Origin of the sequence: Rhodohalobacter sp. (genome assembly GCF_041686455.1) — a bacterium.
Classification (GTDB): Bacteria; Bacteroidota; Rhodothermia; order Balneolales; family Balneolaceae; genus Rhodohalobacter.
Window position 1 is genome coordinate 1 of the sequence record NZ_JAWLDW010000009.1, and the last position, 46,828, is coordinate 46,828.

At 41.7% G+C, this 46,828-nt stretch carries 44 protein-coding genes and 2 tRNA genes; 24 read left to right on the top strand and 22 right to left on the bottom strand.

All coding sequences use genetic code 11. The features are described 5' to 3' along the window. On the top strand, window positions 1-1,531 hold a 1,531-nt coding region (locus ACESM0_RS02240), incomplete at its 5' end, for a PH domain-containing protein (RefSeq protein WP_372903217.1). On the opposite strand, the gene ACESM0_RS02245 is transcribed toward ACESM0_RS02240, so the two are convergent. Then, window positions 1,516-1,884 (bottom strand): response regulator, encoded by a 369-nt coding sequence (locus ACESM0_RS02245; protein WP_372903219.1) that lies wholly within the window; start codon window positions 1,882-1,884, stop codon window positions 1,516-1,518. The two genes, ACESM0_RS02240 and ACESM0_RS02245, sit on opposite strands and share 16 nt — an antisense overlap. Window positions 1,885-2,027: 143 nt before the next feature. Next, window positions 2,028-4,937 carry an aminomethyl-transferring glycine dehydrogenase gene (gene gcvP, locus ACESM0_RS02250; RefSeq protein WP_372903221.1) on the bottom strand — a complete coding sequence of 970 codons (2,910 nt, stop codon included), beginning with the start codon at window positions 4,935-4,937 and terminating at the stop codon, window positions 2,028-2,030. 296 nt (window positions 4,938-5,233) lie between these two features. Between gcvP and ACESM0_RS02255 the strand changes: the two genes are divergently transcribed. After that, window positions 5,234-6,064 (top strand): ZIP family metal transporter, encoded by an 831-nt coding sequence (locus ACESM0_RS02255; protein WP_372903223.1) that lies wholly within the window; start codon window positions 5,234-5,236, stop codon window positions 6,062-6,064. Between the two features lie 26 nt (window positions 6,065-6,090). Here ACESM0_RS02255 and ACESM0_RS02260 read toward each other — a convergent pair whose 3' ends face one another. The 6 genes from ACESM0_RS02260 to ACESM0_RS02285 all read right to left on the bottom strand — a co-directional run bounded on the left by ACESM0_RS02260 (window position 6,091) and on the right by ACESM0_RS02285 (window position 12,976). Next, entirely contained in the window at window positions 6,091-6,738 is a 648-nt protein-coding gene (locus tag ACESM0_RS02260) for a DUF2459 domain-containing protein (protein WP_372903224.1), read from the bottom strand. A gap of 61 nt (window positions 6,739-6,799) precedes the next feature. Continuing rightward, window positions 6,800-7,576, bottom strand: coding sequence for a gamma-glutamyl-gamma-aminobutyrate hydrolase family protein (locus ACESM0_RS02265; RefSeq protein WP_372903226.1), 777 nt, complete (start codon window positions 7,574-7,576; stop codon window positions 6,800-6,802). Continuing rightward, on the bottom strand, window positions 7,563-8,573 hold the full coding sequence (locus ACESM0_RS02270) for an amidoligase family protein (RefSeq protein ID WP_372903228.1): 1,011 nt from the start codon (window positions 8,571-8,573) through the stop codon (window positions 7,563-7,565). Before ACESM0_RS02270 ends, ACESM0_RS02265 begins: the two co-directional genes overlap by 14 nt. Window positions 8,574-8,649: 76 nt before the next feature. Then, complete coding sequence (locus tag ACESM0_RS02275) at window positions 8,650-11,085, bottom strand: penicillin acylase family protein (RefSeq protein ID WP_372903230.1); 2,436 nt, start codon at window positions 11,083-11,085, stop codon at window positions 8,650-8,652. A 93-nt stretch (window positions 11,086-11,178) separates the two neighbouring features. Further along, window positions 11,179-11,937, bottom strand: coding sequence for a DUF481 domain-containing protein (locus ACESM0_RS02280; protein WP_372903232.1), 759 nt, complete (start codon window positions 11,935-11,937; stop codon window positions 11,179-11,181). A gap of 142 nt (window positions 11,938-12,079) precedes the next feature. Then, window positions 12,080-12,976: a dimethylarginine dimethylaminohydrolase family protein gene (locus ACESM0_RS02285; RefSeq protein ID WP_372903234.1), complete on the bottom strand. Its 897-nt coding sequence runs from the start codon at window positions 12,974-12,976 to the stop codon at window positions 12,080-12,082. A 174-nt stretch (window positions 12,977-13,150) separates the two neighbouring features. On the opposite strand from ACESM0_RS02285, the gene ACESM0_RS02290 reads away from it, so the two are divergent. Next, the gene (locus ACESM0_RS02290; RefSeq protein ID WP_372903236.1) at window positions 13,151-14,071 is read left to right on the top strand and encodes a DUF58 domain-containing protein; all 921 of its coding nucleotides are present in this window, start codon (window positions 13,151-13,153) and stop codon (window positions 14,069-14,071) included. Between the two features lie 9 nt (window positions 14,072-14,080). On the opposite strand, the gene ACESM0_RS02295 is transcribed toward ACESM0_RS02290, so the two are convergent. Continuing rightward, entirely contained in the window at window positions 14,081-14,875 is a 795-nt protein-coding gene (locus ACESM0_RS02295) for an SDR family oxidoreductase (protein WP_372903238.1), read from the bottom strand. A gap of 139 nt (window positions 14,876-15,014) precedes the next feature. Between ACESM0_RS02295 and ACESM0_RS02300 the strand changes: the two genes are divergently transcribed. Together ACESM0_RS02300 and ACESM0_RS02305 are read left to right on the top strand one after the other, a co-directional pair. Further along, window positions 15,015-15,710, top strand: coding sequence for a response regulator transcription factor (locus tag ACESM0_RS02300; protein ID WP_372903240.1), 696 nt, complete (start codon window positions 15,015-15,017; stop codon window positions 15,708-15,710). A 7-nt stretch (window positions 15,711-15,717) separates the two neighbouring features. Beyond that, the gene (locus ACESM0_RS02305; RefSeq protein ID WP_372903242.1) at window positions 15,718-17,109 is read left to right on the top strand and encodes a sensor histidine kinase; all 1,392 of its coding nucleotides are present in this window, start codon (window positions 15,718-15,720) and stop codon (window positions 17,107-17,109) included. Here the strand turns inward: ACESM0_RS02305 and ACESM0_RS02310 are convergent. Then, the gene (locus tag ACESM0_RS02310) at window positions 17,101-17,712 is read right to left on the bottom strand and encodes an MIP/aquaporin family protein (protein WP_372903244.1); all 612 of its coding nucleotides are present in this window, start codon (window positions 17,710-17,712) and stop codon (window positions 17,101-17,103) included. The two genes, ACESM0_RS02305 and ACESM0_RS02310, sit on opposite strands and share 9 nt — an antisense overlap. A 281-nt stretch (window positions 17,713-17,993) precedes the next feature. On the opposite strand from ACESM0_RS02310, the gene hemH reads away from it, so the two are divergent. The 6 genes from hemH to hemF all read left to right on the top strand — a co-directional run bounded on the left by hemH (window position 17,994) and on the right by hemF (window position 24,246). Then, on the top strand, window positions 17,994-19,133 hold the full coding sequence (gene hemH, locus ACESM0_RS02315; RefSeq protein WP_372903246.1) for a ferrochelatase: 1,140 nt from the start codon (window positions 17,994-17,996) through the stop codon (window positions 19,131-19,133). A gap of 3 nt (window positions 19,134-19,136) precedes the next feature. After that, complete coding sequence (gene hemA, locus ACESM0_RS02320) at window positions 19,137-20,399, top strand: glutamyl-tRNA reductase (protein ID WP_372903248.1); 1,263 nt, start codon at window positions 19,137-19,139, stop codon at window positions 20,397-20,399. After that, on the top strand, window positions 20,392-21,306 hold the full coding sequence (gene hemC, locus ACESM0_RS02325) for a hydroxymethylbilane synthase (protein WP_372903250.1): 915 nt from the start codon (window positions 20,392-20,394) through the stop codon (window positions 21,304-21,306). The genes hemA and hemC overlap by 8 nt, the downstream gene beginning before the upstream one ends. 28 nt (window positions 21,307-21,334) lie before the next feature. Continuing rightward, complete coding sequence (locus ACESM0_RS02330; protein WP_372903252.1) at window positions 21,335-22,072, top strand: uroporphyrinogen-III synthase; 738 nt, start codon at window positions 21,335-21,337, stop codon at window positions 22,070-22,072. A 45-nt stretch (window positions 22,073-22,117) separates the two neighbouring features. Further along, window positions 22,118-23,158, top strand: coding sequence for a uroporphyrinogen decarboxylase (gene hemE / locus ACESM0_RS02335; RefSeq protein WP_372903254.1), 1,041 nt, complete (start codon window positions 22,118-22,120; stop codon window positions 23,156-23,158). A gap of 179 nt (window positions 23,159-23,337) precedes the next feature. Beyond that, window positions 23,338-24,246, top strand: coding sequence for an oxygen-dependent coproporphyrinogen oxidase (gene hemF, locus ACESM0_RS02340; RefSeq protein WP_372903296.1), 909 nt, complete (start codon window positions 23,338-23,340; stop codon window positions 24,244-24,246). A 283-nt stretch (window positions 24,247-24,529) separates the two neighbouring features. On the opposite strand, the gene ACESM0_RS02345 is transcribed toward hemF, so the two are convergent. The 3 genes from ACESM0_RS02345 to cutA form a co-directional block, all read right to left on the bottom strand. After that, complete coding sequence (locus ACESM0_RS02345; RefSeq protein WP_372903256.1) at window positions 24,530-24,892, bottom strand: SnoaL-like domain-containing protein; 363 nt, start codon at window positions 24,890-24,892, stop codon at window positions 24,530-24,532. Between the two features lie 94 nt (window positions 24,893-24,986). Further along, the gene (locus ACESM0_RS02350) at window positions 24,987-25,718 is read right to left on the bottom strand and encodes an enoyl-CoA hydratase/isomerase family protein (protein ID WP_372903258.1); all 732 of its coding nucleotides are present in this window, start codon (window positions 25,716-25,718) and stop codon (window positions 24,987-24,989) included. Between the two features lies 1 nt (window position 25,719). Beyond that, a complete protein-coding gene (gene cutA / locus ACESM0_RS02355) occupies window positions 25,720-26,082 on the bottom strand; it encodes a divalent-cation tolerance protein CutA (RefSeq protein ID WP_372903260.1) in 363 nt (120 codons plus the stop codon). 163 nt (window positions 26,083-26,245) lie between these two features. Here cutA and ACESM0_RS02360 point away from each other — a divergent pair. From ACESM0_RS02360 to ACESM0_RS02380, 5 genes are all read left to right on the top strand, one after another. After that, window positions 26,246-26,329, top strand: a tRNA-Leu gene (locus tag ACESM0_RS02360). A 43-nt stretch (window positions 26,330-26,372) separates the two neighbouring features. Beyond that, the gene (gene tig / locus ACESM0_RS02365) at window positions 26,373-27,671 is read left to right on the top strand and encodes a trigger factor (RefSeq protein ID WP_372903262.1); all 1,299 of its coding nucleotides are present in this window, start codon (window positions 26,373-26,375) and stop codon (window positions 27,669-27,671) included. 51 nt (window positions 27,672-27,722) lie between these two features. After that, window positions 27,723-28,337: an ATP-dependent Clp endopeptidase proteolytic subunit ClpP gene (gene clpP / locus ACESM0_RS02370; RefSeq protein ID WP_372903298.1), complete on the top strand. Its 615-nt coding sequence runs from the start codon at window positions 27,723-27,725 to the stop codon at window positions 28,335-28,337. 31 nt (window positions 28,338-28,368) lie between these two features. Beyond that, the gene (gene clpX, locus ACESM0_RS02375; RefSeq protein ID WP_372903264.1) at window positions 28,369-29,619 is read left to right on the top strand and encodes an ATP-dependent Clp protease ATP-binding subunit ClpX; all 1,251 of its coding nucleotides are present in this window, start codon (window positions 28,369-28,371) and stop codon (window positions 29,617-29,619) included. A 94-nt stretch (window positions 29,620-29,713) separates the two neighbouring features. Continuing rightward, complete coding sequence (locus ACESM0_RS02380) at window positions 29,714-31,006, top strand: sensor histidine kinase (RefSeq protein WP_372903266.1); 1,293 nt, start codon at window positions 29,714-29,716, stop codon at window positions 31,004-31,006. Here ACESM0_RS02380 and ACESM0_RS02385 read toward each other — a convergent pair. The 5 genes from ACESM0_RS02385 to aroC form a co-directional block, all read right to left on the bottom strand. After that, a complete protein-coding gene (locus ACESM0_RS02385; RefSeq protein ID WP_372903268.1) occupies window positions 30,997-31,572 on the bottom strand; it encodes a sigma-70 family RNA polymerase sigma factor in 576 nt (191 codons plus the stop codon). The two genes, ACESM0_RS02380 and ACESM0_RS02385, sit on opposite strands and share 10 nt — an antisense overlap. Before the next feature lie 169 nt (window positions 31,573-31,741). Continuing rightward, a complete protein-coding gene (locus ACESM0_RS02390) occupies window positions 31,742-32,458 on the bottom strand; it encodes a CPBP family intramembrane glutamic endopeptidase (RefSeq protein ID WP_372903270.1) in 717 nt (238 codons plus the stop codon). Between the two features lie 23 nt (window positions 32,459-32,481). After that, entirely contained in the window at window positions 32,482-33,654 is a 1,173-nt protein-coding gene (locus tag ACESM0_RS02395; RefSeq protein WP_372903272.1) for a LysM peptidoglycan-binding domain-containing protein, read from the bottom strand. Next, on the bottom strand, window positions 33,644-33,985 hold the full coding sequence (locus ACESM0_RS02400) for a tetratricopeptide repeat protein (protein WP_372903274.1): 342 nt from the start codon (window positions 33,983-33,985) through the stop codon (window positions 33,644-33,646). The genes ACESM0_RS02395 and ACESM0_RS02400 overlap by 11 nt, the downstream gene beginning before the upstream one ends. Beyond that, window positions 33,982-35,163: a chorismate synthase gene (gene aroC, locus ACESM0_RS02405; RefSeq protein WP_372903276.1), complete on the bottom strand. Its 1,182-nt coding sequence runs from the start codon at window positions 35,161-35,163 to the stop codon at window positions 33,982-33,984. The genes ACESM0_RS02400 and aroC overlap by 4 nt, the downstream gene beginning before the upstream one ends. A 241-nt stretch (window positions 35,164-35,404) precedes the next feature. Here aroC and ACESM0_RS02410 point away from each other — a divergent pair, with 241 nt between their 5' ends. The 6 genes from ACESM0_RS02410 (at window position 35,405) to ACESM0_RS02435 (ending at window position 41,537) form a co-directional block, all read left to right on the top strand. Continuing rightward, complete coding sequence (locus ACESM0_RS02410) at window positions 35,405-36,142, top strand: MlaE family ABC transporter permease (RefSeq protein ID WP_372903278.1); 738 nt, start codon at window positions 35,405-35,407, stop codon at window positions 36,140-36,142. Then, a complete protein-coding gene (locus ACESM0_RS02415) occupies window positions 36,139-36,873 on the top strand; it encodes an ABC transporter ATP-binding protein (RefSeq protein ID WP_372903280.1) in 735 nt (244 codons plus the stop codon). Before ACESM0_RS02410 ends, ACESM0_RS02415 begins: the two co-directional genes overlap by 4 nt. Window positions 36,874-36,896: 23 nt before the next feature. Then, on the top strand, window positions 36,897-37,820 hold the full coding sequence (locus tag ACESM0_RS02420; protein WP_372903282.1) for an MlaD family protein: 924 nt from the start codon (window positions 36,897-36,899) through the stop codon (window positions 37,818-37,820). A 144-nt stretch (window positions 37,821-37,964) separates the two neighbouring features. Continuing rightward, window positions 37,965-39,719, top strand: coding sequence for a SurA N-terminal domain-containing protein (locus ACESM0_RS02425; protein ID WP_372903300.1), 1,755 nt, complete (start codon window positions 37,965-37,967; stop codon window positions 39,717-39,719). Between the two features lie 95 nt (window positions 39,720-39,814). After that, window positions 39,815-40,936, top strand: coding sequence for a bifunctional diaminohydroxyphosphoribosylaminopyrimidine deaminase/5-amino-6-(5-phosphoribosylamino)uracil reductase RibD (ribD, locus tag ACESM0_RS02430; protein WP_372903284.1), 1,122 nt, complete (start codon window positions 39,815-39,817; stop codon window positions 40,934-40,936). Window positions 40,937-40,940: 4 nt separating this feature from the next. Next, window positions 40,941-41,537, top strand: coding sequence for a riboflavin synthase (locus ACESM0_RS02435; protein ID WP_372903286.1), 597 nt, complete (start codon window positions 40,941-40,943; stop codon window positions 41,535-41,537). A 24-nt stretch (window positions 41,538-41,561) separates the two neighbouring features. Here the strand turns inward: ACESM0_RS02435 and ACESM0_RS02440 are convergent, their stop codons facing one another. The 4 genes from ACESM0_RS02440 to ACESM0_RS02455 form a co-directional block, all read right to left on the bottom strand. After that, window positions 41,562-44,333 carry a putative LPS assembly protein LptD gene (locus ACESM0_RS02440; RefSeq protein WP_372903288.1) on the bottom strand — a complete coding sequence of 924 codons (2,772 nt, stop codon included), beginning with the start codon at window positions 44,331-44,333 and terminating at the stop codon, window positions 41,562-41,564. A 12-nt stretch (window positions 44,334-44,345) separates the two neighbouring features. Next, a complete protein-coding gene (locus ACESM0_RS02445; RefSeq protein ID WP_372903290.1) occupies window positions 44,346-45,296 on the bottom strand; it encodes an ROK family protein in 951 nt (316 codons plus the stop codon). A 65-nt stretch (window positions 45,297-45,361) separates the two neighbouring features. After that, entirely contained in the window at window positions 45,362-45,667 is a 306-nt protein-coding gene (locus ACESM0_RS02450) for an FtsB family cell division protein (RefSeq protein ID WP_372903292.1), read from the bottom strand. A 305-nt stretch (window positions 45,668-45,972) separates the two neighbouring features. After that, window positions 45,973-46,045 (bottom strand) — tRNA-Lys (locus tag ACESM0_RS02455). Window positions 46,046-46,256: 211 nt separating this feature from the next. Between ACESM0_RS02455 and ACESM0_RS02460 the strand changes: the two genes are divergently transcribed. Together ACESM0_RS02460 and ACESM0_RS02465 are read left to right on the top strand one after the other, a co-directional pair. Beyond that, window positions 46,257-46,655, top strand: a complete 399-nt coding sequence (locus tag ACESM0_RS02460; RefSeq protein ID WP_372903294.1) for an HIT family protein — start codon at window positions 46,257-46,259, stop codon at window positions 46,653-46,655. 3 nt (window positions 46,656-46,658) lie between these two features. Continuing rightward, a partial coding sequence (locus tag ACESM0_RS02465; RefSeq protein WP_372903302.1) for a type II 3-dehydroquinate dehydratase occupies window positions 46,659-46,828 on the top strand: 170 nt, incomplete at its 3' end.

Here is a 46,828-nt window from a genome sequence, read left to right on the forward strand (position 1 = left end):
ATTTCTAAATATGCACGTCTGGCTGAAGAAGATGTTTGAATTTCAGAGACAGCACCCGGTAGCAGCGGTTAGCAGGGCTCTCAGCTTAATTCGGGGAAACTTGATTACCATTATTGTCTTTCTGGTAGTGGGTGCCCGAAGTGAAAGTTTTCCATTTCTATGGTGGATAGGCGGAGGTTTTGCATTTCTGCTTATAGTGGGAGTGGCTAATTGGTGGAGATTTCTGTTTAAAGTTGAAAATGGTGAACTGCATATCAAGAGTGGGGTATTTGTAAGGAAAAACCTCTATCTGTCAAAAGACAGGGTGCAGGTTATTGATATTACATCCGGTGTACTGCAAAGAATGTTCGGTCTGGTAAGAGTCGATATCCAGACGGCCGGTTCAACATCCCGAGAAGCTGCAATTGACGCAATTACGATTCAAAAAGCGCAGGAAATTAACCGCTTGCTACGGGCCGACGAGTATGCTGATGAAGCAGAGGATCAACAATTCAAGTCGGAAGAGAAGCCCCATAAAGAGTTTAAATTACCCGCAAAGGAGTTGCTTATTGCTGCCTCCACCTCTGGAAGTTTTGGTATTGCTCTCTCAATTTTAGCCACAGTTTTTTCACAAATTGAACCTTTGATCAGTGAATCTGAACTTTTTGAGTATTTATTTGAAACCCTGCCTGCCCAAACTGATTTCATTTTTTTCCTGACCGTAATTATCATTTTTGTGGTATTTGCATGGCTGCTTTCATTCTTTAGCACACTGTTTAGTTATGGGAATTTCAACCTTACAGTTAAAGAGAATGAAATGGTTATAACACGGGGAATTTTTGAGAAGAAAAGAGTGACGGTGCCATATAATCGAATCCAGGCTATTCATGTTGCAGAAGGGATGATACGTCAACCCTTGGGCTATGCTTCGGTTCATTTGGAAAGTGCAGGGTACGGAGACGAGGCAGGTACCGGGTCAATTGTACTGTTTCCTCTGGTAAAAAAATCTGAGGTACTTTCTCTACTGGATGAGGTGGTTCCCTCTTATCAGAAAGAGATGTCCGGCCTTGCACTGCCTAAACGATCATTGAGACGTTATCTGTTTCGATCTACATTTCTCGTAACAGCAGCTACTGCGGTGTTATACTTCTGGCTTGAATTGAATAACTGGATATGGCTTATTCCTCTGCTGGCACTATTCTGGGGATGGTTAAAATACAGAGCTGCCGCTGTTGCGTGGGCAAACGGAGCGTTTATCTTCAGGAGCAGAACTCTATCCAAGTCTACAGCTTTTATTAATAGGAATAGAGTACAGAACCTTACTATCAGTCAGAGCCCATTTCAGCGTTGGCGTAAATTGTGTACGGCAGAGATCTATGTAGCATCCGGCGACCGGGGAAAGTCATTTTCAGTCCGGGATATAGAGGCAGAAACCGGTATTTGGCTGCTGAATGAGATGCAAAGAAGAAAAGGTTCAGAGACTAAATCTGAACCTTTGGAAAAAGATGATCGAATTATTGAGTTACCGGGTTGGAATCAGGCTGCAAACTGAACCGTTTGAATAGCTTCCTGCAGTTGATTCATCCTAATCGGTTTCAATAAATAAGCAGAATTTGCTACTGTAGTAGCTTCTTTTTTGATTCGTAAATCGTGTTGTGCAGTTATGTATACAACAGGAACGTCTGAATGATTTCGAATGGTTTTCATAGCTTCAATTCCTGAAATGTTGTCGGCCAGCATGATATCCATGATAACAAGATCGGGGTTCATTTCTTCTACCGTATCAACTGCGTTTCTCCCGCCGGGGCAAGTAGCAAGCACTTCATATCCCATAGATGTAGCCATTTTTTTCAGAACAATGGAGAGCAATCTATCGTCTTCTACGATAACAACTTTTCTTTTCATAAGTGAAAGACACCTTTTGTGATTTTATTTCTCTAAAAGTACACGTAACCAAAGATACATTCAGTTAGCAATAGTTAAGTATGGCCATCTTTCGTGAGAATTTATTAACAGAAGGCAATTGAATGCCTCTTATTAGTTAATAATCAGGCCGTTGCAGGTTCCTGACCTTCAGTATACTCTTCCAATGGCAGACAAGAGCATATGAGGTTTCGGTCTCCGTAAGCGTCATCAACTCTACCTACAGCCGGCCAGAACTTATTAAATCGAAGATGTGGCAGTGGAAAGACAGCATCTTCCCGGGTATAAGGGTGACTCCACTCGCCGGTCGCAATAACCCGCATCGTGTGAGGGGCATTTTTCAGTACATTGTTTTCCTTATCTGCTTTATCATTTTCAATGTCACGAATTTCATTTCGGATTCCGATCATTGCCTCGCAGAATCGATCTAACTCTTCTTTTGATTCACTTTCAGTCGGCTCAATCATTAAGGTTCCGGGTACGGGGAACGACATAGTGGGAGCATGGAATCCATAATCCATCAGACGTTTTGCAACATCGGGAGCGTCAATTCCGGCGCTCTGTTTAAATCCCCGAACGTCGATGATAAACTCGTGAGCAGATCTTCCGCTCTTACCGGTATATAAAACCGGATAGTGATCTTTCAGTCGATCCTTAAGATAATTTGCGTTTAAAATAGCTGCTTCCGTTGCCTTTGTAAGTCCTTCACCTCCCATCATGCGAATGTATGCGTGAGAGATTGTCAAAATACTGGCACTGCCCCAGGCTGCGGCTGCAACGGCCGGAATGGCCTTGTCCGACCCGGTCGATACTACATCATGACCTGGTAGAAATGGAGTCAGTTTTTCAACCACCCCAATAGGGCCCATACCGGGACCACCGCCGCCGTGTGGTATTGTAAATGTTTTATGCAAATTGAGATGGCATACATCGGCACCGATTGCTGCCGGAGAAGTATAACCAACCTGCGCGTTCATGTTGGCACCGTCCATATAAACCAGCCCCCCGTGTTCGTGTATCACTTCACAAATTTCCTTAATATCTTCCTCAAAAACACCGTGTGTAGATGGATATGTAACCATCAATGCAGAGAGACGATCGCTATATTTTTCTGCTTTTTCACGCAGGTCATCCAGATCGATGTTCCCATTCTCATCGCACTTTGTTACCACTACTTCCATACCGGCCATAACGGCACTTGCAGGGTTTGTACCGTGTGCAGAAGATGGCACAATTGTGACATTTCGTATATTATCACCGTTGGACTGATGGTAGCCCCTGATTGTCATGAGTCCTGTGTACTCACCCTGCGCACCCGAATTAGGCTGAAGTGAAATTGCGTCAAATCCTGTGATTTCAGCAAGCCACGCTTCTAATTCATCAAATAGCTGATGATATCCCTTTGCCTGGTCGAAAGGAGCAAAAGGATGAATTTTGCCAAACTCCGGCCATGTCAATGGAATCATCTCTGCAGTGGCATTCAGCTTCATGGTGCATGAGCCGAGTGAGATCATCGAATGTGTTAAATCCAGATCCCGGTTTTCAAGCTCTTTTAAATATCGAAGCATCTCATGCTCGGAGTGGTACTGGTTAAAAACCGGATGGTCTAAATATTCTGATGATCGTGTTAATTTTTCAGGAAATTCAACCGATAGACTTTCGGAAGCCTTTTCCACATCGAAGGACATCTCTTTATTCACTGCTTTAGCAAAAATCTTGAGGATCTCTTCGGCATCTTCAGGGTGCTTTGACTCATCAAATGATATCCCAATAAGACCATTTTCATATCGGAAGTTGATATTCTTGTGAACGGCCAGGTCCTTCACTTTTTCGGTAGTTGAGCTGTCAGCATCCGTTATAGTAATCGTATCAAAAAAATGTTCATTGGAGATGCTGAAACCTAACTCCTGTAGACCCTGTGCAGTCAGTTTTGTAAGACCGTGTATCTTGGAAGCAATTTTCTTAAGGCCTTTAGGTCCATGGTAAACGGCGTAGAATCCGGCTATTACAGCTAATAATACCTGGGCGGTACAAATATTTGAAGTTGCTTTTTCCCTGCGAATATGTTGTTCACGTGTCTGGAGAGCCATTCGATAGGCAACATTCCCTTCAGAATCTTGCGTAATTCCGATAATTCTACCCGGAATCTGGCGCTTGAATTTCTCGCGTGTAGCAAAGTAGGCCGCATGTGGCCCGCCATACCCCATTGGAATTCCAAACCGCTGAGTGGAGCCGACAACAACATCAGCGCCCATTTCTCCGGGAGGAGTAAGGAGTGTGAGGGCCATCAGGTCGGCAGCAACAGTTACATAAACATCGTTCTCATGCGCTGCATCAATCAGTGAGGTATAATCTTTCACCGATCCAAAAGTATCAGGGTACTGCAGAATCATTGCAAATAAATCAGGATCTGTAACATCAGCTTCCTCAGGTTTACCAACTCTTAGAGTAATATCGAGTGGCTCCATCCTGTTTTTCAGAACAGAGAGAGTTTGTGGATGGATAGAATCGGCTATAAATAGTGTGTTGGCTGATTTTCTCTTCTTTCCTTTTCGTCGACCATAAAGCATGGATGCTGCTTCAGCCGCAGCCGTTCCTTCATCCAACAGCGATGCATTTGCTAGCTCCATTCCGGTAAGGTCGGATACCATTGTCTGAAAATTGATAAGTGCTTCAAGACGGCCCTGTGCAATTTCTGCCTGGTAGGGCGTATAAGCTGTATACCATCCCGGATTCTCCATTACGTTCCGGAGAATTACATGCGGAAGAATGGTATCATAGTAACCCATTCCTATATAAGACTTAAATACCTTATTCTTCGATGCAGTTTCCTTTATATGACTAATATAGTCTACCTCACTCAATGGATTGGGTAAATCCAATGGCTTTTCTAAACGTATTCCCTCCGGAATAGTCTCCTCAATTAGCTGTGAAATAGATTCAGCACCGGAGACTTTAAGCATCTCTTTAATCTGCTCTTCGTCAGGTCCGATGTGACGCGTGGAAAATTGCTCTTTATCAAATGAAATTTTCATGAACGGAATAATATTTATTGCTTTATGGTAGTCTGTTGAGCAAACAATCTTTGTTTATAAACGGTTCAGCTAAATTCAAAAAAAAACTTAAAATCTACCGTCAATACTCCAATTAATTTTATCTGAAGAAGATAAGAGTTTTTAAGGGTCATTACATCCCGGATAGATTACTTTTTTGAGATCATATTTAAAGAATTGTAATCTCTGTATTCTGACTCCAGAATGAGTAAATTTATAATGAAATAATTACTTTTAGCCTGGGCTAAAGATTTGTACATTGAAAACAAAAACACGCTATGGAACTTATACCTGACTGGTTTTTTGAACTAAATCCTATGATTCAAGCCCTCACCGGTGGTCTTTTCACATGGGGAATGACCGCATTGGGCGCTGCCGTTGTTTTTATGACGAAAAATGTTGGTCAAAAAACTCTGGACAGTATGCTTGGGTTTGCGGCCGGAGTTATGATTGCTGCCAGTGTTTGGTCCCTCATTATTCCTGCTATTGAAATGACAGAAGCAATGGGCGGAATTGGATGGATACCTGCGGCAACCGGATTTTTAGTTGGTGGACTTTTCTTAAGACTTTGCGATGCTTATTTGCCTCATCTCCACATAGGTTTGCCAAGGTCTGATGCCGAGGGTGTTGGAACCAGCTGGAGAAGATCAACTCTTCTTGTTCTTGCAATCACACTCCACAATATTCCCGAGGGACTGGCAATCGGTGTACTGTTCGGGGCTGCGGCAACCGGAATTGACCCAACCGGAACGGCCACCATTGCTGGTGCAATTGTATTGGCTATGGGTATTGGTATTCAGAACCTGCCTGAAGGTACAGCAGTGTCTGTTCCACTTCGGCGAGAAGGGGTGGGCAGAGGTAAAAGCTTCTTTTATGGACAGCTTTCCGGTGCAGTAGAGCCGGTTTTTGCCGTAATTGGTGCACTTGCAGTAATTTTTGTTCAGCCCATTTTACCGTTCGCTCTGGCTTTTGCAGCCGGAGCTATGATCTACGTGGTTGTTGAGGAATTGGTTCCGGAATCTCAACATCATGGGAATACAGATTTGGCTACGTTGGCTACGATGGTGGGTTTTGTGCTGATGATGACGCTTGATGTCGCCTTTGGGTAAATACAAAATCGGGTACTTCTTGTCTGTTACTGAATGACAACCCCATCTTTGGTGGCTTGTTTAATCACATTTCCGGATGTGAAGGCATAAAAAGGGGAAATGGGATACCCTGTTTTCCGTAAAGCTTTTGCAGTCCACTTATTTGATGTTCTGGGTAAAATGTAGGTCCTTCCTGATTCCAGAAAAACGCTGTTTCGGTAGAGTCCCTCTGTGTAATAGACCGGATTTTCGTCTTTATCTTTTTTGATTGTTTGGTCAATAAATTCACCCAGTTCAGCAGCTCCCTCTTCTGTGATCTTGATCTCTACAACTTTACTACCCGAAAAGTACATTTCAACAGGAATATCAAAACCTACAATATGAATAGCACTCTTGCTTGGAAGCAGGGCGGCTCGCATCATGACCCAAAAACTTGCGTCAGGGTCGGAGTAATATCTGGCGTCTCCCCATCCGAATTTTAAGAATTTTGTATCCGGTAACTCAGAGTGTTCAGGAATCTGATCTAAAACGTATTCCGACTCAATTGCAATACCGGCATGCCAACCATGGCTTACTATATATACCGGAACACTACGCAATTCGGGATCTTCAGGGTAGAGATTTTGCACTGGGTTAAGGCAACCTGCGAAAATCACAACAGAAAATAAAAAAAGCAGTGGATTTTTCAGTTTCATCGATTTCTGATTTGTTATGCACAATCTAACGGATAGAAAACAATTCTCTGAATAATTCGATTTAACGGGCGTGGTTAACAAGCTCCTTGAAAATATTTCGTTGTCTTTTTATCTGTATTAAGTATTCAGGATGCCACTGAACACCTATTACAAAAGGAAACCCAGAGTGTTCTAAGCCTTGAGTTATTTCGGTATAGAGCTCTTTTGCCACAAGCTGAACACCCTTGCCGGGATCGTGAATTGCCTGGTTATGTAGTGCATTAACATTGCAAACATCAGTCCCCAATATTTTGTGCAATTTTGAACCCTTTCTCAGCCGAACTCTTTTTTTGGGAAAGATAGATGCAATTTGAGGCCTCTCTGTGTAAAAGCCACTTATATCCTGATGCAGAGTCCCGTGAAAGTGTACGTTCATTAACTGCATGCCCCTACAGATACCCAAAACCGGTTTATTTCCGTTCAGGGCATATTCAAGCAACTGTAGCTCAAGTTTATCCCTTTCGATATCAATCGGTGAGGTTTTGGTTGATCGGAAATATCGTCCAATCCAGTAAATAGGGAAAAAGATAATCGAAAGAATCCATTCAAATATGGTTCTCTTATCTTTCACTAAAACAGATCGTTCAATACGTTCCTGACCATACTTTTTCGGTTCTACATCAGCTCCGCCACCAAGAATTAACCCATTGACCTGTTTTACATCTGCAGGCCTGCCGGGGGTAATTCTGAGGGGTTTGCCACCAGCTAAACGAATAGAAAGTGCTGTAAAAAACCATGCGGCACCACCGCCTTTGTCAGGCCCGGTAACACCAATTGTCGGCCGTTTATTCCCAAACATATCTCATCCATCGGTCCATCAGTTTAACCCATTTATTGTCGAAACGTATGAGCGTTTTTCTTTTCATTTTGAGATATGCCCTTGAATATTGATGTAAAGATTTTTGATCGGAAGCGAGTTTTTCAACCAGTACCCATCGATTCCATTCCTGAGATAATGACCAAGATTCATCTTCAAGTGAACAGTTTGGTAATCTATAGTGATAAGTTGGCCGTGAGGATGTGATTTTGTCTTTAATCAAGGAAGAGGTTAAATCTTTCTTTAAAAACATGAACAGAGGCAGCATATCAAGCGGACGATTACGGGAATTATCAAACTTAAAGTAGTCCTCTATCAACTGGTTTAGATTCGGCTTGTAGTCGGGATTCAGAATATGAATAATGTAGTCTTCCTCATATTCATTAATGTAAGGTGTAATCTGCCGGCTGATATTGATTTTAGAATCTTTTCTAATCCAATGTGCAAGAAGCATGTACGCGCGCAAGTGACTTAATATGGAATCGACAGAGATATCCGGAACTTCAGGATTTAAGTGAAGCCCGAATGCGTAGATAAATGAGCTCCCTGTTCCTTTTGCTTTATGGACCCTCAACTCGTCAACAAGCTTATTAAGTTCACTCATTCTAGAAAGTTGAATAGGTGGGGTGATGATCTCAAATGGGACGACAGATGAGGCCATCTCTTTTAATGAATCTTCAAGGGACTCTCTCTTTTTGAAGGAGCTGATGTCTATCCCAATCTTTTCAAATATCTCCTCATATTTTTTGTCTCTCAGAAGCTGAGCGTCCAGTTCTAATCTGAATGAACCAAAAGAGGTGTGATTAACGGAATATGCATAAGTTGATTCTTGTTGAATCTCGCCACCGTAAATAGATTGAATAATTTCAGAGGCAAGTTCCATGGAGATTCCGGTAAACTCGAACTCATAACCCACTTTTCGCTCTTTTCCCTGAGAGTTTAGGATCGAAGGCGGGGATTTGAAATTGCTTTTTTTCATCCATTATCTTTTTAGGAGTACACTGACTTTAATAACAAAAAATAACTCAGTATCGTGTTATCTAAATGCCGGTACTTTAATCGGAACTGTTAAAACGAAGTGTAAGGGGGAAATCTTGATCTGAGTCAGGTTTTTCATCGAGAAATAGCAGTGCAAAAAGCTCTCCGGTTACCCAGGTTTCAACAAATTCACTGTAAGTTTTGGAACCCGGGTTTCCGCTTTGTCCGCCGGGATAAACGCCATAACCACGTACTCCTTCTGGGTCCAACTCCACGATCATTCTCCAGGACGGGCCGTGGCTACCCCAAATTGCATTCACAGATTCATTGCTTCCATCTGTGAAAAGATCGTAAACTCCCATTCCCGGAATCTGTCCCAGGTGGTTAAGGTTTGTGTTGTTGTAATATCCCCACATCCAGTTCTCTTTGCTATTGCCAAATTGGTTATTCAAGTTGGCAACGGCTTGTTTAAACGCCGGATAGGTTAAATCGGAAAATGTCTCAATAACTTCGGTTTCCGGGTTATCAAACCATGGAGAGTCCGGGTTATTCATAATTAAATCTACCGTTATATCGCGGTCCGGTTTCCTCATGGGGATTTGTGTGCTGTACTTATTATCCCAAATCAAACTGTATAGTTCGTGCCACCACTCTCTGAAAATTGCGGGAGCTATCTCTTCACCGATATTATCGTAATTCCAACTATTCAGAAGGTCGATGATTTCTTTTTCTGACTCATCGAGTTCATTAAGGTCGATGGTGGCTAATAGTTTGGGCAGCAATCTTTCTCCATGATAGCTGTGGGCGTCCAGGAGTAAATTTTTAAAATCTTCTACAGTAACGTTCTCCATCTCGGCAAGACGATCGTTTATTCTTCTGCCACGTTCAAATGGAGCGAAGGATTCACCCAGATAGTAAGGGTATGATTCATCTGTAGGGTATTGATTGGCAGCACTCAGATATCCGCGTTCCGGATTCAAAGCATGCGGGTTTTGTTCATATGGAATATAATCAGCCCAATCGTAGCGCGAATCAGACCCGTCGCTAACGGTTCTACCCTGATACTTCCACTTCAAAGGCAGCTTACCGCCGGTTTGAATCGCGATATTACCATCGATGCCTGCATAATTTATGTTTTGAGCAGGTGCTTTATATGTTATAAAAGCATCTTTAAAATCGGAGTAGTTTTCTCCACGGTTCAGTTTGTAGAAGGTGAGAAGCTCATTCGATGGTTCGTGTGCGATCCACTTTAAAGCATGATCACGCTGTATGGTTTGAGTTATCGGTGTTTCTTCACGGCTCTCATAAACAGGACCTTGATGTGTAAACAGAATGGTATCTTGTACTGCTTCGCCGGATTTTGAGCGAATAGTTTCAACTCTCTTTTCTACAGGAAGCCAGGCCCCGTCGTGTAAATATTCGTCGCGATTTTCATCTCTAAATGTGATTTCATACCAATCCATGACGTCAGCTCCTGTATTAGTTGACCCCCACGCGATGTGTTCGTTAAATCCTACAATAATGGTTGGTGCTCCCTGCAGGCTTACTCCATACACATTAACATCAGGTGTGGTTAGCTGAACTTCATACCAAATGGATGGCATGCTCATATTCAGGTGCATGTCGTTTGATAGAATCGGGTAATCGCCGGCACTTTTTGTCCCGTCAATAACCCAGTTATTACTGCCATTAAAGGGATGGGGTTGCCAAAGTTCTATATCTTGTGTAAATGTCGGTTGATAGAGTTGGTCCGGTGCCTCAAGAGGTTTAGCGGTAAAATCCCAATCGGTTTCTGCTGGTACAATAGGATCCATCAGTTCAGGCCGTTTGCTCAAAAACTGATTAACAAAATCTTCTCCGAGATGAGCCATTGTATTGCTGGTCCGAACGTCTTCTGATCGGGCGGCCAGCATTTGGGTCATATATTTGAGCAATATAGCCGTATTTATCGGTTTCCATTCGGCCGGATCAACGCCTAAAATTTTATACTCTATAGGGTATTTTTCGTAATACAATGACTCTATATATGTATTAACACCGTCAGCATAGGCCTGGATCGCGTTGGCTATGACAGAATCGGAAGTTATCTCTTCCATTGCGCGCTCAGCCCCATAAACCATACCCAGGCGCCGCTGATTTTTATCATACTCGATGAGATCGTTTCCCATCCATTCTGCAAGATATCCTCCGGCCGCACGTATCTGCAGCTCCATCTGGAAAAGACGGTCTCTGGCCGTAACATAGCCTTGTGTGTAGTATAAATCGTAGTCATTTTCTGCAAAGATGTGAGGTACACCGCGTTCGTCATAAAACACCTCTACCGGAGCATTCAGCTTATCTGTTTGAAGAGATATTTCACCCTTAATCTGATGTTTTTCTGCATTGGCCCAAAACCCACTAATGGGATGAAAAAACGACCCGATAGCGGGGAGTGGGCCTAGTGGAATTGAGTATAAAATTAAGAGTGCACCCAATAGAACCAGGGAAAGAACAGCGTAAATTTTGGCAGACATTTTATCTTATTTAATTGAACAGTTTTACGTTACCAAAATTGATGGAAAGGAGAAAGTTTAGTTGTCTTGGTGAAAAATCACCTTGACTGATCATTAAAATGAGAGAACAATTCCGTTTTTTAGTTCATATGTAAGATTGGGTACATCAATTACAGGTTCAACATCGTAGGTCATGGTGAAGCTTACTCTAAATGTAATGGACCGACTCATACGTATGTTAAGCTGGTTTTCTGAGGTTGCACGAGGTTTAAAAAAACGATCAGGTCTGGCTTGGTAGTACCCGATCATGGTAAGAGACGTTTGAGAATTCAGCTGACCTCGAACCACGATATTACTGGTACTTTTCAGATATTCATTTTTTGTGGATAAGTCATCACTTAAACTCCACTGTTCAAACTCGTACATTAATCCTGTTGAGATATGTCCCCTCAGGCTTGGCTGTGACAAAAAGGTATATTGAACACCTGCCCCAGCAAGTGCACGATTTAGTAAACCAAGATTGTTGTTGTATTGATATTGAAGAAATAGTTCCGGTGAGAGCCTCTTTTTTCTATGCAGTGTTGAACGTAAATGAGTATATCCATTACTAACCAGAGAATTGCCGTCTACATTAACCAGATCGATGTTACTGAGTAGAAGATAGCTGTGCTCGTCAGAAAAGTAGGCTGCATTAGCCTGTCCTCCAACTTTTAGAATGCGATCAGTGTATTTATTGAGAGAAAAATCCGCGCCGAGTTCGCCGGTCCATCCGGTGGTATCCGCATCGGCCCTTACCCGCTCAACATTAAGCACCTGGGCATGCAAGATGTTTGCAGATAGAATAAAGATTGAAAGAAGAAGTAGCTTTCTCAAAGGAAATGAATTTATTTGGAAGTTTAGCATGTGTAAAGAGAATCCTTAATGGATCGTTTCTGCATAAAAAAACGGAATCGTTGTAAAAACGATCCCGCTTAATTTCGGTACTAATAAGATTATCGGCAAACTGTTGAGAGAGTTACCAAAGAAGCATTTTCATACAGAAAATACTTCCTCCACTTTTTATAAACTCAAATGTGCTGTACTCATGAACAGAAAACCCTGCATCACGAAGTTTTTGATTTACATCGGTACAGCCCTGCTGAATGAGTACATTTTTTCCATCCGGACAGGTCGCGTTTACAGCAAATAGCTTTTCTGCTTCGTATTGTGTGGCCTCGATGACCTTATCAAATAATTTGTAAATCATTTTCAGACCTTCCTTCTTAAATGCATCCGGATAAATGAGAACACTATCTTCGTTCAACATGGCCATGCAGGTGTCCAGGTGATAGAACTTATCATCAGTCAATTCAAGCGCGAAGACAGGGGTATCAAATTTGTCAACGATCTGGTTGTAAGCTTTCAGAGATGAACGAAATCCGTATCCACCCCAAAGAAGTCTCTTTTTAAAGTGCCAAAGCGCATCGCCCATTCCCTCAAAATCATCAACTTCGGAATCGTCTAAATATTCAATTTCGTAACCTTGTTCTCTGTACCATTTTTCGATGTGAGGCACTTCATCCTTGCGCTCCGGAGAGTGCATGATGCTCATCAGCACTTTTTTATTCCCCTCTTCATCAACGAAAGGCAGGCTTTGATTGGCACAAAAAACCATATCGGGCAGACCTTCTACACCGTCCAGCTGATGAACTTTAAAACCCAGCTCCTCATATCCATCAACAAGATGCTCCCACTCATTTAAAGCCTGTATTTTATCAACATTACCAACATGATCTTTCATATGAGGATTTATCACATATTCAACATCAAAATAGGTTGGATTAACGGTTAATACCTGTTTTGGTGCCGGCATTGCCGGGATCTCATTAAGGGTGAAATCTATTTGATCAGCCGATGTGTATACTTTTTTCATTAGAACGTAGTTTAAGTGAAGTCTCTCAGTTAACCCGCGAGCAACGGTCAGTCAAAAACCTAATCGCTTTTTTTACAGTTTATAAGAGTAAGAAATTTCAATGCCATCTTCCACATAAAGCATTTAATAAAAATCAGTTTTTGCCGATAAAGTCGAAAAAGGATAGGTTCTGTTATGTTATTGGATTCAGATATATTAACTCAATTGGCGCCGCTGGAAATGAAAGCCCGGCGGATTGTGGAAGGATTTATTTCCGGACTACATAGAAGTCCTTACCATGGTTTTAGTGTGGAATTTGCCGAACACAAACCATACAATCAGGGAGATGACTTTAAGCACATCGACTGGAAGGTGTACGGCAAAACGGAGCGATTCTATGTTAAGCGCTATGAGGCTGAAACAAATCTCCGTGCACACGTAGTTCTGGATGTAAGCAGTTCCATGCATTACAAATATTTTGCCGATTGGAGTAAGCTTAAATATGCCATTCACTATGCTGCATCACTAATGTACATGATGCATCGCCAGAGAGACGCATGCGGGATGGTACTTTTTGATGATGAAATCCGGACTCAATTTCCAGCAAAATCCTCCTACAGTCATCTTCGTGTACTTTACACAGAGCTAGAGAAGGTGCTTCAAGATGAGAAGAATGAGAAGGAAGAAAGAAAAAGATCCGCTTCTGCCAATGCATTGCACACGCTTGCCGAAAGTTTGAAGAACAGAAGTTTGGTCGTGATTATCACTGATCTGTTTGAAAATGTAAGCGGTCATGATTCATTGATTTCAGCGATGCGGCACTTGCGACATAAGCGGCACGAAGTTCTTCTGTTCAATGTATTGGAGCACAAAAGTGAACGGGAGCTCGACTTTCCGGACGGCCGATATCTCTTTGAAGACATGGAGACAGGGGAGGAGATGGAGATGAATCCTGCGCAATTCAGAGAATCTTACAAGAAAAAAGTAAGAGAGTACACGCAGAAATTTAAAATTGCCTGTAATGAGGCCGGTGTGGATTTTGAAGAAATTGATACTCAAAAACCGTTCGACCTCGCACTTCTTGCCTATTTGAATAAAAGAAAGCGACTGGGCTGATTTAATCTGCTATGTGACGCTCACCCTTTTCAGGATTTTATTGAAGAGTTTGGGCACAAATCGCTTCAGATAAACACCCATCAATTCGGCGCCTCCAAGATAGATCTCTTCTTTCCTTGCAGCCAGTTTGGGAATCAGTTTTTTTGCAAATTCATCAGGTGGCATTGCGTTTTTATGTCCCTTGCTCATTTTATTATACTTTTCGCCAGATCCGGTTAGAGCATTGATCGTTACATCGGTCTTTATATAACCTGGACAAACCAGGGTTACATCAATATTGTGATCATAAACCTCCTGGCGTAAGGAGTCGAAATAGCCGTGAAGAGCGTGTTTGGAAGCGGCGTATGTGGAGCGAAACTTTGTACCGAATTTACCCATTACGCTGCTGATAACCACAACGTGTCCGGATTTTTGTTCAATAAATGTAGGCAAAAGTGCTTTGGTGAGAGCAACAGTTCCAAAAAAGTTGACCTCCATAACCCTGCGTACGGTAGACATCTGTGTATCTACAGCATACGATCTCTGACTAATCCCGCCGTTGTTTATGAGCATGTCAACATGGCCGAAATAAGCCAGGGCCTCCAGAACTTTATCGTTCATTCCATGAGTCTCCGCCAAATCTAAAGGGAGAATTTTTACGCTCTCTTCACTGTCGGAACAATTTTCTTTAACGCGCTCCAGCTCTTCTATCCTTCGTGCTGATAGAATTAAGTGTGCTCCTTTTTTGTTAAATTCGTACGCAAGTGCCTCCCCGATTCCGGAAGAGGCTCCTGTAATCCAAATTACTTTTTTTTGAAGTGTCATTTCACTGATCTTATTTTCAGTTCAATGAAATATAGTCTAATCAATTTCAACTCTAAACTTATTTTCAAATAAAAACTGAGCCGAACCTGAATTTGATCTAGAGTCAGTTGAGAGAAAAAAGTGAACAATTAAAATAGATATGCAGCCTAAACCCACCATTCTTTTAGTTGAAGATGAAATTGAGCCGGCAGAAATGCTTGCTAACTTTTTAGAGATGAACAATTACAACGTTTTAGTAGCACACGATGGGCTGAAGGCACTTGACCTGATAGATCAGCATGCAAGCGATATTCATTTAGCTGTATTGGATATTATGGTGCCAAATGTTGACGGAAAAGAAATATGCAGCGTAATAAGGAAACACCCGGTGATGAGTGAAATTCCGGTCATTTTTCTCACTGCAAAGGATAAGGAAAAAGATGAAATTGAAGGGCTGGAACTGGGTGCCGACGACTATATTTCCAAGCCGGCCAGTTTGAAACTTGTAAAAGCACATATCGAATCACTTTTGAGAAGGCAGCAGCCTCAAAACAGTAAATGGATTCAGCATGGAGATCTGTTTCTGGATACCAGCGGGAAAGATCTCTATTACAAAGAAAAGCGTGTAGAACTCACTTCAACGGAGTATGCAATTGTGGAGATGTTTTTTCAAAGTCCTAAACGTGTTTACTCTCGTCAAGAGATTTTGGAGCATATTGGTGGAGATGATCGTTTTGTCTTTGATCGTACGGTGGATGTTCACATCAAAAACCTCAGGCTAAAATTGGGTGAAGCATCAGATATGATTAAAACCTACAGGGGCCTGGGTTACGGGATGAACCGTGAAATGCTATGACTAAACAATGAGTATTCGCTCTAAACTTGCATGGACATTTATACTACTGCTTATTTTTGGCATTACAGCAATAAGCAGCTATTCCATTCTTTTTATTCGCAATTACTTACTGAGTGAAGGCGAACTGCAAATTGTAAATGATACCGAATGGCTGGCCATAACTATACAAAATCTTCGCCTGAATGAGGACTTTGAGACGAACTTAAACGAGGCCGCTCGCACATCCGGCTATCAAATAGCAGTATATGACGGGGATGGTGAACTCTTTGCCGAAGTACCATATTTTACCGAGCGCACAGCACCCGGTTTTATTGATGGCTTGACTTCATCGTTTGAGCAGACGCAGAATGGAGTGCTTCTTCAAAATCAAACCGATAATGACTATTTAAGAGCTTTTTTTGAACTCAACAGCGACCTCAATCCGGCGAGCTATTTACTGGTTAGTATTCAAAAAGATCAGATTTATGAACCAATCAAGACGATTCGATGGATTATTTACACAGGAATGTTTATTTCAATCGGGCTGGTGATTTTAGTGAGCATACTTTTTTCCCGGTACATTTCCAGGCCTATTCTTCAGCTTGAGTCGGCAGCCCGCGATATTGCAGAAGGTAATGTGGAGCGTACGTTGAACCTGGATAGAAAAGACGAGTTCGGTCAACTAGCCGATTCCCTGAATCGAATGGCAGAGAGATTCAGGGCCGATAATGAAGAGATGAAAATACTCTACGAAAAACAGAGCCAGTTTTTTGCTGATATCACTCACGAAATCAGAAATCCCCTCCACACAATTACGGGTTCGCTTGAAATGCTGGAAATGGACTCACTATCAGAAGAGAAGAAAGAGCACTACTTAAAAACAGCGGCCCGTCAGGCTGAAAGAATTAACAGGCTCTTTGTGGACTTAAAAACACTTCAGCACTATGATTCAGACTCCTATTTTATTGAAAAACACCCTTTCGATATTCAAAAAGTTATCAATCAAGTGCTAAGCATATACCGGCCTCAGGCAGAAAAGAAAAGCATTGAGATAAATTACGATGGAAAATCAGGAGTTGTTTATGCCGATCCCGACAAAATTGAACAGGTGCTGGAGAACTTAATTTCTAACGCAGTGAAATATACAATTGAAGGAAGGATTGACGTAAAAGTAAAAGAGGCTGAGAAAGGATATGAAATCCATGTTATTGATTCGGGAATTGGGATTTCGGAGGAGCATTTAAACAGGCTGTTTGATCGCTTCTACAGAACCGATAAAGCACGTTCTCGAGATAAAGGCGGCACCGGACTAGGATTAGCAGTGGTAAAAAGCATTCTCAGCGCCCATAATTCAGATATCTTTGTAAAAAGTAAACCCGGATCAGGTTCAGATTTCTGGTTTACGCTGCCATCAGGTTGAAAGCTTACGGTGCACAAAAGCAGCTGAGAGTCCACCTAACAAAGGCGTTAATAAATAAACCGGCAAGTGGTAATAAGAATACCCATTGTTAATTGTATCCGCGGTTATATATCCGAGGTTTAGCGCAGGATTAAGGCCAACTCCGGTATAAGGCTCGGTAATGTAGTAACAGGCTCCAAGAATTCCTCCTGCAATAATACCATAAACAGGATTTCTTCTGCGTCTGTTTGGATAGATGAAGTACAAAAAGACGAGAATGAAAAAGAAAGAGAAGATAAACTCCACTGCGATAAACCCACTTAAGGTTGTGCTGGGGTCCGGTTGCGTTACAAAAGTTGTACCCGAAATCCACCAAACAAATGCAGAAGCTGCTAAAGCTCCAAAAATTTGGGAAAAAATATTAGCTGAAATTTTTGAGGAAGGAATTTCATCCGCTGCCCAGGCTGCAAGTGTAACGGCCGGATTGAAATGTCCGCCGGTGCGATCCGCTCCGATGTAAATAAAAGCAGACAAAATGAGTCCAACAGCAATTGGATCACCCGAAATGCCTAAAGCTACTACCAATAAGAAGGTGCCGAAAAACTCTATGAAATATTTGAGCATGCAGAGGGGTTTATTAAACCTAAGTCCGAATCTACTTGATAGATGCCCAACATTGCAAATAAAAACTGTCTTATTTGTTAAAAAATTGTTGGAGAGTCAGATAGCTCAACGTAAAAAAACAGATTAAGTAGCATTAATTTAAAATAAATTCACTGGTTAAACGAGCGAACTAATTGAAAGCCAGAGGTTTCATCAAAGGAGAGCACATGAATGGGCAAGATTAACTCTTCACGAACGCTTCACAAAAAAACAGTTATTTTGATGATTGTAAACCCCCATAAATGATAAGAACAGGTAAAATGCGTATTGGTGTAGTTTTAATGAACTTGGGTGGGCCAACCCACGAAAACAATGTGAGAAAATTTCTCCGTAATTTGTTTAAAGACGAAGACATTATAAAATTAGGGGGTGGAGCTGCTCAAAATCTGTTTGCCAATGTAATTTCGAAGTTTCGAGCACCGTCCGTAGCTGAGGACTATAAAGAAATTAACGGTTGCCCAAATGGATGTACCGGTAATAAGCACTGTTTTAATAGAAAGAATAAAGAAGTTTCCACATGCTGCTCTCCCATTAACGGACTAACCGAATCGCAGAGACGCGGCCTGGAGAAATACTTTAAGAATATTTTAACTGAGCATGAAGTCAAAGTCTATACCTGTATGAGATACTGGTTGCCTTTTGCCGATCAGATTATGGATGATATGGTAGAAGACGGAATTACACACACAGTTCTTATGCCGCTTTATCCTCAGTTTTCCTGGACAACTACGGGGAGCAGTTTTCGTGACTGGGAAGACACATTGAAGGAAAAATTCCCGGATGGGAACAAGCCTTGGAAAGAGTTTCATGTCAAAAATTATTATAAGAATGAATCTTATCTGAGTGCTATCAACCAACGTATTGACGAGGCTTTGGATGAGTTGGATGAGGAAACGCGCCGAAAAACGCATCTTATTTTCAGTGCGCACGGTACTCCATTGTTAGAGGTTAGGAGCGGTGATCCTTATACGGTTGAAATCAAAGAGACGATGGAAGCCGTTATGGAGCGCAGGGAAGAAAAGCACTCCTACTGGCTCGGGTTTCAGTCAAAGGTAGGCCCTCAAAAATGGACTCAGCCTAATACAGAAGATTTGGTGAAACGTCATTTGGAGTATGGGATTAAAAATTTTCTGATGGTGCCTATTGCATTCGTTACTGATCATATTGAAACTCTGTATGAGCTTGGTGTGGAATTGGTAGAAGATCTAGAAGAAGAAGGTTTTGAATTTGAAAACCTGAAGGTAATGAAAGGTTTGAACGATCATCCGGGCTTTATAAAAGCATTGGCAGAAGAGACTCTGAACTCATTAAAACATGAGATCTCTCCGGATGCGGTTCAATGGGATAGTGAAGAAAAATCAAAGGTTGAAGTAATAAAATAGAGGATGATTCATCCAACGGTACAGGATTTTGTAGTGGTCGGGATAAATCACTGGGATGCGCCGGTTGAGATACGGGAAAAGTTCAGCCTTAGCGATGAGGGAAAGGAACTTTTACTGGAAGGAGCACGCCGTGAAGGGATTACCAGCCTGTTTTTAGTCTCAACGTGTAACCGTACAGAGATTTTTGCCCAAAATGTGTCAACCCGGGAATTAATACGACTGCTTACCAACTACTCATACGGTACACTCGATGAGTTTCATCGCTACGGTTTTGAGCATGAGGGTGAGAGGGCAGTGTTGCACCTTTTTAAAGTGGCTACGGGGCTCGACTCACAAATTTTGGGTGACCTCCAAATTGTAAAACAGGTTAAGGAAGGCTACGAGCACGCGGCTAAACAGGCTATGGTATCCGGTGAGTTTCATCGCTTGATGCAGCATGTATTCAGGGCGCACAAACGATCCCGGAACGAAACAACACTTGGGCAGGGCGCAGCTACTGTAGCGTATGCAGCTGTTCAGTTTGCGATGAGGACTTTCGATAATCTTACGAATAAAAATATTCTGTTGGTTGGAACCGGCAAAATTGGAAAAGTTACCTGTAAGAATCTGGTAAACCTGGGAGCAAGTAAGTTGACACTGATCAACAGAACAAGAGATCGGGCTGAGTTTGTTGCAGACAGGTTTAATCTGGAGGTTGCAGATATGAATCATCTGCCTGAACAGATTGCAGATGCAGACTTGGTTATTGTTGCTACCGGCGCAAATACTCCAATCATACGCCCGGAGCACATGCAGCCATCAATGGAGAATCCGAAATTTAAGGTGATGCTGGACCTCTCCGTGCCAAGAAATATCGACCCAAACGTTGCGACACTCGATTTTGTGGATGTAGCGAATATGGATATGCTCGGCGATGTTACAGATGAGGCATATAAAAAACGTGAACAGCAGGTTCCGTCGGTTAAGAAAATTATAAGCGAAGAGTTTTCTGATTATAAGCTGTGGCTAAATGAGCAGCGTGTGGTGCCAACAATCAAAGCACTTACTAGAAAATTTGACTCAATCCGTGAAGACGAACTGAACTTTTTCAGGAATAAAATTTCCACTGGCGATTACGATAAGATTGAGAATATGACTCGCAGAATTGTGAACAAAATAGCCGCGTATAGTATTGAGCATTTACGAGATCATCACGAATCAGACGAGGTTGCTGAGATGGTAGCTGAGATGTTTAAGCTCAAAGCCAAAAACGGCAATCATGAGTGACAAAATTCGAATTGGCACAAGAGACAGTGAATTGGCAACCTGGCAGGCTAAACAGGTCCAGACTAAACTGCAAGAATTTGGACATGAGTCTGAACTGATTTTTGTAAAGTCGGAAGGAGACCTTGATTTAACAACTCCGCTTACTGAAATGGGTGGTAAAGGAGTTTTTACCAAAGCACTGGATGATGCACTGCTTGAGAACCGGATCGACATTGCGGTTCACTCCTTTAAAGACCTGCCTACCGAAAACCCGCTGCCACTTATTGTGAGTGCAGTGATGGAAAGAGAAGATCCGCGCGATGCATTGGTTGCTCCTCGGGGAACTGATTTTTTAAATGAAGATACGGGCGGCGCAGTAATTGCAACCAGCAGTAATCGTAGAAGGGCTCAGTGGCTGCATCGCTATCCAAACCATGAGATTACGAATATCCGCGGAAACGTAAATACACGCCTTCGTAAAGTGGATGAAAATGGATGGAATGGAGCAATATTTGCTTCGGCCGGCTTGAAACGAATTGGGCTGGATGATAATATCTCTGTTTATCTCGACTGGATGGTTCCGGCGCCGGCGCAAGGTGCTATGGCAGTCATGATCCGGGAAGAGGATAAAGTGATGATGGAGGTCACTTCTCAGCTCAATCACGACGAAACAGATTTATGTACCGGAATTGAACGAGAGCTCCTCAACGAGATGGAAGCCGGATGCAGCGCTCCGGTAGGTGCATTTGCGGAAATTATTGATGGAAGTGTGCATCTTTCAGCGATTGCTCTAAAAACAGATGGATCCCTTCAGTACGATATTGAAGTGTCGGCGCCGATAAGCGACGCGAAAGGGCTGGGCAGAAAAGCGGGCAGAAAATTACTCGAAATGGGTGCCTCTGAAATTGTAGCCGATCTACGCTCTTAATTGCAATCAACCTGAATCGGCAAATCCTATGAAAAAACGTCATAAGATTTTAGTCACTCGAAAGCTGACGGACCAACAGCTGCAGCTTGCCGATGATCTGGGATTAGACGTATCCGTTGAACCTGCCATTCGTTTTGAATTTCGTAAGAATTGGAGCTCTGTTGTGAGCTCTATAGAAGATGCGGAGTCACCAATATTTGCTTTTACCAGCCAGAATGGAGTTAATGCACTGCAGAAACTGATGGAGCAAGGATATACAATCCCAAGCAATGTGGTTTTCTATGCTGTTGGTGAAAAAACGGCATCTACTCTGCAAGAGTTGGGATATACCGCAGTAGTTCCGGAATTGAGCTATGGTGAACAACTGGGTGAGAAAATTGCTGCCGATTTGAATCAATCCGGTTTGAGGAACGCTACGGTATTTCATTTTTGCGGAAATCGCCGTCGAGAAGAGTTGCGCCAGGCTTTGGAAAGCTCTGATATCGATATAAAAGATCTGGTTGTCTATAAGACAATAATAAACCAAATGAAGATTAGGGGCATTGACGCAGAAGGTATACTTTTTTACAGTCCAAGCGCTGTAGAAGCGTTTCGTAAGAGCGGAGGTTTCAGGGGTGGTAATCTGCCAGAACTGTTTGCAATTGGCCACACTACGGCACAAGAACTGAGTATCGAATCGGGTCGCAATGTCCACGTATCACCAAAAACAAATACCGAAGATTTTCTGGCATTTACCTCCAGAGTTTTAAACGAGATCAGAATTTGACAGTTAATTAGGTTAAATAACAGTAACTCAGAAACAAAAAAATCCATGTCTCATAGTTTTCCTGAACTTAAAAATGACCTTTTTCTCAGAGCACTAAAAGGGGAAGAAGTTGATCGTCCACCTGTTTGGATGATGCGGCAGGCCGGTCGTTATCTTCCTCAATACATGGAACTGAGAAAAAAGTATACGTTTTTTGAGCGGGTTGAGACACCGGAACTGGCTTGTGAAATTACCATTCAACCGATTGATGAGCTGGAGCCTGACGCTGCTATCATATTTTCCGATATTCTTACTATTCCGCAGGCACTCGGCATTGACGTAGATCTTGTAAAAGGAAAAGGGCCGGTGTTGGAAAACAATATTCAAACCGTTGATCATGCGTTTTCCATACTGGCAGAAGATGTGCCACAAAAGCTCGATCACGTCATGAAGGCAATTACCCTTACCCGTCATGAGTTGAACGGCAGAGTTCCACTGATTGGCTTTGGCGGAGCACCATGGACACTTTTCTGCTACATGGTGCAGGGCGAAGGATCCAAGAACTTTGATAAGGCGAAATCTTTTCTCTATCAGCATCCCGACGCCTCGAGGCATGTAATGAAGGAGCTCACAAAAGCTACAATCGATTATTTGCAAGCCCAGGTAAAGGCCGGTGCTCAGGCGATTCAGGTGTTTGATTCCTGGAGCGGTCTGCTTAGTCCGGACGATTTTAATGAGTGGGCTTTGCCATACTTGATGGAGATCACTCAATCGATCAAAGATGTGCCTGTGATTCTGTTTGCAAAAGGATCCTGGTATGCATTGGAAAGGTTGAGTTATAAAAGCGGTGCGTCTGCACTTGGGATCGACTGGACGGTTTCACCCGAATTTGCCCGAGAAAAAACGCGAAACGAAATAACCCTTCAGGGAAATTTTGATCCCACTCAATTGCTGGCACCCATTCCTGAAATTAAGAAACAGACGAAACGCATGGTTGATCGGTTTGGCGTTCAGAAATATATAGCGAATTTGGGCCATGGAATTCTTCCCCACGTACCCGTTGATCACGCACGCGCTTTTGTTGATACCGTCAAAGAGTATAAATGATGACTAAAAATAGTTCCCTCTTGAGAGGGGATTTAGGGGTGTGTAAAAGTATGGTTTGAAGTCAAATTACTAAATAAACTCCAAGCTTATATAAATCAGCTTCACTGTTTTTATTTCAATTTTCTCCTGCCAGGAAGGGACTTACAAATAATAAACTTAAATAAAACCCCATGTCAACCATCAGAGATTCGTTTACTTCCTACATTGAAAATCTTCAGGACGAAATCTGTTCTGCATTAGAGGAGTTGGATAGCGTTGCTGATTTCCGGGAAGACAAATGGACCCGAAAAGGAGGTGGGGGAGGCCGAACCCGTGTGATTGAAAAAGGAGATGTTTTTGAAAAGGGCGGAGTAAATATTTCAACGGTACACGGAGAGCTGCCTGATCCGATAAAAGAGCACTTTAAGGTTGAGAGCGGATGGTTTTGGGCGGGTGGAATTTCCTTGGTTATTCATCCCAAAAACCCGATGGTACCAACCGTACATGCCAATTTTCGATACTTTGAACTTTATGAAGACGAGGATATGGACAAGCCGGTGGACGGTTGGTTCGGCGGCGGTGCAGATCTGACACCGTATTACCTGTTTGAAGAGGATGCAGTTCATTTTCATTCAGTACTCAAAAAAGCATGTGACAGACATGGTGAGAATCTCTATCCGAAATTTAAAAAACAGTGCGATGAATATTTTTATAACTCACACCGGGGTGAAGCCCGTGGAATTGGAGGGCTGTTTTTTGATTATCTTCGTGAGGATGAAAAGCGATCTTTGAAAGATTGGCACTCATTCACCGAAGAGGCCGGTTCTGCTTTTTTGGATGCATATCTTCCGATATTAAAAGACAGAATTCAGGAGCCCTACAATCGTGCACAGAGATATTGGCAGGAGATTCGAAGAGGCCGGTATGTTGAATTTAATTTAATTCACGACCGTGGCACCCTGTTCGGTTTAAAAACAGAAGGAAGAATTGAGTCGATATTGATGAGTTTACCGCCTGAGGTACGATGGGATTATAATCATTCACCAAAACCGGGTTCTAAAGAGGCTGAATTGATGGATGTTTTGGAGAACCCGAGAGAGTGGGTTTAAGAAATTGTCTTCCATTCGCTGGGAATTACTTTCAAAAGTGAGGTGAGTTCTAAAAGAAATCTCCCCTCAAGGGGAGTACTCTCTGAAGCTTTAGCGAAAGAGAGGAAGGGGTGTATCCCTGCTTAAGTATTGGTTTTGTAATTGAAATGAAAATGATATAGAACAGTGCTCCGCAAACATCCCCCTCGGCTCTTACGAACATCTCCCCCCTTCGAAGGGGAACTTATAAAATAAAAGCCCTCCATTTCTGAAGGGCTTTTGATAATCCTAAAAACTGGCAGAATTAATTCTGCTGTGTGCCATAGAATCGTTCTCTTACAATTTTACCATCTTCCCAGTCCTGGGTAGCAACTTGCTCGAGTTTCATCCTGTTCCCGCCCTTAAAGGTGACGTCCATCCAGCTTTCCACGGCGGTTTGTTCGGTTTCTTCGTTAGCGGTAATTCCAACTACTTCCATTCCATTAAATGATTCTACGCTGTCGAAAAACTCATTTTCACGTTTTCTGTTCGCATCTTTACCTTCAACGGCGGTACCGTCTTCCAGAATCATGGTTACATTATCCGCGTAATATTTTTCAAATGCGTCTAAAGCTGTTCCGTTCTGTACGTGTTGATATACGTCTTCGATTTTTCCTTTTACACTCATAATTGTTGTTTAGTTTAATATGAAATTGTTTACAACTAAAACAACTAAAATGAGTGCCAGGACGTTCGGGTAGATCGTAAAAAAAATTAAAATATTACTGTTTTCGGTTTAAGAAATCTGTCACTCTTGAAAGGTGCTCCTCGCTTTCCCAAAATTGAGTGAAGGGCTCCAATTCATCAGTGATTTTACGGTGATCTTTCCGCTTCATATATTCAATAAAAGCTCGGTCATTAAGGGTAAGTTTTTCTGTCAGATTATAAAGTGATGATTCAAATTTATCATCGGGAAAAATATCCTGGATCAGACCGGATTGCAGGGCCTCATTTGAATCAATGACTTTCTGAGAGGCAAGCCAGTAATCTGCTACGCTTTTGCCTACAACTTCACTTAATCGGGTTAACCCACCCCATCCGGGAGGTAGGTAGAACATTCCCTGAGTAAATCCAAAGCGGGCAGAAGCTTTGGCAATCCTGAAGTCAAAACTTAGCATAGTTTCCCAGCCGCCACCGTATGCGTGCCCGTTTACAGCGGCAAGAGTCCAACACTTCAGTAGTTCAAATCTTTCCAAAATTTTGAGCATTCGGGAAGACATCTTTCGGGCTCCATCGGCATCATCAATGCTGTGAAATTCTTTTAAGTCCCCACCGGAAATAAAACGGTTATCTTTACCGGTTAAAATAAACAGACGAAGTTTATCGTCTTGTTCAATATCATCAAGTATGGATTCTAGCCGACCCATCACTTCAAAGTTGATGGCGTTCATCGCCTCGGGACGATCTAGCGTTGCTGTAGCTGTAAACTTTTCTTTGACAAATGTTACAGGCATTTCAGGAGTTCTTAAGTTTTTCTTCTGAAGATAGAGGTGGTTTGACAGAGCCGGCCACCCAGTTAATGTAGTCCTGATTTCCTTCCTGTTCGGAAATTTTTAATGAAACAACACACGGCACTTCGTATGAATGGAGCTCTTTAACTCTCTGGGTTAGTAACTGCACGTTGCTGTAGCTTGTTTTTGCAATGAGTATGCATTCATTCTCTGTTACTACTTTATCTTTCCATTTGTACACGGAGCCCATATTGTCAATTATATTGGCACAAGCAGCAAGGTTTTCCTCAACAAGCATCTTGGCAATACGTTCAGCTTCACTGCGATCTTTAGTGGTGATATAAATTAAACGAAGGTTTTTAAACATGATGAAAGTAATCTTAATCTTTGTTTTACTTAAGCTACAAAAAAGGGTAAAACGGTACCCGTATAAACATTAAATAAAGTAATTCGAAATTGTTGAATTCAGAAGAAAAAAACGTTAACTTTTTAGGCTCTGATTCAAAATAGTATTTAGTCAGAAGTTAGTTGCGAGAGTGGCGGAATTGGTAGACGCGCTAGATTTAGGATCTAGTACTTTAACCAGTGTGGGGGTTCGAGTCCCCCCTCTCGTACTTCCAATCTTACATATTATCTGAAAATTAAATCATACAGCACGTGGACATTTCTGTTCAGGATATAACATCCGTAGATAAAGAGATTATCGTAAAAGCAACAAGAAACGATCTCTCTTCTAAATTTGACAAAGCTTATAAAAAATACCAAAAACAGATTCAAATGCCCGGATTTCGTCCCGGTCACGTTCCTCTCGGTCTCGTGAAAAAACGTTTTGGCAAAGAGATTGAGATGGAGGAGATAAACTCGTATGTGCAGGAAGTGTATGAGAAAGAGATCGTTCCTGAACATGAGCCGGTTGGCGAGACCAAAATGCTCGATATGAACTGGGAAAATGATGAGCTTGAGGTAAAATTTCAGGTTGGTAAAAAACCTGAGTTTGAATTAACTGATTTAGAGAAGGTTGAAGTGGACAAGATGGTTCACGATGTAACAGACGTAGAAGTTGATGAGGAGATTGAAAGAACGCTCGAACGTCAAGGCAACTGGAAAGAGACTGAAGAGGAAATTACTGAAGAATCTCAGGTAACCGTTGATGCCGTTTCATTGGATGAGGATGGTAATCCTGTTGAGGGTGAAAAAGATGAAGATCAAAAACTTGATCTGAGACAGGAAGGTGCAAAGGATTTTCGAGAAAAATTAGTTGGTAAGAAGAAAGGCGACGTCGTTAAAATGGAGATTGGCGAAGACGATGAAGCAGATCGTTTTGAGATCCATGTCAAAAAAGTTGAAGTGATGGATAAGGCTGAGCTCTCTGATGAGTTTGTGAAGGAGCAGTCTAACGGTGAAGCGAAGAATGTAGATGAGTTTAAGAGCTTCATCAAAAGTAGGATGCAGGAGTATTACGATCAGTCAGCTGAAGACATGTTCAAGCAGGATGCGATCGATGCTTTAACCGAGGAGCATGACATTGAAGTGCCTGAAGTGATGCAGGACCAAATTCTGGACTCTTACGTTGAGTATGCAAAGCAACAATCAGGAGGGCAGCTGCCTGAAGATTTTGATTTTAGCGAGTACAAGGAAAATATGCGAGAGCAAGCAGTTCGCGAAGGCAAATGGGCATTTATTAGTGAGAAGCTTCAGGACAAATTCGATGACATCGAAATAAAACCAGAAGATATTGATGAGTTTATTGGTATGGAAGCTGCAAAGCATGGAATGTCTGCTGATCAGCTGAAAGGCTATTATGCTCAAAACCCGAATCAGCTCGAAAGTCTGCGTACCAGCATTCGGGAAAACAAAGTTTTTGATAAATTAAATGATGTCGTTAAAATAAATGAACTCTCGAAAGACGATTTTCGTAAAAAGAGAGAAGAGAAACAGGAAAAAGACGACAAATAAATTCACGGCTAAGTCATGAGCACAAAACAACCCCTTTTTGAATTTCCCGATATGAGCAACTCAACTCCGGTGCAAAATAATTTAATTCCCATGGTTGTGGAAACAACCAACCGTGGTGAGCGTGCTTACGATATCTATTCTCGTCTGTTAAAAGACCGAATTGTTATTCTTGGAACACCCATTAATGATGCTGTAGCAAGTACAATTGTTGCGCAGCTTCTGTTTTTGGAGTCTCAGGATCCGGAAAAAGATATCAATCTTTATATTAACAGCCCTGGTGGTGTTGTTTCTGCAGGGATGGCAATTTATGATACAATGCAATATATCAAGTGCGATGTTGCTACAACTTGCGTGGGAATGGCCGCTTCGATGGGAGCCGTGTTGTTAACTGCCGGAGCTAAGGGAAAAAGAAATGTACTTCCTCACTCAAGAGTAATGATTCATCAGCCATTAGGTGGTGTGCAGGGGCAGGCCAGTGATATTGAAATTGAAGCCCAGGAAATACTTCGCTTGAAGAAAGAGCTGAGTGGAATCATAGCCCATCATTCCGGCCAAACCATTGAACAGGTGATAAAAGATTCTGATCGTAATAAATGGATGACCTCAGATGAGGCGAAAGATTACGGCCTTATAGATCGAGTAATGAAAAGAGAAGAGAAGAAGTAGTTAAGATTTTTAATTAAACGTTGCGGCAGCCATGAGTAAGAAGAATAAAGATCAAGTTACCTGTTCATTTTGTGGAAGAACGAACAGCGAGGTGAGCTCGATGGTTGCAGGTCCTGATGTTTACATCTGTAATCACTGTGTTGAGGATGCTTCCAGTATTATAGAAAGTGATCTCGCTGCTCTGAACAAGAGAAGAGAGAAGAAGTACAAGCCGATGCTCAAGCCGCTTGAGATTAAAGCGAAGCTTGACGACTATGTGATTGGCCAGGATGATGCTAAAAAAGCATTGTCTGTTGCTGTTTATAACCACTATAAACGTATTTCAGCCGGCGCAGATGCGAATTATGATGATACCCGCATTGAAAAAAGTAATATTTGTCTTCTGGGTCCTACAGGATCAGGAAAAACACTTCTTGCCAGAACTTTAGCTGATGTTATTGATGTGCCATTTACCATTGCTGATGCTACCGTTCTTACTGAGGCAGGTTACGTAGGCGAAGATGTTGAAAGCATACTAAGTAATTTGTTACAGGCAGCAGACTATGATGTAGACCGTGCAAGAAGAGGTATCGTTTATATCGATGAAATTGACAAGGTCTCCAGAAAAAGTGATAATCCTTCCATCACGAGAGATGTTTCAGGTGAAGGAGTGCAACAAGCTCTTCTTAAAATTTTAGAAGGAACCACCGCTAACATTCCGCCAAAAGGAGGGCGAAAGCATCCTGAACAGAGTTTTATCCAATTGGATACATCTGATATCCTGTTTGTTTGTGGTGGAGCGTTTAGTGGCCTTGAAGAGATTATTTCCAGAAGATTGTCTGTTAGCTCTATGGGCTTTCACTCTGAAGATCAGGTGATTATTGACAAGGATGATCCAAAGATATTTACCAAAATTGAACCTGAAGATCTACAGAAGTTTGGCCTTATTCCGGAATTGATCGGACGGCTACCTATTATCTGTGGTTTAGAACATCTCTCAGACGACGCAATGGTCGAAATACTGCTCAAACCCAAAAATGCCATTACTAAACAGTATAAAAAACTGTTTAATATGGAAGATGTCGAGTTGGTATTTGAGGATGATGCACTTCAGGCAATTGTGGAGCGTGCAAGAGATCGTAAAACCGGCGCACGTGGCCTCAGGTCTATATTAGAAGATGCTATGCTGGATGTGATGTTTACCTTGCCTTCAATGAAAAACGTGAAAAGGTGCATTGTAACGAGAGAGACGATTGAAAAGAAAGCCCCACCTGTGTACGAAAAGCAGAAAGCATCTGCATAAGTTACGCTACTAATTCTTCTGGAGTTGGTTTGGGAGTGTTCTTTTTTAGATATTGAGGCCTGTGACTATATAAAACCTTGCACTCTGCGTTTTAATGCGAAAATTGCTTCCCTTAAACCGACTCAAGCTTATTCTGGTTATACTGCTGATTATTTTGGCAGGAGTTTCTTTTTTTTATAACCAGTTTCTGCTTAATAAAATCATGGAGCAGGAGAGAACCAGTATTGAGTTATGGTCTAAAGCTTTTGAATTTTATAATCTCCCTTCTCATGATCGAGCCAGTAATGATCTGTTTACAGTAGCAGATGAGCTAGAAAGATATCAAAATGTACCGGATAGCCTGTCTCGGATGATATTGGAAGCTGAGGCGAATGAGTCGAATGCAGGTTTTGTATTTTCACAAATTATTCGCCCCGATCTGTTTAATATTCCGGTTATTGTTGTAGATGAACCGAACTTTATTGTCTATGCAAGAAATTTGGATGACCCTGATATTTCAGTTACAGAATTTATTGACAAATATTCAGTGAGTACTCCTCCAATTCCTATTTCATTTGGAGAGGAACCAAAAATAAGGCGAAGATATGTTTATTACGGTGAGAGTCCCACCATTCAATACCTTCGTTACTTCCCATATGTCCAATTTGGAATATTAGCTTTGTTGATGGGAATGGGTTTCACAACGTATCGAAGCATTACCCGGTCTGAGCAGTCAAATCTATGGGTGGGGATGGCCAAGGAAGCCGCTCACCAGCTTGGAACACCCCTCTCCAGCATGTATGGATGGCTACAGCTTCTGAAGGATCGTCATCAGGAGGACGAACAGACTCTGTCCATTGCATATGAAGTGGAAAAAGATGTGAGCCGTTTGAAGGGAATTGCAGAGCGATTCAATAAAATTGGTTCACACCCTGAGTTAAAACGCGTAAGCATAGATCCGATTATAGATGAGGTACTCGCATATATGGAAAAACGCCTGCCCCAGCTAGGAAAGAATATTGAAGTAAAAAAATCAATAGAGACCAATGCGAAAGCGAATCTTAATCCTGAAATATTTCAGTGGGCAATTGAGAACCTGATTAAAAATGCTATGGACGCTATTAAATCAAGCTCAGAAAACGCTTATGTTTCTATTGTAGTTACGCAGGATGGACCTCAGCTCTATATCGATATTGAAGATTCGGGAACGGGAATAGATAAAAAGAATTTGAGTGATGTTTTCAAACCCGGATTCAGTACCAAGAAGAGAGGATGGGGGTTGGGTTTAAGCTTGACAAAAAGAATTATTGAGGACTATCACAACGGGAAGGTGTTTGTGCTTAATTCAGAAATCAATAAGGGCACAACAATCAGGATTGTCATTCCTGTATCTGAAAATCAATCTTGAGTGTAACCCTTTTTAGTAGCGTAGTCCATCAATTGTGCTTTGAGCAAATTCCTACCCCTATGAAGTCTTGACCGGATGGTTCCAATGGGTACGTCGAGCATGTTTGCAATCTCTTCGTAGGTAAAATCTTCTACATCACACAAAAGAACAACGGTCCTGAAATCTTCAGGTATTTCATCCAAAGCATTTGAAATATCGTCATCAATCAATTCGCGGAACATTTTGTCTTCCATATCGGAAGTTTCTGTTCGTTCCGCTCTTATAGACTCATAAAATGATGCAACCTCATCGTAATCAACTTCCTGAGGTTTCTTGGATTTTTTTCGATAATTGTTGATGTATGAATTTTTTAAAATCCGGAATAACCAGGCTTTTGCATTTGTACCCTTTTCGTAGCTGTCGAAAAAACGGTAGGCTTTTACAATGGTATCTTGAACTAGATCTTCAGCATCGTTGGGATCAGAAGTGAGCCTTAGTCCAAAATTGTACAAGGCGTCAAGATGAGGGATAATTTCCTCATTGAAATCGTCTTGTTTTCTTAATTCTTTCTTTGTAAGTGAAGACATCCCTTCCTCGATAGAATGAGTCTGAAATTAATTGAAAGTTGAGTTTCTACCCGAGTGATCCAAACCCCAGATATTAATATAACTCTTATAAAATAGATTCTCTCAAGGATTCATTCCAATTGAAAGAATTGATCGACCGAGTAAATTAATCTTAAGACCCGTGGGTATTTTATGTTGGTAATAAGTTAATTACAACGATTAAATCATAGATTGCATGAGTCCATGCAGCCATCCCAAATCCTCTTATAACATAAATAAGATTTAACGCTAAGCCAAACAAAAACCGAAATAAAAAAGAGCTTAACAGCCATATATCGCCGAAATCGCCTACATAGTGTACTCCGCTAAATATTAACGCAGCAGAAACTACAGCAACGCCAGTTGAGTAATTTTTATTCTTCAATATTTTATCAAATACAAAAATCAAAAAGCTAACGAGAATCACTCTGAAAAAAAGTTCTTCATAGAGTCCTGCTCCAAGTGATAAAGCGATAAGTTGAAGTTTATTAAAATCACCGGTCATGCCGTTGGCAGATTGCAGCAAAATGGAATCTATCACATTAGATACAACTAAGGCTACAAGAACCGCGTAAAATGCAGCCTCTCCAATCATTAGCATCAGGTAATTTTTTCGTACCGATTTTAGTTCTCCTCTTTTTTTATAGACAATGATCCCACCGATAACTGCTGCCACTATCAGAGTTGCAGAGATGGCATCTAGTCCGAAATACGTAAAAAAAGATTTAAACCAAACATCAACCGATATTCTGGCAATATTTCCCTGAGGTTGGGAGATAAGAATTAATATCTCATAAAGCAGCAGCAACGGAATCGAAATTAAATAACTGTACAGAAGCCCGTTGGTCTGTCTAAAATACTTTTTCATGAATACGGAGAGGTAGTAAGCAGTTACTGATCCAGATAAATTGTAACTCTTGCCTGTTCAATAGAGTTAAAGTTTAACATTTCGTAGGCTGCTGACGAAAGTTTCAAACCATCACCGGAGTGGCGGTCATTTATCTTCACAAAAAGACCATGATCGGTTGTAGGATTTTCGATGTATATAACCTTACCTAACGCAATGTTGGGATGGGCGGCTGTTAGCTGATTAGGATTGTATAGCTCACCGCTTGTGGTTGGATTGGCAATATCGCTATTTGAATATTTAAACACGGAGACACTTCCCAGATTTTCGAGATCAGATTCTGTTCTGTAGGGATTTTGGAATGATCTTGTTGGCGGAAGTAATACTGTTACACGCTGCCCGGGGCCAATTTGGTTCATGCTAAGAGTTGGATTTAGCACTGAAAGCTCATCCTCACTCATTTCAAATTTTTCAAGAAGCGTCTCACCTGTTTCACCGGATTGAACACGATACTGCACAAATTTTCCCTGAGGTGTCGATTCGGTATCACCTTCAGTGACGGAGGGTGCAGATGAGCGGTCGGATGGAACCGTTAGTCGCTGGCCAACACGCAGCATATCACTTTCAAGGTTATTCAGCTGCTTTAGTTCATCGATAGTTAAACCGTGCTGATTGGCAATTCTGTAAAGTGAATCACCGCTGCGAACAGTGTAATAAGTGTTGAGTGAGGAATCATCATCTTGCCGGACAATAGGTTCTCGCTCCTCATCTAACGGTTCAATTTCAGTTAATTCTTCAGATTCAAGTTCCTGATCTTCATCAGGTAAATATATTGTAAGTTCAGTTCCAAGCGTTAGATTTGTTGTCTGAAGATCATTCCATTGTTGGATTTCAGCAATACTTACATCGTATTGTCTTGAGATTGAGAATAGAGTTTCTTCAGCTTTTACGGTATGAGTAATCTGATTTTCTGCTTTGGGAGGGGCAATTCTGAGAACCTGACCTACAGAGAGATTATCGCTGTCGAGGTCGTTCCATCGTCGTAAATCGCCAACTGCCAGATCGTATTGACGGGCTACGCTAAAAAGTGTTTCTCCGGCTTGAACGGTATGCGTTGTTGCCGGTTGTTGAGCGTGTGCATCATCGGGCAACAAAAGAAAAGAGAAAATAAAAATCGTAACGATTACAAAAATAATTGATTGAAGTCTAACTGTCATAGTCCGTTTCGATCTTAAGGGTTTCCATAGCTTCTGATAGCTCAGATTTTGTTCTGCTGTTATTTTTTTCCTCAGCTAACTGAATACCTTTTGTAAATAACTCGCCTGCTTTTTTAACATTGCCTGTCTGCTGATATAGTTTACCTAAATGATAATAAACGCCCAAGTAGCCAGGTTCTTGTTTTAAAATAGACTCGAATAGCAGAATTGCTTTTGTTACCTGTTCTCTTTTCAAGAGTTCCAGCGCCAGGGCAAACTTCGAAAATGAATCATTAGGATTCTTCTTAATGTTTAATGCCAGCTTTTTGATTTTTTGCTGTTCGTCACTCATGAATTCACTTTCCTGAAACGGGATTGAATTTCCTCCATTGAATCACCGCCAAACTTCTGGAGTATAGCGTTGGCTAGAATTGGTGCGATCACACTTTCTGCCACAACAACAGCACGCGGCAATGCACAGACGTCCGAGCGTTCGTATCGTGTTTCCTGTTCCTCTTTTGTATCCAGATCCGCTGTTTTCAAAGGTTTGATCATGGTTGGGATCGGCTTCATCACACCTCTTAAAATGATGGGCATTCCAGTCGTCATTCCACCCTCTATACCACCGGCACGATTTGTTCGTCTGGAGAAGTGATCTTCATACATGATTTCATCATGTACTTCGTGACCTCTGCTTCTGCCGGCTTCAAATCCCAGGCCAATTTCAACTCCCTTCATTGCCTGAGTACTCACAATGGCTTGAGCTAACTGTCCATCTATTTTTCTGTCCCAATGAACATAACTGCCCAATCCCGCAGGTAAACCGGTTACAATGATTTCGTAAATCCCGCCAAGTGAGGTGCCCTCTTTTCTACGATGCTTGATCTCTTCCCGCATATCACCACCCAGTTTGTCATCCAGGCAGCGTACGTCGGATTTATCAGCTTCTTTATAAATATTTTCGGCACCCTGAGATATTAGCGGGTCGGCGAGGGATCGTATTTTATCCCAGCCTTTATAACCCACGGACCCTATTTGAATAACATGTCCTCCGATCTCAATTCCAAGCTCTTTTAAAAATGCTCGGGCAACAGAGCAGCAGGCTACCCGCATGGCTGTTTCGCGGGCGCTGGATCTTTCGATTACCGGGCGGATATCATCAAACCCGTATTTTTGTACTCCAACTAAATCGGCATGACCCGGGCGGGGGAGGGTAATTCTTTCAACATCTCCACGGCTTCCGTCTTTAGCCATTACTTTTGGCCAATTACTGTCATCCTTTTCAAATGCACGATTTATCATTGAAAGAGCAATGGGTGCTCCGGTGGTTTTCCCGAAACGAACACCGGATTGAATAATAGCTTTATCTTTTTCAAAAGCCATTCTTCCGCCTCTACCATACCCTTTCTGACGGCGAACAAGGTGTTGTTCTATATATTCTTCGCTGAGTTGAAGACCGGCGGGTGCGCCTTCTAAAATTCCTGTTAATCCGGGACCGTGAGATTCACCGGCTGTAAAATATCGAAACATCTATTATTGGGGTTAATCAGTTAAAATCAGTTGCCTGAAGATACAATTTTTTTAGTACTAAGTGCTCACCGGTACAACTATCCATCGTTGTTTTTGTTCTTCTTCAATATATTATAATAGAGTAAGCTTGGTTTGAAATAACAGCACATTTGGAGTAAAAGTTTTGTAATATTAGTGCCTTTAAACTTATCATACAAAGCCGGCTTTAATTCTACCGGTTAATGTTAGTTAAGGCGTATAAATGCACTATCTCAATGAACTGGGAAAATATAGTTCACTACTTTATCAAGCACTAAGGTCTTCTACTGAGTTTAGTACCTACCGTAAGAATTTATTTCAGGAGCTTGTAAAAGTTGGTTACGACTCTGTTCCCATTATAATGCTTACGGGAATATTTACAGGGTCAGTGATGACACTGCAATCAGCTTATCAGCTGCAGTCTGCATTTATCCCCCTTTCCACAATCGGTGCTATTGTATCAGAGTCGATATTAATAGAATTGGCTGCCGTAATTTCAAGTTTGGTGCTGGCGGGTAAAGTAGGTGCAAGGGTTGCTACAGAACTTGGAACGATGAGGGTGAGTGAACAGATTGATGCATTGGAATCGATGGGTTTTAATTCGGTATCTTTTTTAGTTGTACCAAGGGTGCTCGCCGGAATTTTTATGTTTCCGGTTCTTTATATAGTGGCAAGTGTTTGTGGCATTACCGGTGGTGTGGCAGCCGGATTTTTCTCGGGCCAGGTTCCGCCGGCCGATTTCCTGCAAGGTGCGCGGATGTACTTTTATCCGTGGAACGTTATTTTCGGGTTTACTAAAATGATTGTTTTTGGGTTTATTATTACTTCTGTTGCCTGTTATAAAGGGTATTTTGCCAGAGGTGGAGCGGAAGGTGTTGGGAAAAGTACTACAGATGCCACAGTTTTAGGGTGTATTCTTGTACTGTTGGCAGATTTCTTATTAGCGGCTCTGTTACTATGATCGAAATTCAACAACTTAAAAAATCTTTTGGCGATCTACTGGTATGGCAGGACGTCTCATTCAAGATTCGTGATGGTGAGACTGTTGCCATTATTGGCCGGTCTGGCTGCGGGAAATCCGTGCTCCTTAAGCATATCAATGCGCTGTTAGAACCTGACTCAGGTAAAGTACTTATTGACGGGGAGAATATTTTTGATCTGGACTATGTGGATAAGAGAATAATGCGACAAAAATTTGGTGTATTGTTTCAGGGATCGGCACTTTTCGATTCTATAAATACGTTCGAAAATGTAGCTTTCCCCCTTCGTTATTTTACGGATCAGACCGAAGAGGAAATCCGGGAAAATGTTATGCAATCTTTGAAATATGTAAACCTCGAAAGTGCAGCTGATAAGGAGACTTCGGAATTATCCGGGGGGATGAGAAAGAGGGTGGGTATTGCCCGAGCTATTGTTCTAGAACCGGAATACATCATGTACGATGAGCCAACCTCGGGGCTTGACCCGAAAACGGCCGACGAAATTAATGAGTTAATAAACAGTATGTCAGATACTCTGGATATCACCTCAATAATGGTTACACACGATATGCATAGCGTTTTGGATGTAGCGGACAGTGTAGCTTTTCTGGATCAAGGGAAGTTAAGTTGGTCAGGCTCCGTTCAGGAAATGAAAACCAGTGATCATCGCGAGTTGACGAGCTTTATAAGAGCGAGTGAGTATCAAATTTAAGTTATGAATAAAAGGAATAAGGAATGAAGAACGAAGTGAAAATTGGACTCACAGTCTTGCTGGCGATTATTGTGGCGATCGTGGGTTTTCGGTTTATGAGAGATGTCCCCATATTCAGGCAAACTCTTGAAATATCAACTGTTTTTGATCGGGGAGACGGCATCAATAGAGGTAGTTTGGTGAATTTAAAAGGGGTTAAAGTTGGGTCGGTTAGCAGAGTTCGATTAACGTCCGAAAATCGTGTTCGGGTAACCATGCAGCTAAACGAAGATTTGAAAATACCTGAAGATTCAGAAGCTCAACTTACGTCACTTGGTATTGTGGAGGGTAAATCGATTGTGATCCAGTTAGGGGATTCTGAAAATAATGTTGAATATGGGGGAGAAATTGATGGAGTCTACATAGAAGGTGTTAGCGAAGTATTGGGCAGCAAGGGGGAAGAGCTTGCCGGTGATGTCTCCGAGTCACTATCTGAGCTCAATCAGTTTTTACGTCAGCTTAATGCCACGTTGGATGATGAAACCAGAACCTCCGTGGATCAAACTCTGAAAAATGCTGATGAAACAATGCAAATTCTCTCTGAGACACTAGAGAACAATCAGAGGGATATTGACAGTGCCATAAAATCTGCTTCTCGAACGATGAAGCAGCTTGATACATTAACAACCGATAATCGTCCGCGGGTTGATAGCTTACTGGCTTCACTGGAAGAGAATGTAAGTGAACTGCACAAAGTGCGTACCGAACTCGAGGAAGCAACTGGCAACCTGAACCAAATATTGGATAAGGTAAATCGAGGCGAAGGTACAATGGGCAAACTTGTAAACGATCCGTCCTTGTACGAAAATCTGGACCAGTTGACGAAGGAGATGAATGAATTGGTAAAGGGAATTAATGAAGATCCCGGTCGTTATTTGAAACATATGAGCATCATCGAAGTATTTTAGTGATGTCAAAATGATATTACAATCTGAGCATTGAATTGCGGTTCGTAATGTGTTGTCGTATATTTTCAGGCTATTAAAAACATTTTTTTCACATAAATTTAAATTGAAGATTCAGAGGTTTTTCTCATGGGTGTAATGGAAAAAATGAGGAACAGTACCGCGTCAATTTTGTGGATACTGATTTTCTCGTTTGGAATATTGTGGGTTTTGGCAGATACGCAGGTTTTTGATGCGATGGCCGTAGGTCCCAGAAATTTAGGAACGGTAAATGGTGATGAAATCTCGATTGATGAGTACAATCAGCGTGTAAGCTTTTACACAGATCAATTCAGCGAGCAATCCGACCGGCCAATGTCACCAGAAATGAGAGCAATGTATGAAAATCAGGCATGGGAAGATTTGGTTGCAGCGCGGCTTATCGAACAGAAGATTTCTGAACTGGGAATTACTGTTACAGAGAGTGAGCTCATGGATATGGTTACCGGAGATAACCCGGCACCGTTTATTCGCGAGCAATTTCAGCAGGAAGATGGCACCATTGACCAAATTGCTCTTCGTGCTGCAATTGAAGCTCCGGAGAACAGCGAAATCTGGATCATGATTGAGCAGCAGCTGCGTGAAAATAGACGACAGGAGAAGCTTAATAACTTTATCTCTTCAGGTATGCAGGTAAGCTCTCTGGATGTTCGCAATGAATTTATTCGTTCAAATTCATTTGCTGATATTGAATATGTAAGATTCCCCTACAGTGAAATATCGAATGACGAAATTACTGTTTCTGAGGATGAGCTGAGAAGTTACTATAATAATAACTCTTCTCGTTTTCAACAAAGTGAGACCTACAGTTTTCAGTTTGTAAGCTGGGATAAAACTCCTACTTCTCAAGATACTACGAATACGGTTCAAGAAGTTGAAGACTTGAGGCCGGCTTTTGAAGATGCGATGAACGACTCACTTTTTGTCTTGCGGTATCAATCAGCAGTACCATACAGAGGTAATTTTGTAGCGGTTGAAGATATTCGTGAGGACTACAGTCCCGTTATTGATCTGGAAGTTGGAGAAGTATCAGATGTAGTTATTATAAATGGAGACCCGTTTGTATTCAAGAAAATTGATCAGCGCGGAGATGAGATTAAATTTGCTGTACTCTCTTACGGTGTAGAAGCCGATCCCATTGGAACGATTGACAGACTTGCTGAAGAAGCAGAAGAGTTCCAGTTTTATGCCGAGTCTGATGGATTTGATGAGGAAGCAGAACGTCGCGAACTTGAAGTTCAACAGGCAACAGCTACCAAAGATAATCCGTTTATTCCGGGTTTAGGAGCTAGTGAACAGACTTTAAGAACTTTAGAAAATCTTCGTGAAAACAGAATTTCTGATCCGATTGAGCTGGATGATGTATTTATCGTAGCACAGATGCTTGAAAAAACTTCTGAAGGTACAAGACCATTTGAGGAGGTAAGATCTCAGGTTGAAAATGCGGTTCGTACTCAAAAGAGAAAAGAGCTTATGGCTTCAAGAGTAAGTGAAAGGCTGCAAGGAAATTCCGATATGGAATCTTTAGCATCTGCTTCAGATAGAGAAGTACAATCAGCCAGTGACATTCGTATGAATGGTTCAAGTATTCCGGGAGCAGGTCGTGAACTGAGAGTAATCGGTGCTATTTTTGAATTAGAGCCCGGTCAGACTTCCGGTGCTGTTGAAGGTGAAAATGCAGTGTTTGTTGTTCGTGTAGTTGACCTTGAAAAAGGTGATCCGGCTAATATGTCATCTACAGATCGATCTGAGATCAGAAACAGATTGGAGCAAGAGAAATTTATGGCATTCAATGAAATATTTATTGATAGATTGCGTGAAGGAGCAAGTATCACCGACAATCGTAGTCAAATTCTTCGTTAAGAGTTAATATTTATTATTGATCTTGAAAGGGTAGGGGAATTTCTCTTACCCTTTTTTTATTGATAGATTACTCAGAGAATAGATAACCGGTTTTAATGGCTACCCGACAGGATAAAATTTTTATGCAGCGTGCACTCAGCCTGGCTGAAAAAGGATTGGGCTATGTTTCACCCAATCCGATGGTGGGTTGTGTAATCGTTTCTAAGGATGGAGAAATCATTGGAGAGGGTTTCCATGAAAGGTATGGGAAAGCACATGCTGAGGTAAATGCAGTTCGTTCTGTAGAAGACCCTGATAAGCTCAAGAGAGCAACTGTATACGTAACGCTGGAACCCTGTTCTCATCATGGGAAGACTCCTCCCTGTGCAGATATGCTAGCTGAACTTCCAATCTCAAAAGTTGTTGTTGCAATGGAAGATCCCAATCCAAATGTAAACGGAAAGGGGCTAAGTAATTTAAAAGAGAATGACATTCAAGTTGAGGTTGGCCTATTGGAGAAAGAGGCGAAAAAGCTGAATGAAAAGTGGCTCCACGCTTTGGGTACCTCCATGCCATTCGTAACGCTTAAAATTGCACAAACAGCGGACGGATATGTTGCCGCACCGAATGGGGATTCGAAATGGATTTCATGCAAAGAGTCGAGAGCGTTGGTTCATCGATGGAGGAGCCAGGATGATGCCGTACTTGTTGGCAGAAACACTGCATTAAATGATAATCCACAACTTACGGTACGACTGATTGAGGGAAGACAGCCCAAAAGAGTGGTATTGGATGGCCCTTTTGTACTTCCAAAGAATTTAAATCTTTTTTCAGACTCATTTGAGGAGAAGACAGTAATAATAACTCACAATAAAAAGAAGGCAGAAGAAGATGCCGACCCGATGTTGAAAATGCTTCAAAGTAATTATTTCCGGGGTGAGATTATTACAGTAGAAAAGAATGATTCGGGTCATATGAATCTAAGGGAAGCATTTCGTAAGCTCTGCGATTCAGGAATACACTCTGTTCTGGTTGAAGGTGGTCAACAACTTTCAAGTGCGTTGCTTAGGCAGGGACTAGTAGATCAATTACAACTGTTTATCGCTCCAAAGATTTTGGGTGGAGGCACCAAGTCCATTATCAATTTAAATATTAACAGAATGGAAGATATTCGGCCATTCCGAGACTTTATCTGGCATCAGTCAGGTAAGGATATGTTACTAACAGCAAATTTATAGAATTATGTTTACAGGAATAGTATCAGAAATTGGTGACGTTACAGAAATTAAAAAGATTAAAGGCGGACAAGAACTCTCCATTAAATGCTCATTTGCTGATGATGTACATGTAGATGAAAGCATTGCTATAAATGGAGTTTGCCATACCGTTGTATCTCATACCGACGAGGTGTTTAAAGTTCAAAGTGTGGAGGAAACACTACGAAAAACAAATTTAGGTGACCTTACCGAAGGCGGTCCTGTTAATCTGGAGAGGTCTTTAACTTTGGATAAAGCAGTTGAGGGGCATATTGTCCAGGGACATGTTGATACAACAGGTACTATAAAAAAAATAGATCAGGACGGAGCGGATTTACTCATCACCATTGGTTTTCCTGAAGAGCACAAGGATTATATTGTGGGCAGGGGAAGCATTTCGATAGACGGTATCAGCTTAACAATAGCGCGCAATGAAGGTAATGAGTTTACGGTTGCCATTATTCCTTACACGTGGGACGAGACGAATCTCCATTCTAAAAAAGTGGGCGACCGTTTAAACCTCGAATTTGATATTTTTGGCAAATATATCGTTCAGTATCTTCGGAATCGGGAGGGGAAGTAAACCACGTTTGTGTTTACGGTATTTTTAAAACCTTGGATTTCTTCCGGTAGGTGATGAACTTCGTTCCAGGTTATTTAAGAGAGGTAGTTTTTGAAATAATCCCTGAATTTGTGAACTGGAAAGGGATAGCCTAAAGAAGTAGTATTGAAAATCTCCGAATGGATTGAACTGAAATGAAAGATTCCAGCAGATCATATCTCGCTGGAGGCTGAACTGGGAAGGAGTTAATTCCTTCTCGATAAAGTCATATCCAATTCTTGTACTTACATTCCATTTAGGAGTAAGGTTGAACTGAATATTATTTGCATTCAAAACGGCACTTTTTCTGGCATCCTGCCCAAATCGATAGGTCCATCGATAGCTGAAATCGAGGCCAACACTCCATGGGGTATCTGTTCTCTGTATGGGTTGCAAATTGAATCGGGAGTCAACCGGGCTGAAAAAAGTTTGATCCAAGGGGTCGTAGGGCCGGTAGGCCGGTGTGGTAATTCGTGGTCCGCGGCTGCCACCATTAAAACTTGTAGAGAGATTCAGGCTGTAACTCAATGGCTGCAAATATTTGTTACTGTCTTCCCAGATGAATGTGTTGACCTCCCTTCCATTTTCATCTCTTGTGTAGACAGAATAGTTGGCGTTAGCCGAGATTCGAAGCCCGTCAATTACTCTCGATGATAGAGACATATTCACCCTGCCAAAATTCAGGCTATCCGCTGCAAAGTTATAACTGGAATTAGCTGACAAGTTGTCGATTAAACGTAAATTTGTGGATTGGACTTCTCCGGTTGAATCCCGCTTAACCTGTTTGGTTTCAAATATATTTGAAATTCCAAATGACATGGTTCGCTGTTCCCCGGAACCGGGCCCTCGAAATATTTCGTCTTCAAAGATAGAGTAGGTCTGTGTGTTACCCACGGTATCAGACTGAACCTCCCTGTAGTAGCCCCAGAAATCATCGGAAAAATCGGGACTGAAGCTGAAACTTATATTTGGTCTTACCGTGTGCCGAAGTCCCTCGAAGTTTCCAATACTCAATTGGGATATACCGTAAAACGTTGTGTTGAAGCTAAGAGATGTAGAAAAATCGCGTGCCGTTTCAAACTCTCTCACACGTTCAGATTCAATACGATTTTCCTGTTCATTCCACTCCTTTCTGATGGTGGTTGGATACCAGTATTCAGTCAGGTTTATGTTAGCACTAACGTTCAAAAACTGACTGGGGACAATCTGGTTCGCTGAGACTCCTACTCGCTGTTGAAATCCATACTGAATATGCCGGTCATTATCGGTGGCTTCTCTGTATTTAGATGGGTCAAATAGAGCCTCCAGCCAGCTTACACCAGCTGAATCTGCATCCTCAGGAGTAAAATCAAACTCAGACTTGAAGTTATTCCTATAACTGATTGAGATTCGCTCGTACCACTGCTCTTCTTGAAATCCGGTTTGTTCGGACTTAAATGGAGAGAATTGGCGGGCTGAAAAGGTGAACTCAGGCCCTGTCAGTCGGGTTGAGTTTGTGGCAAACTGCTGATTAAGATTTGAAGTGGCACTGAAATTGTAAGTACCTTCAGGATGACTGTATCGATAGGATAAGCGCGAAGTGGTGCTGGTTCTCGCTCGTTCATCCGGGTCAAAAGAGTTTCGCTTGAAATAATTTGACGTTTGAAGATTTATATTTGCTGTCAGGTTCGCATAGGGCGATAGTTGCTGATCATGTGATAGAGAAAGCCGTTTGCTTGTGGTTTCTGTAAAATCGGGATCAGTAGGTTCCAGTCCTCTTTCACGAGAATAACCAAGAGTCAGTGACCCATTATACTGCCCGGTGTTTCTGTATTGAAAGCGGGACTCATTAAAAAAGGTACCAGACGTAAAAAGATCGAAAGATGTTTGTGCTGTAAAATAGTCGTTGAAATATTGAAACCAGCCAAGGTTTTGCAAACCGATTCCACGGGCAGAAGTATTTTGATATACATAAGTGGGTTCAAGAAGTCCGGATTCCCTGCTTTCGATGCCGGCAGGCACGTACCCGAAAGGAAAAACGAGTGGGTAAGGAATATCAAGAATGAATAATCTTGCGTTTGTAAAGAAGACCTCTTCTTCATCAACTACCTTCATGCGGTCTGCCTGTATGTAATAGTACATGTGATCGGGCGGGCAAGTTGAGTAAATCCCCTCTTCAATAAATACTTCACTACGGGATACATTTTTAACTTTCGTGCCAATCAGATATCCATCATCAACTTCTATTTCTGCTACCTCAAATTTACCCCTCTCTGATTCGTAGTTGAAAAGTACGCGAGTACTTCGTATTTCATCTTGTTGCCTGCGCAGAACAGGATATGAGAGAGTATCCTGGGGGTTGTCAGCTATGGCTTCAACCTGATTTATATTCAAATTAAGTTCAATTTCTCCTGCACTCAACTCACCATTTGTATGCTTTACGTTGCTGGAACCGTATAGATTGGCAATTCGCTGGTCTCCGAATTTAAATGTAAGTGAATCCTGGGCCTGAAAGTTTACGGCATCAGGTGCTGACTGTCGGTCGGCTTCACGATTTTGCGGGGATTGTGGGGTTTCTTCTCCCTGAGCTTCTTCTCGTGCATCCTGTATGAGCGTAGTGTCTCTTTCAGCCGCTCTTGGTATAGTGTCGTTAAGTGCGGAAGGGATGGTGTCTTGAATGACTGTTTGCAATGTGTCTGAAACAGCCTGCGCAGATACATTAATCCAAAGTGGCAGGATAAATAGAAGGATTACCCCGAACCGAATAAGCTTGTGATTTGTAAGTGGGGTGTTTTGCATGCATAAAGCTAATCAACGGAGTTCTTCAAATGCAAGACTGGCTGCGCCCAGCAATGCCGCATCATTACCGAGTGATTCGTGGATGATATCAAAATCTTCTCGAAACGGTGGCATTAAATATTTAAGGGCAGTTTGTTTAGCCGGTTCAAGAAGCCATTTTCCTGCTTGTGAAACCCCGCCGCTTACAATGATTTTACGAATGTCTAAAATATGAATGTAATTGACAATAGCATACCCAAGCTTATCACCCGCCTGCTTCAATATATCAATTCCGAGCTCATTACCATCTTCTGCGGCGTTGTATAAATCAACGGGCTCAAGTTTCGAAAAATTTTTCTTAAACTTTTTATAAAGCGGATTTTCCGGATTTTGCCGAATGGTATCTGCAGCAAACCGGCTCAGAAATCTCTGCCCAAGATATGCTTCTACTCCTCCGCGGGTATTACTATTGGACAGGGGTCCGTGGTAATTGATAATTACATGCCCAAGCTCAGCGGCCATTCCTGTTGTGCCACGGTATATCTTGTTATCAATGATGATACCACCGCCAACACCTGTGCCAAGTGTTACCATAATAAAATGGGTATAAGGCTTACCGGCCCCAAAATGTGCTGAGCCTAAAGCGGCCAGGTTGGCATCATTTTCAATTACGCAGTCAAGGCCTGTTCGGCTTTTAATTTCATTAGCTACGTTTTCCACTTTCCACCCCGGTAAATTTGGTGGGTTTTTTACAGTTTTACGATCCAGGCTTACCATACCGGGCAATCCCATGCCAACTCCAACTGGCTTGGTTTCCTGGTCTTCAATTAAGTCTTGTATGGCTAGAGCAATACGGTCAAAAACATGCTCTTTGCCCAGCTCTGCGTGAGTAGGAATTGAAGTGGTTTTCAGAAATCCTCTTTCCCCGTCAACCAATGCCGTCTTGATGTTAGTGCCTCCTAAGTCAATCCCGATGGATATCATAAAACCATAATTTTTTTGAATGAAAGGGAAGCTTAAAAATAGTGAAAATTGAGCAAATGAATAGCCTATTCACCTGATTTAATACGGTAAACTTTTTCATCCGGTTTTCTCATTCCATACTCTTCCCGGGCAATTTTTTCAAGCAGATCAGGATTTTTTTCCAGCTCTTCTATTTTCTTCTCCAACTCAGCAGTTTGCTGCCTGTACTCTTCAGTTTTTTCAATAAGTTCATCTTTTTTGAAATTGAGCTGAACTCTTGTAAACACACTGTATGTGTCTATAAAAAGAAACCAGATAGCGATAAAGCTAACAAAAGCTGCGGCTAAAATAGAGCGTTTCCAGCGAAGCGGATTTAAATAATGGGTTTTCATAGCATTAGATAGATATTTAGACCAAATTAGGTTAAATATTGTGCAGATACAAAAAGTTTGAATTACACTTTAAAAGATCAATACAAAATGTAAGGCGATTGATCTCTTCTTATTCTGATCAGTCTTATGGGATATTGAATGTGTTGTTTAAAGTGCTGGAAGAGGATAGATATATCTTGTTCTGTATGATGTTTCAGAGATAGATTGAAACTAAAAGCCAAAAAAAATAACCCCAGCCGGGTATCAGCCAACTGAGGTTAATCAAGAGAGAGTCATTAAAATATTTGTAACTCATAAAAGAGTCGTGAATCGGGAGGGGCTCGAACCCTCGACCCACGGCTTAAAAGGCCGTTGCTCTACCAACTGAGCTACCGATTCAGCAAATGTTGCAAGACTTCAAAGATAAGGATTCAAAGAAGATAAAATCAAACCAAATCGTAAACTTTTAAGTAAAAAAAATTATTACATGAACTTGGAGTTTGAGGGATGTTAAGATCGTCGCTATAATTGTGGAATGAAGTTATTACATTTGACTATCGAAACATGAAGATCGCCTAAATCGTTTAATTTTCATAAAAGGGATTTAAATATGGCCACTATTTTTACAAAGATAATCAACGGTGAGATTCCGTGTCATAAAATAGCCGAAAACGATTCTCATATTGCTTTTTTGGATATCAATCCAATAGCTGAAGGTCACACTCTAGTGGTTCCGAAAAAAGAGATCGACTACATTTTTGATCTTTCGGATGATCTTTTAGGTGATTCCATGATCTTTGCAAAGAAGGTTGCAAAAGGAATCGATAAGGCGTTGAATCCAATCAGAACGGGAATAATCGTGGAGGGACTTGAAGTTCCACATGCACATATTCATCTGGTGCCGATCTATAAAGAATCTCAGGAAGTCTCCCTGAAACGGAAAGTGGATGTGTCGGAAAACAGAATGAAAGAGCTTGCTGAGCTGATTTCAAATGCTGTGGAGATCTGACAGATGAAAATACTTGTACTGAATGGCCCGAATCTGAACCTGCTTGGCAAACGTGATCCTGAAGTGTACGGATCTGAAACACTGACGGATATTGAAGAGAATCTGCAGGGTGAATTTTCCGAAATTAATTTTGAATTCCTGCAAAGCAACCATGAAGGTGAGCTGATAGATGC

Coding starts and splice junctions, on each gene's coding strand:
- ACESM0_RS02445 (WP_372903290.1), bottom strand. CDS start 45,296: ATGATATCCATCGGGATTGACTTAGGAGGCACTAACATCAAGACGGCA.
- ACESM0_RS02295 (WP_372903238.1), bottom strand. CDS start 14,875: ATGACACTTCAAAAAAAAGTAATTTGGATTACAGGAGCCTCTTCCGGA.
- clpX (WP_372903264.1), top strand. CDS start 28,369: ATGAGTAAGAAGAATAAAGATCAAGTTACCTGTTCATTTTGTGGAAGA.
- gcvP (WP_372903221.1), bottom strand. CDS start 4,937: ATGAAAATTTCATTTGATAAAGAGCAATTTTCCACGCGTCACATCGGA.
- ACESM0_RS02305 (WP_372903242.1), top strand. CDS start 15,718: ATGAGTATTCGCTCTAAACTTGCATGGACATTTATACTACTGCTTATT.
- ACESM0_RS02300 (WP_372903240.1), top strand. CDS start 15,015: ATGCAGCCTAAACCCACCATTCTTTTAGTTGAAGATGAAATTGAGCCG.
- ACESM0_RS02265 (WP_372903226.1), bottom strand. CDS start 7,576: ATGTTTGGGAATAAACGGCCGACAATTGGTGTTACCGGGCCTGACAAA.
- hemA (WP_372903248.1), top strand. CDS start 19,137: ATGATTCATCCAACGGTACAGGATTTTGTAGTGGTCGGGATAAATCAC.
- ACESM0_RS02285 (WP_372903234.1), bottom strand. CDS start 12,976: ATGAAAAAAGTATACACATCGGCTGATCAAATAGATTTCACCCTTAAT.
- ACESM0_RS02410 (WP_372903278.1), top strand. CDS start 35,405: ATGCACTATCTCAATGAACTGGGAAAATATAGTTCACTACTTTATCAA.
- ACESM0_RS02350 (WP_372903258.1), bottom strand. CDS start 25,718: ATGCCTGTAACATTTGTCAAAGAAAAGTTTACAGCTACAGCAACGCTA.
- ACESM0_RS02380 (WP_372903266.1), top strand. CDS start 29,714: ATGCGAAAATTGCTTCCCTTAAACCGACTCAAGCTTATTCTGGTTATA.
- ACESM0_RS02435 (WP_372903286.1), top strand. CDS start 40,941: ATGTTTACAGGAATAGTATCAGAAATTGGTGACGTTACAGAAATTAAA.
- ACESM0_RS02460 (WP_372903294.1), top strand. CDS start 46,257: ATGGCCACTATTTTTACAAAGATAATCAACGGTGAGATTCCGTGTCAT.
- ACESM0_RS02400 (WP_372903274.1), bottom strand. CDS start 33,985: ATGAGTGACGAACAGCAAAAAATCAAAAAGCTGGCATTAAACATTAAG.
- ACESM0_RS02390 (WP_372903270.1), bottom strand. CDS start 32,458: ATGAAAAAGTATTTTAGACAGACCAACGGGCTTCTGTACAGTTATTTA.
- ACESM0_RS02270 (WP_372903228.1), bottom strand. CDS start 8,573: ATGAAAAAAAGCAATTTCAAATCCCCGCCTTCGATCCTAAACTCTCAG.
- hemH (WP_372903246.1), top strand. CDS start 17,994: ATGATAAGAACAGGTAAAATGCGTATTGGTGTAGTTTTAATGAACTTG.
- ACESM0_RS02440 (WP_372903288.1), bottom strand. CDS start 44,333: ATGCAAAACACCCCACTTACAAATCACAAGCTTATTCGGTTCGGGGTA.
- ACESM0_RS02395 (WP_372903272.1), bottom strand. CDS start 33,654: ATGACAGTTAGACTTCAATCAATTATTTTTGTAATCGTTACGATTTTT.
- ACESM0_RS02330 (WP_372903252.1), top strand. CDS start 21,335: ATGAAAAAACGTCATAAGATTTTAGTCACTCGAAAGCTGACGGACCAA.
- clpP (WP_372903298.1), top strand. CDS start 27,723: ATGAGCAACTCAACTCCGGTGCAAAATAATTTAATTCCCATGGTTGTG.
- ACESM0_RS02255 (WP_372903223.1), top strand. CDS start 5,234: ATGGAACTTATACCTGACTGGTTTTTTGAACTAAATCCTATGATTCAA.
- hemC (WP_372903250.1), top strand. CDS start 20,392: ATGAGTGACAAAATTCGAATTGGCACAAGAGACAGTGAATTGGCAACC.
- ACESM0_RS02310 (WP_372903244.1), bottom strand. CDS start 17,712: ATGCTCAAATATTTCATAGAGTTTTTCGGCACCTTCTTATTGGTAGTA.
- ACESM0_RS02415 (WP_372903280.1), top strand. CDS start 36,139: ATGATCGAAATTCAACAACTTAAAAAATCTTTTGGCGATCTACTGGTA.
- cutA (WP_372903260.1), bottom strand. CDS start 26,082: ATGTTTAAAAACCTTCGTTTAATTTATATCACCACTAAAGATCGCAGT.
- ACESM0_RS02260 (WP_372903224.1), bottom strand. CDS start 6,738: ATGAAACTGAAAAATCCACTGCTTTTTTTATTTTCTGTTGTGATTTTC.
- ribD (WP_372903284.1), top strand. CDS start 39,815: ATGGCTACCCGACAGGATAAAATTTTTATGCAGCGTGCACTCAGCCTG.
- ACESM0_RS02385 (WP_372903268.1), bottom strand. CDS start 31,572: ATGTCTTCACTTACAAAGAAAGAATTAAGAAAACAAGACGATTTCAAT.
- aroC (WP_372903276.1), bottom strand. CDS start 35,163: ATGTTTCGATATTTTACAGCCGGTGAATCTCACGGTCCCGGATTAACA.
- ACESM0_RS02345 (WP_372903256.1), bottom strand. CDS start 24,892: ATGAGTGTAAAAGGAAAAATCGAAGACGTATATCAACACGTACAGAAC.
- ACESM0_RS02420 (WP_372903282.1), top strand. CDS start 36,897: ATGAAGAACGAAGTGAAAATTGGACTCACAGTCTTGCTGGCGATTATT.
- ACESM0_RS02425 (WP_372903300.1), top strand. CDS start 37,965: ATGAGGAACAGTACCGCGTCAATTTTGTGGATACTGATTTTCTCGTTT.
- ACESM0_RS02245 (WP_372903219.1), bottom strand. CDS start 1,884: ATGAAAAGAAAAGTTGTTATCGTAGAAGACGATAGATTGCTCTCCATT.
- ACESM0_RS02275 (WP_372903230.1), bottom strand. CDS start 11,085: ATGTCTGCCAAAATTTACGCTGTTCTTTCCCTGGTTCTATTGGGTGCA.
- hemE (WP_372903254.1), top strand. CDS start 22,118: ATGTCTCATAGTTTTCCTGAACTTAAAAATGACCTTTTTCTCAGAGCA.
- ACESM0_RS02290 (WP_372903236.1), top strand. CDS start 13,151: ATGTTATTGGATTCAGATATATTAACTCAATTGGCGCCGCTGGAAATG.
- ACESM0_RS02450 (WP_372903292.1), bottom strand. CDS start 45,667: ATGAAAACCCATTATTTAAATCCGCTTCGCTGGAAACGCTCTATTTTA.